Source organism: Rhodococcus sp. IEGM 1241, from assembly GCF_033142365.1.
GTDB classification, from domain to species: domain Bacteria; phylum Actinomycetota; class Actinomycetes; order Mycobacteriales; family Mycobacteriaceae; genus Rhodococcus_F; species Rhodococcus_F erythropolis.
This window is the reverse complement of the sequence record NZ_JAWLSE010000011.1, coordinates 1-57,671: the sequence shown is the minus strand read 5'-3', so window position 1 is coordinate 57,671 and position 57,671 is coordinate 1. Positions and strand designations below refer to the sequence as shown.

Annotated in this window: 53 protein-coding genes and 2 riboswitches (1 of these 55 running past the window's edge); of the genes, 27 read left to right on the top strand and 26 right to left on the bottom strand. The window is 60.5% G+C overall.

Features of this window, described 5'->3' with window-relative positions:
- A protein-coding gene (locus R4P70_RS29185) for a hypothetical protein (protein WP_003941297.1) crosses the window boundary here: on the bottom strand, positions 1-165 show its 5' portion. The gene continues 162 nt to the left of window position 1, outside the view; 165 of the gene's 327 nt are visible here — the first part of the coding sequence; its start codon is at positions 163-165; its stop codon lies off the left edge, out of view.
- A gap of 575 nt (positions 166-740) precedes the next feature.
- Between R4P70_RS29185 and R4P70_RS29180 the strand changes: the two genes are divergently transcribed.
- Both R4P70_RS29180 and R4P70_RS29175 read left to right on the top strand, forming a co-directional pair.
- Positions 741-1,010 (top strand): GNAT family N-acetyltransferase, encoded by a 270-nt coding sequence (locus tag R4P70_RS29180; RefSeq protein WP_020908356.1) that lies wholly within the window; start codon positions 741-743, stop codon positions 1,008-1,010.
- A 122-nt stretch (positions 1,011-1,132) separates the two neighbouring features.
- Positions 1,133-2,407 (top strand): MFS transporter, encoded by a 1,275-nt coding sequence (locus R4P70_RS29175; RefSeq protein ID WP_020908357.1) that lies wholly within the window; start codon positions 1,133-1,135, stop codon positions 2,405-2,407.
- Here R4P70_RS29175 and R4P70_RS29170 read toward each other — a convergent pair.
- Positions 2,400-3,968, bottom strand: coding sequence for a carboxylesterase/lipase family protein (locus R4P70_RS29170; protein ID WP_020970099.1), 1,569 nt, complete (start codon positions 3,966-3,968; stop codon positions 2,400-2,402). The two genes, R4P70_RS29175 and R4P70_RS29170, sit on opposite strands and share 8 nt — an antisense overlap.
- Before the next feature lie 130 nt (positions 3,969-4,098).
- Positions 4,099-4,194, top strand: a riboswitch (TPP riboswitch).
- Here R4P70_RS29170 and R4P70_RS29165 point away from each other — a divergent pair.
- The 7 genes from R4P70_RS29165 to R4P70_RS29135 all read left to right on the top strand — a co-directional run bounded on the left by R4P70_RS29165 (position 4,182) and on the right by R4P70_RS29135 (position 10,587).
- Entirely contained in the window at positions 4,182-4,925 is a 744-nt protein-coding gene (locus R4P70_RS29165) for a TenA family protein (protein WP_019749242.1), read from the top strand. It overlaps the preceding riboswitch by 13 nt.
- A complete protein-coding gene (locus R4P70_RS29160) occupies positions 4,925-5,953 on the top strand; it encodes an ABC transporter substrate-binding protein (RefSeq protein ID WP_019749243.1) in 1,029 nt (342 codons plus the stop codon). Before R4P70_RS29165 ends, R4P70_RS29160 begins: the two co-directional genes overlap by 1 nt.
- The gene (locus R4P70_RS29155; RefSeq protein WP_003941393.1) at positions 5,931-6,734 is read left to right on the top strand and encodes an ABC transporter permease; all 804 of its coding nucleotides are present in this window, start codon (positions 5,931-5,933) and stop codon (positions 6,732-6,734) included. Before R4P70_RS29160 ends, R4P70_RS29155 begins: the two co-directional genes overlap by 23 nt.
- An 8-nt stretch (positions 6,735-6,742) precedes the next feature.
- A complete protein-coding gene (locus R4P70_RS29150; protein WP_029538399.1) occupies positions 6,743-7,537 on the top strand; it encodes an ABC transporter ATP-binding protein in 795 nt (264 codons plus the stop codon).
- Between the two features lie 288 nt (positions 7,538-7,825).
- The gene (locus tag R4P70_RS29145; RefSeq protein ID WP_020908363.1) at positions 7,826-8,383 is read left to right on the top strand and encodes a LysM peptidoglycan-binding domain-containing protein; all 558 of its coding nucleotides are present in this window, start codon (positions 7,826-7,828) and stop codon (positions 8,381-8,383) included.
- Positions 8,384-8,548: 165 nt separating this feature from the next.
- Positions 8,549-9,028, top strand: coding sequence for a hypothetical protein (locus tag R4P70_RS29140; protein WP_069147281.1), 480 nt, complete (start codon positions 8,549-8,551; stop codon positions 9,026-9,028).
- 212 nt (positions 9,029-9,240) lie between these two features.
- A complete protein-coding gene (locus tag R4P70_RS29135; RefSeq protein ID WP_070385708.1) occupies positions 9,241-10,587 on the top strand; it encodes a T3SS (YopN, CesT) and YbjN peptide-binding chaperone 1 in 1,347 nt (448 codons plus the stop codon).
- A 20-nt stretch (positions 10,588-10,607) separates the two neighbouring features.
- Here R4P70_RS29135 and R4P70_RS29130 read toward each other — a convergent pair whose 3' ends face one another.
- The 3 genes from R4P70_RS29130 to R4P70_RS29120 all read right to left on the bottom strand — a co-directional run bounded on the left by R4P70_RS29130 (position 10,608) and on the right by R4P70_RS29120 (position 14,452).
- Entirely contained in the window at positions 10,608-11,975 is a 1,368-nt protein-coding gene (locus R4P70_RS29130; protein WP_020970105.1) for an acetamidase/formamidase family protein, read from the bottom strand.
- 113 nt (positions 11,976-12,088) lie between these two features.
- Positions 12,089-13,207 (bottom strand): methyltransferase, encoded by a 1,119-nt coding sequence (locus R4P70_RS29125; RefSeq protein WP_020970106.1) that lies wholly within the window; start codon positions 13,205-13,207, stop codon positions 12,089-12,091.
- Between the two features lie 129 nt (positions 13,208-13,336).
- On the bottom strand, positions 13,337-14,452 hold the full coding sequence (locus R4P70_RS29120; RefSeq protein ID WP_007726076.1) for a Glu/Leu/Phe/Val family dehydrogenase: 1,116 nt from the start codon (positions 14,450-14,452) through the stop codon (positions 13,337-13,339).
- Positions 14,453-14,671: 219 nt separating this feature from the next.
- On the opposite strand from R4P70_RS29120, the gene R4P70_RS29115 reads away from it, so the two are divergent.
- A complete protein-coding gene (locus tag R4P70_RS29115; RefSeq protein ID WP_003941343.1) occupies positions 14,672-15,184 on the top strand; it encodes an Lrp/AsnC family transcriptional regulator in 513 nt (170 codons plus the stop codon).
- Between the two features lie 46 nt (positions 15,185-15,230).
- Positions 15,231-15,692 carry a 6,7-dimethyl-8-ribityllumazine synthase gene (locus R4P70_RS29110; protein ID WP_003941401.1) on the top strand — a complete coding sequence of 154 codons (462 nt, stop codon included), beginning with the start codon at positions 15,231-15,233 and terminating at the stop codon, positions 15,690-15,692.
- 56 nt (positions 15,693-15,748) lie between these two features.
- On the opposite strand, the gene R4P70_RS29105 is transcribed toward R4P70_RS29110, so the two are convergent.
- Both R4P70_RS29105 and R4P70_RS29100 read right to left on the bottom strand, forming a co-directional pair.
- Positions 15,749-15,928, bottom strand: coding sequence for a hypothetical protein (locus R4P70_RS29105; protein WP_317833106.1), 180 nt, complete (start codon positions 15,926-15,928; stop codon positions 15,749-15,751).
- A gap of 212 nt (positions 15,929-16,140) precedes the next feature.
- The gene (locus tag R4P70_RS29100; RefSeq protein WP_080657184.1) at positions 16,141-16,635 is read right to left on the bottom strand and encodes a DUF3558 domain-containing protein; all 495 of its coding nucleotides are present in this window, start codon (positions 16,633-16,635) and stop codon (positions 16,141-16,143) included.
- A gap of 213 nt (positions 16,636-16,848) precedes the next feature.
- On the opposite strand from R4P70_RS29100, the gene R4P70_RS29095 reads away from it, so the two are divergent.
- From R4P70_RS29095 to R4P70_RS29085, 3 genes are all read left to right on the top strand, one after another.
- A complete protein-coding gene (locus R4P70_RS29095; protein ID WP_029255750.1) occupies positions 16,849-18,525 on the top strand; it encodes an FAD-dependent oxidoreductase in 1,677 nt (558 codons plus the stop codon).
- Between the two features lie 9 nt (positions 18,526-18,534).
- On the top strand, positions 18,535-19,971 hold the full coding sequence (locus R4P70_RS29090) for an ATP-binding protein (protein WP_003941311.1): 1,437 nt from the start codon (positions 18,535-18,537) through the stop codon (positions 19,969-19,971).
- A gap of 70 nt (positions 19,972-20,041) precedes the next feature.
- A complete protein-coding gene (locus R4P70_RS29085; protein ID WP_317833102.1) occupies positions 20,042-20,395 on the top strand; it encodes a UBP-type zinc finger domain-containing protein in 354 nt (117 codons plus the stop codon).
- 1 nt (position 20,396) lies between these two features.
- Here R4P70_RS29085 and R4P70_RS29080 read toward each other — a convergent pair whose 3' ends face one another.
- The 4 genes from R4P70_RS29080 to R4P70_RS29065 form a co-directional block, all read right to left on the bottom strand.
- Positions 20,397-20,723 (bottom strand): hypothetical protein, encoded by a 327-nt coding sequence (locus tag R4P70_RS29080; RefSeq protein WP_113684045.1) that lies wholly within the window; start codon positions 20,721-20,723, stop codon positions 20,397-20,399.
- Positions 20,724-20,766: 43 nt separating this feature from the next.
- Entirely contained in the window at positions 20,767-21,258 is a 492-nt protein-coding gene (locus R4P70_RS29075; protein ID WP_317833099.1) for a DUF3558 domain-containing protein, read from the bottom strand.
- Positions 21,259-21,326: 68 nt separating this feature from the next.
- The gene (locus tag R4P70_RS29070) at positions 21,327-21,656 is read right to left on the bottom strand and encodes a hypothetical protein (RefSeq protein ID WP_317833097.1); all 330 of its coding nucleotides are present in this window, start codon (positions 21,654-21,656) and stop codon (positions 21,327-21,329) included.
- A gap of 26 nt (positions 21,657-21,682) precedes the next feature.
- Positions 21,683-22,213 (bottom strand): DUF3558 domain-containing protein, encoded by a 531-nt coding sequence (locus R4P70_RS29065; RefSeq protein ID WP_317833137.1) that lies wholly within the window; start codon positions 22,211-22,213, stop codon positions 21,683-21,685.
- Positions 22,214-22,356: 143 nt separating this feature from the next.
- Here R4P70_RS29065 and R4P70_RS29060 point away from each other — a divergent pair, with 143 nt between their 5' ends.
- The gene (locus R4P70_RS29060; RefSeq protein ID WP_317833095.1) at positions 22,357-23,412 is read left to right on the top strand and encodes a 2,3-butanediol dehydrogenase; all 1,056 of its coding nucleotides are present in this window, start codon (positions 22,357-22,359) and stop codon (positions 23,410-23,412) included.
- On the opposite strand, the gene R4P70_RS29055 is transcribed toward R4P70_RS29060, so the two are convergent.
- From R4P70_RS29055 to R4P70_RS29045, 3 genes are all read right to left on the bottom strand, one after another.
- Positions 23,402-23,725 carry a ferredoxin family protein gene (locus tag R4P70_RS29055; RefSeq protein ID WP_317833093.1) on the bottom strand — a complete coding sequence of 108 codons (324 nt, stop codon included), beginning with the start codon at positions 23,723-23,725 and terminating at the stop codon, positions 23,402-23,404. The genes R4P70_RS29060 and R4P70_RS29055 overlap by 11 nt on opposite strands.
- Entirely contained in the window at positions 23,722-25,311 is a 1,590-nt protein-coding gene (locus tag R4P70_RS29050; protein ID WP_317833091.1) for an FAD-binding protein, read from the bottom strand. Before R4P70_RS29050 ends, R4P70_RS29055 begins: the two co-directional genes overlap by 4 nt.
- Before the next feature lie 124 nt (positions 25,312-25,435).
- A complete protein-coding gene (locus R4P70_RS29045; RefSeq protein ID WP_223257939.1) occupies positions 25,436-25,681 on the bottom strand; it encodes a hypothetical protein in 246 nt (81 codons plus the stop codon).
- Between the two features lie 223 nt (positions 25,682-25,904).
- On the opposite strand from R4P70_RS29045, the gene R4P70_RS29040 reads away from it, so the two are divergent.
- Entirely contained in the window at positions 25,905-26,285 is a 381-nt protein-coding gene (locus tag R4P70_RS29040; RefSeq protein ID WP_097387160.1) for a helix-turn-helix domain-containing protein, read from the top strand.
- Here R4P70_RS29040 and R4P70_RS29035 read toward each other — a convergent pair.
- A complete protein-coding gene (locus tag R4P70_RS29035) occupies positions 26,282-28,075 on the bottom strand; it encodes a long-chain fatty acid--CoA ligase (RefSeq protein ID WP_317833088.1) in 1,794 nt (597 codons plus the stop codon). The two genes, R4P70_RS29040 and R4P70_RS29035, sit on opposite strands and share 4 nt — an antisense overlap.
- On the bottom strand, positions 28,072-28,515 hold the full coding sequence (locus R4P70_RS29030; RefSeq protein WP_317833086.1) for a MarR family winged helix-turn-helix transcriptional regulator: 444 nt from the start codon (positions 28,513-28,515) through the stop codon (positions 28,072-28,074). The genes R4P70_RS29035 and R4P70_RS29030 overlap by 4 nt, the downstream gene beginning before the upstream one ends.
- A gap of 203 nt (positions 28,516-28,718) precedes the next feature.
- Here R4P70_RS29030 and R4P70_RS29025 point away from each other — a divergent pair, with 203 nt between their 5' ends.
- The 3 genes from R4P70_RS29025 (at position 28,719) to R4P70_RS29015 (ending at position 33,370) form a co-directional block, all read left to right on the top strand.
- A complete protein-coding gene (locus R4P70_RS29025) occupies positions 28,719-29,312 on the top strand; it encodes a T3SS (YopN, CesT) and YbjN peptide-binding chaperone 1 (protein WP_317833084.1) in 594 nt (197 codons plus the stop codon).
- A 1,259-nt stretch (positions 29,313-30,571) separates the two neighbouring features.
- The gene (locus R4P70_RS29020; RefSeq protein WP_259121233.1) at positions 30,572-32,179 is read left to right on the top strand and encodes an ATP-dependent nuclease; all 1,608 of its coding nucleotides are present in this window, start codon (positions 30,572-30,574) and stop codon (positions 32,177-32,179) included.
- A 354-nt stretch (positions 32,180-32,533) separates the two neighbouring features.
- Positions 32,534-33,370, top strand: a complete 837-nt coding sequence (locus tag R4P70_RS29015; protein ID WP_317833080.1) for a hypothetical protein — start codon at positions 32,534-32,536, stop codon at positions 33,368-33,370.
- 376 nt (positions 33,371-33,746) lie between these two features.
- Here R4P70_RS29015 and R4P70_RS29010 read toward each other — a convergent pair whose 3' ends face one another.
- The gene (locus tag R4P70_RS29010; RefSeq protein WP_020908395.1) at positions 33,747-34,847 is read right to left on the bottom strand and encodes an LLM class flavin-dependent oxidoreductase; all 1,101 of its coding nucleotides are present in this window, start codon (positions 34,845-34,847) and stop codon (positions 33,747-33,749) included.
- Between the two features lie 296 nt (positions 34,848-35,143).
- Between R4P70_RS29010 and R4P70_RS29005 the strand changes: the two genes are divergently transcribed.
- Entirely contained in the window at positions 35,144-36,145 is a 1,002-nt protein-coding gene (locus tag R4P70_RS29005) for an MBL fold metallo-hydrolase (RefSeq protein WP_020970145.1), read from the top strand.
- Between the two features lie 42 nt (positions 36,146-36,187).
- Here the strand turns inward: R4P70_RS29005 and R4P70_RS29000 are convergent, their stop codons facing one another.
- Positions 36,188-37,108, bottom strand: a complete 921-nt coding sequence (locus R4P70_RS29000; RefSeq protein WP_003940649.1) for a universal stress protein — start codon at positions 37,106-37,108, stop codon at positions 36,188-36,190.
- The gene (locus R4P70_RS28995; RefSeq protein WP_047889245.1) at positions 37,105-38,550 is read right to left on the bottom strand and encodes an amino acid permease; all 1,446 of its coding nucleotides are present in this window, start codon (positions 38,548-38,550) and stop codon (positions 37,105-37,107) included. The genes R4P70_RS29000 and R4P70_RS28995 overlap by 4 nt, the downstream gene beginning before the upstream one ends.
- 160 nt (positions 38,551-38,710) lie before the next feature.
- Between R4P70_RS28995 and R4P70_RS28990 the strand changes: the two genes are divergently transcribed.
- A complete protein-coding gene (locus tag R4P70_RS28990) occupies positions 38,711-40,504 on the top strand; it encodes an alanine racemase (protein WP_317833075.1) in 1,794 nt (597 codons plus the stop codon).
- Positions 40,505-40,535: 31 nt separating this feature from the next.
- Complete coding sequence (locus R4P70_RS28985; protein ID WP_317833073.1) at positions 40,536-41,378, top strand: hypothetical protein; 843 nt, start codon at positions 40,536-40,538, stop codon at positions 41,376-41,378.
- Here R4P70_RS28985 and R4P70_RS28980 read toward each other — a convergent pair whose 3' ends face one another.
- Positions 41,379-42,353: a TauD/TfdA family dioxygenase gene (locus R4P70_RS28980; protein ID WP_317833071.1), complete on the bottom strand. Its 975-nt coding sequence runs from the start codon at positions 42,351-42,353 to the stop codon at positions 41,379-41,381.
- Between the two features lie 111 nt (positions 42,354-42,464).
- Between R4P70_RS28980 and R4P70_RS28975 the strand changes: the two genes are divergently transcribed.
- Entirely contained in the window at positions 42,465-43,013 is a 549-nt protein-coding gene (locus R4P70_RS28975) for a nuclear transport factor 2 family protein (protein ID WP_317833069.1), read from the top strand.
- A gap of 3 nt (positions 43,014-43,016) precedes the next feature.
- On the opposite strand, the gene R4P70_RS28970 is transcribed toward R4P70_RS28975, so the two are convergent.
- A complete protein-coding gene (locus R4P70_RS28970) occupies positions 43,017-43,250 on the bottom strand; it encodes a hypothetical protein (protein WP_024488025.1) in 234 nt (77 codons plus the stop codon).
- 280 nt (positions 43,251-43,530) lie between these two features.
- Here R4P70_RS28970 and R4P70_RS28965 point away from each other — a divergent pair, with 280 nt between their 5' ends.
- A complete protein-coding gene (locus tag R4P70_RS28965) occupies positions 43,531-45,024 on the top strand; it encodes a stealth family protein (RefSeq protein WP_020970156.1) in 1,494 nt (497 codons plus the stop codon).
- Positions 45,025-45,075: 51 nt separating this feature from the next.
- Here R4P70_RS28965 and R4P70_RS28960 read toward each other — a convergent pair whose 3' ends face one another.
- The 3 genes from R4P70_RS28960 to R4P70_RS28950 form a co-directional block, all read right to left on the bottom strand.
- Complete coding sequence (locus R4P70_RS28960; RefSeq protein WP_007729254.1) at positions 45,076-46,443, bottom strand: NtaA/DmoA family FMN-dependent monooxygenase; 1,368 nt, start codon at positions 46,441-46,443, stop codon at positions 45,076-45,078.
- Between the two features lie 20 nt (positions 46,444-46,463).
- Complete coding sequence (locus R4P70_RS28955; RefSeq protein WP_317833064.1) at positions 46,464-47,705, bottom strand: LLM class flavin-dependent oxidoreductase; 1,242 nt, start codon at positions 47,703-47,705, stop codon at positions 46,464-46,466.
- Between the two features lie 86 nt (positions 47,706-47,791).
- Positions 47,792-47,905, bottom strand: a riboswitch (SAM riboswitch).
- 78 nt (positions 47,906-47,983) lie between these two features.
- Positions 47,984-48,889 carry a phosphodiesterase gene (locus R4P70_RS28950; RefSeq protein ID WP_317833062.1) on the bottom strand — a complete coding sequence of 302 codons (906 nt, stop codon included), beginning with the start codon at positions 48,887-48,889 and terminating at the stop codon, positions 47,984-47,986.
- Positions 48,890-49,228: 339 nt separating this feature from the next.
- Between R4P70_RS28950 and R4P70_RS28945 the strand changes: the two genes are divergently transcribed.
- Complete coding sequence (locus tag R4P70_RS28945) at positions 49,229-50,602, top strand: dicarboxylate/amino acid:cation symporter (RefSeq protein ID WP_003940669.1); 1,374 nt, start codon at positions 49,229-49,231, stop codon at positions 50,600-50,602.
- Between the two features lie 92 nt (positions 50,603-50,694).
- Here R4P70_RS28945 and R4P70_RS28940 read toward each other — a convergent pair whose 3' ends face one another.
- Positions 50,695-51,813: an alpha/beta hydrolase gene (locus R4P70_RS28940; RefSeq protein WP_019749282.1), complete on the bottom strand. Its 1,119-nt coding sequence runs from the start codon at positions 51,811-51,813 to the stop codon at positions 50,695-50,697.
- A gap of 112 nt (positions 51,814-51,925) precedes the next feature.
- Here R4P70_RS28940 and R4P70_RS28935 point away from each other — a divergent pair, with 112 nt between their 5' ends.
- On the top strand, positions 51,926-55,108 hold the full coding sequence (locus R4P70_RS28935; RefSeq protein WP_317833059.1) for a DEAD/DEAH box helicase: 3,183 nt from the start codon (positions 51,926-51,928) through the stop codon (positions 55,106-55,108).
- A 113-nt stretch (positions 55,109-55,221) separates the two neighbouring features.
- Positions 55,222-55,797: a TerD family protein gene (locus R4P70_RS28930; protein WP_003940660.1), complete on the top strand. Its 576-nt coding sequence runs from the start codon at positions 55,222-55,224 to the stop codon at positions 55,795-55,797.
- An 83-nt stretch (positions 55,798-55,880) separates the two neighbouring features.
- On the opposite strand, the gene R4P70_RS28925 is transcribed toward R4P70_RS28930, so the two are convergent.
- On the bottom strand, positions 55,881-57,200 hold the full coding sequence (locus tag R4P70_RS28925) for a plasmid pRiA4b ORF-3 family protein (protein WP_317833057.1): 1,320 nt from the start codon (positions 57,198-57,200) through the stop codon (positions 55,881-55,883).
- Positions 57,201-57,671: the final 471 nt, after the last annotated feature.

Here is a 57,671-nt window from a genome sequence, read left to right as displayed (position 1 = left end):
CTCCGCAGCCGAGAACAACCCGGACGCCTCGAGATCGCGAATCCACTCGCAGATCTCGCCCCGGTGGATCCGTGCGATGGTCTCGTATCCCAGACCTTCGTCAAGGAAGTCGTACGAAAAAATTGCGGCAAAGTAACTGTTCGACTCACGCTGCCCGAAAATCATGTGCGTTCCTTCCTCGAAGTTGTCCGACGAAGACTCGAAATCGAACCGTTGCGAAGCCGCACCAAAGTTTTTTTGGCGAAGTTGTAACGCTTCTTCTATCCCCGACGATTCAAACGCTAACCCCCCAAGCGGGTCTTTGGGATCACGTCCGAGAAACGATCTGATGACCAAGGCAATACCCCTGGGGTTTCCGGGCGCTCGCACCCTTCGCCGACACACAATCCGCGCCCCGCTGACCTGCAATTTGCCCGTTTCAGGCCCTCCACTTAATCCATCCGAACAGATGACAAAAAACTTTGTGACGAGTCCCACATATTGGGATGTTTACGTTCGCGATGCATATGTATCACCCAATGCGGGCACAAAAGTACGGGCAAATCGGCACGTACAGACCAGTTTTCTTCCTGATCCGACACGACCAAGGTCCCTTGAACGGTCGTCCAGTTGTAGTTGCGCTAAGTAACGGAACTCACGCCGGCAAGCGATATTGCGGACCGCCTGCCAGGTAGCGTGGCTCCACAGAACGCAGACGCGGCGCGCCGCAACCGGCCGCCCTTTCGAAACGGAGCCCGAAGATGACCGAGACAGTGGCGCACAACTCCGCGGAAACGCGCTTCGAGATCCGTGTCGACGGCGAACTGGCCGGTTTTGCCGAGTACTCGGACCATTCCGGTGTCCGTGATTTCCACCACACGGTGACGTACCCACAGTTTCGCGGGCGCGGGCTTGCCGCCATCGTGGTGCGTGAAGCGCTCGATCAGACCCGGAACGAGGGATTGAAGATCCTTCCGACGTGCTCGTACGTCGAGAAGTTTGTTGCAGAGAACCCCGTTTACCAGGCATAACCGAACGAGGACGGTCCGCGAAAAATCACTCGCGGACCTGCAACCCCCGCTGCTAGCGTCGATGGTGCCGTCGTCGAAACTCTCGAAATCCTGGTCGGCACCATCTCGGGGAAGGAAAGAACGTGGTCGCCTCAGCAGATCGGCGCCCACCTGCATCCGAGGACGTAGTTACCCCCAGCTATCTCCCTCTCGTCCTCGTCAATCTCGCGACGCTGTTCTCGGCGATCGGCAACGGTATCGCCATCGTCGTACTCCCCTGGCTTGTTCTCGAACGAACCGGCCGGGCTACCGACGCGGCGATAGTTGCCGGCGCAGCAGCCATTCCGCTACTCGTGTCGAGCCTGTTCTCGGGGACATTCGTCGACAAATTCGGACGCCGTCGAACGTCGATGATTTCCGACGCTCTTTCGGCGATGTCCGTAGCGGCGATCCCGATCATCGCGGCCACCGCGGGCTTGACGATCCCGGTGATCGCGGCGTTGGCCGCGCTCGGTGCGGTGTTCGACCCCGCCGGAATGGCGGCGAGGGAGTCCATGCTGCCTGCAGCAACTCGGACAGCCAAGTGGAAGCTCGATCGCACCAACAGCGTGTATGAGGCCAATTTCAACGTCGCATATCTGATCGGCCCTGGCATCGGCGGTGTCCTGATCGCAACGATCGGGGCGGTGAACACGCTCTGGGTGACGGCGGCTGGTTTTGTGTTCTCGATCGTCGTGGTTGCCTTCATCCGCCTTCCTGGCGCCGGAGTCCCCGAACACGAACATCGTCCGAAATCGATCTGGCACGGCACACTCGACGGTCTTCGGTTCGTCTGGAACAACAAACTGCTGCGCACTCTGGCGCTGATCGACATGGCCGTCGTCGCGCTCTACATGCCGGTGGAGAGTGTCGTGTTCCCGGTGTACTTCACAGAGTTGGATCAACCGGCGCAACTCGGATCGGTGCTGATGGCATTGGCGATCGGCGGCATCATCGGCTCTCTCGCCTACGCTCCGCTGGCACCGATCATGTCCCGGCGACTGATCATGATTTTTGCCGTTGCCGTTCTCGGCATAGCGATGCTTGCCATGGCGCTTCTACCTCCGCTGTGGGTGATCCTCGTGCTCGCCGGACTGCAGGGGCTCGTCTACGGACCAGTCGGCCCGATCGCCAACTACGCCATGCAGACGCACAGCCCGGAGCACATGCGCGGACGCGTCGTCGGTGTCATGACGTCGACGGCCTACGCCGCCGGCCCGCTGGGTTACCTCGCGGTCGGCCCTCTGCTCGATCAACTCGGAATCGCGTCGACCTTTGTGGCCCTGTCGATTCCGATCATCCTGATCGCCGCAGTCTGTGCCTCCCTGCCGGTGCTTCGCGAACTGGATCGTCCGCGACACTCGACCGACGTCAGTTGAACCCCATCACGTCGTTTCCCCAGGCGACGCGCAGTCCGTGATCGGGGTCGCTGACGAGGGTGTCGGCCGAGTCGATCAACAGCGTCGACCGCTTCTCTTCCTCGTACGGCGCCCAGTGCTTCGAACCGTCGAGAGCTGCCGGCACGGCATGCCGCGCGAAGGCCAGCCATCGCCGTTGAATACGGCCGGCTACCTCCATCGCAGCCTTCCGTCCACCCAGCCAGAACGTGGGGTCGACGTTCAGTGTTCCGAAATTGCCGAATACATAGGGTAATTCGGTCGCGTGGCCCGCGCCGATCCGTGCGGCCTTGAGCATCGGCGTCGCGTGATCGAAGCGGTACACCCACGTAGGGGAATGCCTGCAGTGGGCGTCGGCGATCCACAGAGTCGGCATGCGAAACGCCGCGTCCCGCGACAGTGCCAGCGCGCCACTCGGTTTCGCGTGATCAGGGTAAGCCGACATGATCTCGGCAAGTTTGGTCGCGGAGATGTCTGGGTGATCATCCGCCAGCAGTTGCAGCATGGCCTCGACCGACTGCGCGCTCACCGGCATCAGCGGAGACTTCATGAACTTGAAGATCGACGCCTCGTCCTTGTTGGAACCGATGATCAGTGGGATTCGGTGCGCGTAACCCTTCTGGAAAGCCGCAACCGGGTAGTGCGGCACCAGATCACGATCGACAACGGGTGCCATCGCCAAAGTTCCCGGAATCCGGGTCGGAATTTCGTTGACCAGGTCATCGCTTGCCTTGACGAGCAGTTCCAGATCCGTGGTCAGCAGATCGCCTGCGTCTTCAGGGTCGATCGAGAGCAGTTCGAGAAACCGCTCCGCCACGGTCTTGGCGCGCTCGGCCCCGTAGACGGAGGTCGCGGGAGGACTCTGGGCAATCGCACGATGGAACAGACCTTCGGCGCTCGGACAGGTCATGAGCGTCGTGATGGATCCTGCGCCGGAGGACTCACCGAACACCGTCACCGCACTCGGGTCACCCCCGAAGGCGTCGATGTTGTCTCGAACCCATTCGAGCGCCGCAATCTGGTCTCGCAGACCACAGTTCGATTCGAAAACGGTATCCGCGGTGGAGAATCCAGACAGGTCCAGGAATCCGAGGGCACCGACGCGATAGTTGAAGGAGACGAGAACGACGTCACCGGTTTCAGCCAGATGACGGCCGTCGTAGATCGTTTGGGCGGCGGACCCGAGGCAGTAGGCGCCGCCGTGAATCCACACCATCACCGGTCGCGGCGTGCCGTCGGGGCGCGGGGCCCACACGTTGATCGACAGACAGTCTTCGTCGATTTTGAAGGCCCGGTCGATCGGAACCGCCGGACTCTGGCCCTGCGGCGCGATCGGCCCGAACTCACGACAGTCGCGCACCCCGTCCCACGGCTCAGCGGGTTGCGGCGCGCGGAATCTCCGTTCACCCACCGGCGCTGCTGCGTAAGGCATGCCCTTCCACGCGAATATTCCGCCATCCGGATACCCGCGGGCTTCTCCGCCGCGGGCACGGATCACGAGTGTTCCGTCCTCGCCAAGATTTGGTCGAACGTCGGTCTCCATGTCTGAATCCCCTCCCGACCCGCGCGTATGGCAAACAAGACCAAACGTACCAACATAAGGCCGATGTGCGTCGACTACTCAACTGCCAGGTAGGCGCCGACGAAGCAGAGGCTCGGTGTTAAGGTCGCCTAGTTCTGACACGGGGTGCTCCGCATGGGCGGGGCTGAGAACACACCCGGGAACCTGATCAGGTAATGCTGACGAAGGGATGTCATGGCTACTACGCAGCCTGCATACAATTCTGCCGAAAACTCGGTGGCCACAGCGCCGTCGACGGATCGGTTCACCGATCGGCTCTGGGCCGAGACGAAGGTCCTCCGCGAGTCGATCGACTCACTGGAGTTCCTCGAACGCCTCGGCGACGGAACCTTGCCTCTCGACGCGTTCCGCACGTACATCGAGCAGGACAAGCTTTATCTCGAGGGGTATTCGAAAGCGTTGTCCCTGGTCGCGGCCCACGCCCCGGATCCGCAGTCGGCGGGCTTCTGGTCGAATTCCGCGTCCACGGCAGCGACAGTGGAATCTGCGCTTCACGACGGACTTCTCACCGGTGGAATTCTTCCAGCGGGATCGGGAAGGCTCGAGCATTCGCAGGCCTGCCTGGGATACGTCTCGTATCTGACGGCGACTGCGGCAACTGCGCCTTACCCGGTCTCCGCAGCGGCAGTACTCCCCTGCTTCTGGATCTACGCCGAGGTCGGCCGCGATCTTGCCGCTTCAGCGCGCGAGGTACTCGACGCCGATCCGTCGCATCCGTACGCACAGTGGGTCACGACGTACGACGCACCCGAATTCCACGAGTCGGTGGCGCAGGCCCGCGTACTGGTCGATGCTGCGGCCGAAGCAGCCACCGAGACAGAGCGTGAGGCGATGAGTGAAGCATTCCGCATCGCCAGTCGCTACGAGTTGATGTTCTGGGATTCCGCACTCCACCAGCAGCCTTGGCCGGCGTCGTGATGTCGTTTGCGGCGCTGCGCCGCACACTTGCCACGTCTGCCGCGATCGCAGCCGCATTCACAGTTCTGACCGGATGCGCCGCTGACACCGGCTCTTCCGACGGGACCATTCGGTTCGCACTCGACTGGACCCCGAACACGAACCACACCGGTTTGTACGTTGCACTCCAAGAGGGCTACTTCGAGGACGCCGGTCTGGACGTCTCGATCCTGCCGTACAACAACACCTCGCCCGACACCCTGGTCGACGCCGGCAACGCGGAGTTCGGCATCAGCACACAGAGTCAGGCCACGTTCGCCCGAGCGGCCGGCGCCGCCACGACGTCCGTCATCGCGCCACTTCAGCACCGCGCCACCGGCATCGGTGTGAAGGCGGATCGTGCGGACATCACGCGCCCGCGTGATCTCGACGGAAAGACGTACGCCGGGTTCGGCGATCCCGGCGAAGTCGAGACACTGCAGCAGATCATCCGCAACGACGGCGGGACCGGGAACTTCACGACGGTCACGCTCGGTACGTCTGCTTACGAAGCCGTGTACTCGGGCCAGGCCGATTTCACGGTCTCCTACTTTGCGTGGGAAGGCCTCGAAGCGGAGCGAAACGGAACTCCGATGCGGTACTTCCAGTACACCGATTACGGCTTCCCCGATGCGTATTCGATCGTGATCAACGGCAACCAGCAGTGGTTGAAGGACCATCCCGACGAGGCACGCAAGTTCGTCAAGGCCGTTCAACGCGGATATCAGACTGCTGCCGACAACCCGGACCAGGCCGCGCAGGATCTCATCGACGCGAACCCCGGAGCTTTCACCGACGAAGACCTCGTCCGTGACAGTCAGCGGATGCTCGCCGCCGACTACATGAAAGACGCCAACGGCGTCGTGGGCGCCCAGAATCTCGAAACCTGGTCGGGTTATTCGGGATTCCTCTTCGACAACGGATTGCTCGCCGGACCGGACGGGAAGCCGCTGACCCAGAAGCCGGACTGGTCGGAGTACTTCACCAATGAGTATCTCGACGCGTCCTGACGTGAGCGGACGGCTGGTCTCGACCATGCGGCGGGCGCTTCCCGCGCTCGCCGTGGTGGTGCTCCTCGTAGCGGCGTGGCAGATCTACGTCGAGATCAGTGGGATTCGGCCGCAGGTACTTCCGTCTCCGGGGCGCGTTCTGTCCCAGGGGTGGGACAACCGCGAGATCATCTCCGGCCACGCCTGGTCGACATTGCAGGTCACGTTGGTCGGCTTCACTGTTTCATTGGTGTTGGCCTGGATTCTTGCTGTGGTCGTGGACTTTTCGCCGTGGTTGTCACGCGCGCTGGTACCACTTTTTGTCGTCTCGCAGACGCTGCCGATCATCGCCATCGCGCCGCTGATGATCATCTGGTTCGGCTTCGGGTTGCTGCCGAAGGTGTTGGTGATCGCACTTGCGACGTTCTTCCCCATGACCATCGGACTCATCGAGGGATTCGCCGCGGCCGACCGTGAAGCGGGCGCTCTCCTGCGCAGTATGGGCAGCACTCGCTGGCAGGAGTTCCGATACGTTCGCCTTCCTTCGGCAATTCCGCGATTCTTCACCGCCCTGCGCATCGGCATCACCTACGCGGTCGTGGGTGCGGTGTTCTCCGAATACGTCGGCGCTACTTCCGGTTTGGGTATCTACATGAGCACCCAGAAGAACTCCTTCCGCACCGACCTGGTGTTGGCGGCCGTACTGGTGACCGCGTTGATCAGCGTCACGCTGTACTTGCTGACGTTCGCCATCGAGCGCATCGTTGCACCATGGGCGATGAACGAAAGGTCGCGGACATGACTGACCCGATGGTCGAGGATGCAATGGTCGAAATTCAGGACCTGACCAAGAGGTTCGACACGGCCGGAGAATCGCGTCTCGTGCTCGATTCGGTGTCCTTCCGCGCCGACGCGGGCGAATTCGTGTCGGTAATCGGGCCGAGCGGCTGCGGCAAGAGCACGATCTTCAACGTCCTGGCCGGGCTCGAATCCCCGACCTCGGGTTCGGTCCGTGTGGGCACGCGCGCAACTGAATCCGAAGCAGCCGCCGAGGTGCACACCGCATACATGCCGCAGAAGGATCTTCTGTTCCCTTGGCGCTCGGTACTGGACAACACGGCCCTCGGTTTGGAAGTGCAGGGAGTCGGCAAGAAGGAAGCACGCGAGCGCGCTCGTGAGTTGTTCCCCGCGTTCGGCCTGTCCGGATTCGAGGACGCCCGGCCGTCACAGCTGTCGGGCGGTATGCGCCAGCGAGCGGCGATGCTGCGCACCGTTGTTCAGGGCAAACCTGTCCTGCTGCTCGACGAGCCATTCGGCGCACTGGACTCGTTGACCCGCACCGAGATGCAGGCTTGGCTGCAAGACGTGTGGCAGCAGTACCGGTGGACCGTGCTGATGATCACCCACGATATTCGTGAAGCGATCTATCTGTCCGACCGCGTGGTCGTTCTGTCTGCGCGTCCGGCAACGGTCAGGTGCGTAGTCGACGTTCCCTTGCCGAGACCACGTGAGCTGGACATGATCACCGCGCCCGAGTTCGCCGACGTCGAGCGTGAACTGCTTGCCGTTCTCCACGACGAGACGCGCAAGTCACTACACCCCTAGCGGTTACTGATAATGCGCTGAGAGAGTTTCGAGTTCACCTGGAGTTCAGGAGAATGCGCACCGAAACCTGACGAGGTCACGTACCATGATCCGGCACTTTCACCCAAAACGCCTTAATATCAGCAAGATCCGAACGCTCGACACGCAGTCCGTCAACGCTGCACAATTCTCCGTACTCTTCGGTAACGTACACTCGGTCGCCTACGAGACCAACGGCCAGAAGGTAACTGGACGGTAAAGCGGAATCGTGGAGGCACAGTCATCGCAACAGATTTGGAAAGGGACAGCGTGAGCACACTGCAGTCAGGTCAGAGCCTCGGAGTCGGCCAGGAACTCAAGTCCGACAACGGCGCATACACCCTCACCTTGCAGGACGACGGCAACCTGGTTCTGTCCGAGGGCGGACAGGCTGTTTGGGCCGCAGGCACCAACGGATCCGGCGCCAACCGCGCCGAGGTGCAGGCTGACGGAAACTTCGTCATCTACAAGGACTCCGACGCCGTGTGGGCATCGCAGACCGCAGGCAACGACGGTGCCTCCCTCTCGGTTCAGGACGATCGCAACGTCGTTCTGTCCGCCGGTGGAAATGCTCTGTGGTCTTCGGACACTGCAATCGAGGCTCCGGCCGCCGAGGCTGCCCCGGAGCCCGCTCCGGCACCGGAGCCCGAGCCTGCACCCGCCGCTCCGGCAGCGCAGAGCTACACCGTCGAAAGCGGCGACACCCTGTGGGCAATCGCCGAGCGTTTCTACGGTGACGGCAACCAGTACCAGCGCATCGCGGATGCAAACGGCATCCCGAACCCGGATCTCATCAACGCCGGTCAGGTACTGACGATCCCCGCCTGATTCACTGCTTGACCTGGCCCTGGGTGCCGACGTCCGCGTCGACGCCCGGGGCCTTTTGTGTTCTACGCCACACAGATTCGCGTCCCGCCCAGCAGGCCCTGATACTCCATTGCGGCATCTTTTCGCCTACAGTACTTCCGTACTGCTCCCGAAGGACAGGTGTGCATGAAAGACAGAACAGTCATGATCGGCGCTGTCGCAGTGGCCGCTCTCTCTCTGACATCAGGCCTCGTTTTCGGCGGAGCAGCCGGCGCATTCGGTTCCGGCGGCCCTGTGGTGAAGCCTCCCGCTCTGGTCTCGTCGGTTTCCGTGGAGTCCGTCGCCGGGATCGAACCGGCCGCGTTCTACAGCTCGGTTGCAGTTCCCACGGTTGTCATCCCGCCGACGCCGACCTGGCGAATCGCCGACGAGACGACTGCTCCTCGTAATCAGCCGCTGGTGGTGACCGCGACAAGCACGAGCTCCGCTACGTCCACTACGACTGCAACGAGTACGACAACACCGGTCTCGTCCACCACCGCGTCGGCTACCGCGACCTCGTCACCGACCGCGACAGCCACGACCACCAAGACCAGCACCACCCCAGTTGTCACGACCGGGTCCACGCCGCCCGTCGTCGAGGTCTCGCCCGTTCTCGCCGGATAGTCCTCGCTCTTTCGCCTGCATACCGCCTGGCGTGACGGCGGTTACAGGCACACTTCAGTCGCCGCTCTCAAATACCCGATCTACCTGCGACAACCTTCCTAGTCGTCACGGTTCGTGGCCCGCTGCAATCCGGTCGACCGGAAAAGGACAGCAGCATTGTCGGGAGCTCGCGATACCGTATAGGTCTGAGCTTTTGCGGAAGGAGGTGGCTGATGAGCGCAATGGGCTTCGATCTCGATGTCAGTGTCGACCGGGCATGGGCAGAATTTCAACGTCGCCTCGGCGATCACATTTCCATCATGGTCGACGGCGACGTGCTTGCCGTGGAATCGTCCACCGGCGACTTCGATCCAGCTGACGGCGCAGCGCCATGCGTTCAGTTCCTCGTGTGGGACGAGAACACAGTCCGCTGCGAGGTTCCTTCCAACGACTTCCTTCATCCGCGCTATCGACTCGAAGATGCCGACGAACAAAAGTTGATCGCACTCGGCTGGAATCCGCCTTCCGAGAATCTCGACGATCCGAACAACTCCCCCGCCTTCTGCGTCGACAAGGCGCAGAACTGGGCCGATCAGCTCGCAGCGATGACTGTCGCTGCGTTCCGTGATGTGTTCGGTGTGCAGCACCCGGCTTTTCTATCCAGCGATCTCACCGGCAACGAGCAGACTCCGGATTTCGATCCGTCGGTTGTCGAGTCGACAGAACTTCCGACACTCGACCCCACCGCGGCCTACATGCCCAACGACGTCGACCACCTCAAGGAGTTGGTCACTCTCGCTTTGCTTCCCATGCTCGGCACGCTTCCCGAGCGGGACAGCGACGGCGACATACCAATTCGGGTCGGTTCGACGGTCATGTTCGTCGGTCCGCTTTCCGAGTCCATGGACGTGCAGTTGTTCTCCCCGCTCGTTCAGGACATCAGCAACCGCACTCGTGCAGCCGAGGTCATCGCCGATCTCAACCGCAAGTGGTCGCGCATCAAGTTCGTCTTGATCGACGACCGTCTGTCGGTGTTCCTCGAGGTGGCGGGCTCACCATTCGTTCCCAAACAACTCACCGATACATGCGCAGCCTTGACGTCGTTCCTGCGTACCGTGGACGACGAGTTCGCCGCACGCGTCGGCGGAGACCTCTTCTTCGCGAACAAGAGCGGTGACTCCTCCTCGCTGCAGCCCGATCTGACGGCCGAGGACCTGCCTCCCGAACTCGAGACCCTGCTGCATCTCGATCTGGACGTGGCCGAGGATCTCGACGCGGTAGCCGATGTCTGCGGGCGCGATCGCGATCTGATTCTTCAGCTCCTCCACATCAGTAACGAATGGCAGATTCAGCTCCGTAGTCAGGCGGTGGACGCCCACAGTCGCGGGGACGCCGAAGAGGCTGCAGGATACGAGGATCAGGTCGGTGGGTGGGAACTCATGGTCGACCGTCTTCGCGGGGCTTTGCGACTGGTGGTCCTGCCCAATTCTCGAACCGAGACGCCGGCAAAGCCGCAACCTGAGCAGATGGGCCTGTTTGCCGATCCCTTGCAACAGAGTCTCTTCGACGATCCGTCCTGACACGACGGATCGCCTTCCCTCTATTCGAAGTGGGATTTGAAGATCTGTCCGTGGACGCCCACGGTTCGATCGACTACCTGCGAGACCGTGAAATCCGCTGCGGCAGAAAGATAGGCGTAGGCCGTCGCTCGATCCATTCCGCGATCATGCTCGAGGAAGTCGAGCGCGTTGACCACCGCGCGCCGCATGGCGCCGTTGAGGTCACTGTTCTGCCCATCGACCGAACCGTTGGGGTCGGACAGGCCGATCGGAATCCAGGCCTCCTCGGTCTCGGCGAACGGGTATCCGAAAGCCACCGATGGAGCGTCACCGGAATCCTTCTTGCACACGCTGAGTCGGAACGTGCCGCGCAGCGATCCTTCCATCGCCGTCAGCGCCGCCTCACCGTCGCCCATGGCCATGTGTGGGTCACCGACGTAGAAGAGGGCGCCTTCAGCGAATACCGGCAAATAGAAGGTTGATCCGACACCGAGATGCCTGATGTCGATGTTTCCGCCGCCCAGGGTCGGAGGAATGGAGTTCGACGACGGGGACGTCGGGTCGGCATCCGAGGAATAGGCAACTCCCATCATTCCCATGAAGGGTCGCAAGGGAAACCGCACCTTCGACTGTCCGAAAGGCATCACGCCCTTGCCGTCTTCGATCGCCGTGAAGGTGGAAACACCGCCGTACTTCAACGGGTCCTTTGTTGCGCGCCCGTCTGTGGCGACCGGCGGCATGACTTCGTCCAGAGTGATTCCCGCTGGAGCGGTTCCGTCCGCTGTGACGGCGAGAGCGCCCTTGCCGTGTCTGCTCGACACAACGCCGTACGGCACGCGGGGAAAGGCTTCGAGAGTCTCGATCTTGAGTACGTCTCCAGGCTGGGCGCCTTCGACGAAGACCGGGCCGGTGACGACGTGCGGTCCGTCCTTGTCGAAGTTTCGTTCGGTTCGGTTGTATTCGGCCGCAACGGCAATCGCATCTTCGAGCACGTCCTTCTCGGAAACGCCTTTGCTACCGAAGTATTCGAGAGGATTGCGCCCTTGATCCTCGAGAATTCCCTCGTGCGAGAGGGCGTCGATCGTGACGGTCTGACCCGACTTCATCCGCATCACCTCGCGGGTGTGGATGTTGGGCACATAACCCCACATGACGTCCGACGGATCCGAACTCAGATAGTGGTCGCCGCTGACGTTTCCACTGCCCGGTTGCAGAATCGGAATGCCATCGGCGAACGGTAGTGCAGAGGAGGACGATCCAGCCGGTGACGCGTTCGAGTGCGCGCATCCCGAAGCCACACCGGCAACTCCTACGCCCGCACCGAGGGCAGCGACTGCCCTCATGAATCCGCGTCGGCCAAGACCTTTCGTCAGATCTTCGGCTGCGTTGCAGGCAAGAGTGTTTTCCATCGAGATTCCTCCGGAGTGCGTGACGATGTGCGACTGCGAAGAAAGCTAGACCCGATTTGTTACTCGTTCATTACCATTTCATGGCAGGGGAATACCGCTGACTGAGAATGAATTCAGCGACGGCGAAGCCGCCAGAGCGAGGTCGTCTCTCGTGCCCGGGCAGCGTGAAGCGCATCGGTTCGGTCACTGACCTTTGCGTGCGTCGGTTTGACGTCGATGCGATCGACAACAGTGAGCCCACCGGCCGCAATCAGGTCGTGTAGTTCGGATCGCGTTCGGAGACCGAGGTGTTCGGCAATGTCCGAGAGGATCAGCCACGCTTCTCCCCCATCGTCCAGATGCGCTGCGACACCAGTCAGGAAGCCCTTCAGCATCGCTCCAGCAGGGTCGTAGACGGCGTATTCGATGGGCGAGGTGGCCTTGGCCGGAATCCAGGGAGGATTGCAGACCACCAACGGAGCGGTGCCTTCGGGAAAGAGGTCTGCTTCCACCACGTTCACCTGATCGCCGTAGCCAAGCCGCGACAGGTTGGTGCGCGCGCATTGCAATGCCCGGGGGTCCTGGTCGGTGGCCGTCACTGTCTTGACGCCACGCCGCGCCAGGACGGCAGCAAGTACGCCGGTACCTGTTCCGATATCGAAAGCAGATTCCGTCGACGGTAGCGGAGCAGACGCGACAAGATCGACATACTCCCCGCGGACGGGTGAGAACACTCCGAAAGCGGGATGCACTCGTGCGTCGAGAGCCTCGATGAAAACACCTTTGCGGTGCCACTCGTGAGCGCCGATCGCGCCGAGGATGTCACGCAACGAGCGAACCGAAGGCTCACCGGTAATCCCGAAGGCTTCGGTCAACGCTACTTGCGCGTCCGGGGCTCGCCGGAGTGGAATCGACAGATCTGCATCCAAGGGAATGAGCAGCATACCGAGGATCTGCGCGCGGCGTCCTTGGGTCTGCCGGTGGAGATGGAAGGCTTTGGCTGGGTCGTCGGACGCTCGGCGCGGCTTGCGGTCGATGCGCGACGCGACGGCCTTCGACAGTTGGCGAGCGTTCTGAAAATCTCCGCGCCACAACAACGCCGTGCCTTCGCATGCCAAGCGATAGGCGTCGTCGGCCTTCATCGTGTCGTCGGCGACGACGATGCGCTTGGGCACCGGGGCGTTGCTCGTCGAACCCCAACGGGCCGATTGCTCGACGTCGTTCTCGGTCCACACTGCGAATTGTTCAGTCATGTAAGCCCTTCCGGCGTCCGACGCATAGCGGCCGGTCTACCGGCTGATGTGGTCCAGATCTGCAAAATCTGCTCGTCTGGTGTCCACCCTAGTCGGGACCGGCCGCGCTACATGACTGCGAGAGGGATGTCAGCCCTTGGCGACGCGAGCTGCCTCGGCGATCCGAGCCTCGGCGACCGCGTCAGCAGCCTCGCCGGCGAGGATTCCGTCGTTCTTCGACTTCGCGAAGATCTCGGTGACCGTGTCGAAGATCTTCTCGACCTTGAGCTTGACCTCTTCGGCCGAGTTGCCCTTCAGCTCGCCGGCAACCTGGATGAGGCCGCCGCCGTTGGCGACGTAATCGGGGGTCCAGGTGATGCCGCGGTCGCGGAGAATGTTCTCGACCTCGGGCACGGTGAGCTGGTTGTTGGCAGCGCCGCAGACAACCTCGGCCTTGATCGAGCGTGCGGTCGTGTCGGTGAGGGTTGCGCCCATCGCGCAGGGTGCGTAAACGTCGAGATCGGCGTCGATGATGCTGTCGACGATGCTCACCTGCGGGAAGTCAGCCTTGACGCGGTCGAGCGCTGCGGCGTTGACGTCGGTCGCGAGAACGGTCGCGCCGTCTGCGAGGAGGAGCTTGATCAGCTCGTAGCCGACCTTGCCTGTGCCTTCGACACCAACAGTCTTGCCTGCGAGCGACGGAGTGCCCCAATGCGACTGTGCCGCGGCGCGCATCGACTGGAATACGCCGAGGGCCGTCATCGGAGCGCTGTCGCCGGAACCGCCGACCGTAGCGTTGCGGCCGACGACGAAGTCGGTGTTACGACCGATGATGTCAAGATCGTTGGAGTTGGTTCCGACGTCACCAGCGGTGATGTAGCGGCCGCCGAGGGTCTGGACGAATTTTGCGTAGGCGCCGAGCAATTCGTCGGTCTTGGCCGTTGCGGGGTCGCCGATGATGACGGCCTTGCCGCCGCCGAGGTCCACGCCGGCAACCGCAGCCTTGTAGGTCATTCCGCGCGAGAGACGCAAAACGTCTGTGACTGCGGCGGATTCGTCGGAGTACGGGTAGAAGCGCGTTCCGCCGAGCGCGGGGCCGAGCGTCGTGGAGTGGATGGCAACGATGGCCTTGAGGCCGCTCGCGGGATCCTGGAAGAAGCTCACCTGCTCGTGGGGGTAATCGCGCAGGTAGTCGGCGCGATCGAACACGCCCGCAGTGTCGTCATGGGAAACAACAGAGTTCACGGGCTCGGCGGTGAGAGTCATTGTGGGATAGACCTTTCCGAAGGATAAACGGGGTGCAGTCGAAACATTGGGACGAAATGGGCGTTGGGTACTATTGGGGACAAATAACCCAAAGAGAATCCCGCTGAGCAATTCGTGGAACCAATGCTCTGCCTGAGCTACGATTTGGTCAATGCAAATCTCTTGAACTAGTCAATTCGATCATCCAGTGACCCATATCACTGAGGAGAGGTTCACAAAGTGCTCAGCATCGACAAGCTCGACGTCCAGTTGCTCGGACTGCTCAGCAAGGACTCGAGGATGAGTGTGGCCGAGTTGGCCAACTCGTTGGGCGTCGCCCGCAACACCGTCCAGTCGCGAATGAAGCGCATGGAATCCAACGGACTTCTCACCGGGTTTCGGCCCAATCTCAATCTCCCCGAGGTCGGTATCCCGATTCAGGCATTTGTCGGTCTGGAACTCGAGCAGGGCAAGATCAGCGCAGTCGCTCGGAGTCTGACCGAGTTGCCCGAGGTGATCGAAATTCACGCCACAACCGGTCGCGAGGATTTGCTCGTTCGCGTCGCCACCTCGACGCACGCGGCGCTGCAGAAGTTGGCCGAGCAGATCGTGTCACTTCCAGGCGTCACGCATTCGACGACGACCATCGCTCTGACCAATCCCCTTCCGTATCGAATTCAGCCTCTCCTCGAGCACCTCACCAATGACGCCGGATGGGGTCGTTCGACCGCCTTCCCCCGTCAGCAGGACTAGGACGGGTGGTCGCGTCGATGCTTCCAAGTGCGCTAGTTTCATGGTTATGAGTGAGATCCAGGGACAGCGCATCGCGTTCATTCAGGCGACGTGGCATCGCAACATCGTCGACCGTGCACGCGACGGATTCACCGACGCGATCGTCGAGCTCGGCTACCCCAAGGACACGGTTGATTTCTTCGAGGTACCGGGAGCTTTCGAGATCCCGCTGCACGCCCGGCGGTTGGCCAAGACCGGCCGCTACCAGGCGATCGTTGCCGCAGGTCTGGTCGTCGACGGCGGTATCTACCGGCATGACTTCGTGGCGACGGCTGTCATCGACGGTCTGATGCGCGTGCAGCTCGACACCGACGTTCCGGTCTTCTCGGTGGTCTTGACGCCGCATCACTTCCACGAGCACGCCGAGCACGTCGACTACTTCAGCACGCATTTCGTGAAGAAGGGCGCCGAGGCTGCTCGCGCGGTCGACGCCACCGTCAAGTCGTTGAAGGCCCTGCCAACCAGCTAGTCGTTACCCAAGTCTCGCTGAGTCGAATGCCATCGACTCAGCGAGATTTTTTGTGTCTATCGAGGGGTGTCGACGCTTGCCAGTGCGGAGGCGTTCGAGTCGTTGACTTCGACGTAGCGGTCGACGCATTGCTGGAAGAAGTCCCGCATCTCGGTGATTACAAGCGCATGACTGAGAAGAGACTTTTCGAGTGAATCGGCACCACCGGTGGCCTTTTGGGCAAACTTGCCAGCCATGTCTTTTCCCGACTGAAGTGTCCCAAAGCAGTCCAAGGCAGTAAGTCTGTTCAAGTTGCCTGCCATGTCTTGCAACTCGGCAAGAAACCCCTCACACGCGACGGCAAGCTGTGCTGCAACATTTGGGTCGAGGTCAATGCTGTGGGCACTTGGAGTTCGCCAGGTATGGGTCTCAGACATTAGATCCTCAATTCGGCCGATAGAACACGTGTTTAACTGGGGAGACGTTGATCGAGCAGGTTCGCGTAATGTTGCGTGAGCTCGCATGTCGACCCTTCGGGCTTAAGAGCAAGTTTGGTATCGACGCTGAGCCAAATCGCCCCCTGCGCAGCAGGCAAGGCGACGAAACATCTGACAAGGTCGGCATCCGCCTGAAGATGGAACTCGACGCCGTCTCGCTGGCCGATCGTCACGGGCTTGAATCCCACGTAGTTCGGATTCTGTTTGGTGGTCTCGATGGAACTTTCGGTCGAAAAAATCGACAAGTAATACCAGGACTCAGTCCACGAACAGATTTTCCAACCCGGCTGCTCGACGCCGGCGATATCAACTTCCTCGGTCGCCGGATCAAGCCCCACTTCTTCCAGAACCGAGTCCGGGATGTCCTTGCACGGATCGAACAAACCCTCTTGGCCGGATGCAGGCTCAGCCGCCCCCTCCACGACTGAGCTGCATCCTGCCGCAGCCCACACCAACATCCCAGCCATGAGCAGTCGCCCAACCCCCACCGACCCCCGCATGGCACCCCCTGTTGATGTGGACCCACTGTATTGGATGCATCGGAGGCTCGATCGGTTCCCGCAATCTTGAAATTCCCAGGTCACGATTGCTGGTTCACTCAGAGCGCATCTCCAGCGATTGACGCTCAGCTCAGCAGTCGCATACTGGAGAGGTTGACTACGACTTCGGGAAGGCACCGAGTGAGCGCACCGAAAGCCCCGGCCAAACCAGCGATCCTCAGCGTCGACGACGATCCTGGTGTTTCGCGTGCCGTCGTTCGAGACCTTCGCAAACGGTACGGCGAGAAGTACCGAATCATTCGTGCGGAGTCCGGCGACCAGGCTCTCGAGACCTTGCGCGAAATGAAACTTCGCGGCGATGCAGTCGCTGTGATCGTCGCCGATTACCGCATGCCCGGTTTGAGTGGAATCGAGTTCCTCGAACAGGCAATGGACCTGTATCCCGTAGCTCGGCGCGTTCTACTGACCGCCTACGCCGATACTGATGCTGCGATCGACGCCATCAACGTCGTCGACCTCGACCACTACCTCCTCAAGCCTTGGGATCCGCCGGAAGAGAAGCTGTACCCCGTCATCGATGCGCTGCTCGATGCCTGGGCAAGCTCGAGTCATCACCCCGCCGAGGAAACAAAGGTGATCGGCCATCGTTGGTCCGAGCGATCATCCGACGTCCGAGAGTTCTTGGCACGCAACCAACTTGCCTATCGGTGGTACATGTCGGACGAGCCGGAGGGCCAACGACTGCTCTCGGCTGCCGGTACCGACGAACTGCGGCTTCCCGTCGTCATCGCATCCAATGGGGATGTCCTCGTCGAGCCCACTGACGCCGAACTTGCCGACAAACTCGGGTTGAGTACTACTCTCTCCGAAGACTTTTACGATCTCGTTGTCATCGGCGGCGGCCCAGCGGGTCTGGGAGCTGCTCTGTACGGCGCTTCGGAGGGGCTTCGGACGGTTCTCATCGAACGGCGAGCGACAGGCGGTCAGGCCGGCCAGAGTTCGCGGATCGAGAACTACCTCGGCTTCCCCGACGGAGTTTCCGGCGCACAGTTGGCCGATCGCGCGAGGCGCCAGGCAACCAAGTTCGGCGCCGAAGTCATCACCGCTCGCGACGTCACCGGTTTGGAAATCAACGGCTCGGCCCGCACAGTGCGTTTCGACGACGGTTCGTCGGTCGACGCTCATTCGGTCATCTTGGCGACAGGTGTTTCCTATCGCCAACTTTCGGCGCCGGGGCTCGATACATACACCGGGCGAGGGGTCTACTACGGGTCAGCTGTCACCGAAGCCGCTCGGTGCAGCGAGCAGGATGTGTACATAGTCGGCGGCGCCAATTCGGCAGGCCAAGCTGCGGTCTATCTCTCCCGCGGAGCTAGGTCCGTCACCATTCTCATTCGCGGCAACTCGCTCGAAGCCTCGATGTCCTACTACCTGATTCAGCAGATCGAAAAGAATCCTAAGATCACCGTGCGCACGTGCACGGAGGTGATCGGAGCCGAGGGTGACGATCACCTCGAACGAATCACACTGCGTAACAGAGCCACCGGAGAAGAAGACACTGTCGATGCTCAGTGGTTGTTCATCTTCATCGGTGCCGCTCCCCTGACCGACTGGCTCGGAGACGTGGTGGTCCGCGACGGAAATGGCTTCGTTCTTGCCGGCCCGGACCTTCCGTCCGAAGGCGTCACCCCGGACGGGTGGCCGCTCGACCGCGCACCACATCATCTCGAAACCAGTGTCCCCGGAGTGTTTGTTGCCGGGGACGTACACGCCGAATCGGCCAAGCGCGTCGCGTCGGCCGTCGGAGAGGGCGCGATGGCCGTGATGTTCGTCCACCGCTATCTCGCTCAACAATAGGGAGATTCGATGTCCATTCCTGAATGCAGCCCAGACTTGCTTCGCACCCTGTTCCTGTTCGAGAAGCTCACCGACGATCAACTCGAATCACTTTGCCAGGCAGGCCATATCACCGAGATCGATCGAGGTCAGGTCTACCTCGAAGGTGAGCCCGCCACCTGCTTCTACGTCCTCATCGAGGGCGAGGTGGTGCTGTCCAAACTGTCGGGCGGCGAAGACATCGAGATCAACAGGACCACCCAGCGCGGCGTCTACTCGGGAGGCTGGACGGCGTATCTCGGCGATCGTGTACCGCAGGTCTACGCGGGGTCGATGCGAGTGACGACGCCTTCGACGTTTTTCGTCCTGGACGCCGACAAATTCGGCAACGCGATGCGCGAGTGGTTTCCAATGGCGGTTCATCTACTCGAAGGTGTTTTCTTCGGCAAGAAGAACACTCAGCAGATCATCGATCAGCGAGAGCGACTCCTTGCACTCGGATCACTGTCGGCCGGGTTGACTCACGAGCTCAATAACCCTGCAGCCGCAGCGGTTCGAGCGACAGCCTCTTTGCGCGAGCGTGTCGCAGGCATGCGTCACAAACTGGGGATGGTTGCATCGGGCACCTACGACCGCGATGCCCTCGTCACTCTCATGCGACTTCAAGAGGAAGTTGCAGAGGTTGTCGCCAAGGCGCCGACGCTCACTCCCCTCGAAGCCTCGGATCGAGAGGATTCGTTGGGTGAATGGTTCGAGGATCATTCGATTCGAGAGGGTTGGGATCTGGCTCCGACCTTCGTGCAGGCTGGTCTCGATACCGCTTGGCTCGAGAATGTTGCTGCAGCCGTAGACGAGTCGGTGCTAGAAGGCGCAATTCGCTGGCTGAATTACACCATCGAATCCGAACTACTGATGAACGAGATCGCCGACTCCACAACGAGAATCTCGACGCTCGTCGGTGCGGCGAAACAGTATTCACAGATGGACCGCGCTCCCTTCCAGACCATCGATGTCCACGAATTGCTCGACAGCACGTTGATCATGTTGGGGCAAAAGATCGGAAGCGGAATCGAAGTCGTCAAGGAATACGACCTCGCGCTGCCACCGATCGACGCCTACGCCGCCGAACTCAACCAAGTGTGGACCAACCTCATCGACAATGCGGTGTCTGCCATGGACGGATCGGGAACACTCACCGTTCGGACAAGCCGCGACGGTGACCGCGTGTGCATCGAGATCTGCGACACCGGCGCCGGGATTCCCGATGACGTCATCGACAGGATCTTCGAACCCTTCTTCACGACTAAGCCTGTTGGTGAGGGAACCGGTCTCGGCCTTGATATTTCGTGGCGAATTGTGGTCGGCAAGCATCGTGGTGAGCTTCGGGTCACGTCGGAGCCCGGTAACACCCGGTTCAGAGTTTTGCTGCCCATCGCGGGCCCACCGCGGGATACGCGCGACGACTAGTCGCCCTTGCACGGCCGGTAGGCAAAGCGCACGATGAAATGACCGACTTCAGTCAGCGAGAGGGTGGACCATGACCGACGGACTTCCAGCGGGGATCGATCCGAGCGTGCCGCCCAGTGGCGCGGGATGCGTTGAATGCGATGCGAGCGGCGGTTGGTGGGTGCACCTGCGTCGATGCGCGCAATGCGGTCACGTGGGGTGTTGCGACTCCTCACCGTCACAGCACGCGAGCAAGCATGCGGCCTCGACAAAGCATCCGTTCATGCAGAGCTACGAACCCGGTGAGGATTGGTTCTGGAGCTTCGAAACCAACGAGGCGTACGACGGACCTGAATTGGCGGCGCCCACTTCACATCCCGTAGATCAGCCGACGCCGGGACCTAAGGGTCGTATCCCAGCCGATTGGCAGCAACACATCCACTGACTCAGTTCGGTTGGTCGATCGACCTCAAAGTCGAGACGTTCGACGACTCCTGATCCAATGCGTTGTCGATGCAGGCTTGAAACTGAGCCTGCATTGCCTCCACGACCGCGATATGACTCGCCAACACATCGACGAGCGCATCGTGGCCACCGACGGCCTTCTCCTCGAACTTAGCCTGTAGGGCCTGTGCGGATCCTAGGGTTCCAAACCCTGTCAATTGACCGAGTAGTGCGGCGGAGTTCAATGCTGCCTCGAACTGCGCGCGGAGTTCAGTGCAAGCCGCGATCAGCTCGCCAGCGACTTTGGCATCGAGATACAAATTCGACATGTGACTCCTGTATTCGAGGGTGTAGCTGCAATCAGGACCGCTGTCACGGGAGCAATGGAATCACTGTCTCGGCGATTCGTTCCACCAGCGTGCACGGCGTCTCGGGGCGCGCCACACCGACCTTGGCGCCGACGCGGATCATCGCAGTGGATTGAGAGGTCGCGAAGGCGACGTTGCAAGCAGAATCTGTTTTGTCATTGCGTTCCTGGTATTTCAGGACTTCGCGCCCGGCGATTTGGGCTCGATGAAGGTCGCGCATGACTGGATTCTGTTCGACCTCTACGAGCGAATGATCGGTCGATGTCAGAGACAAGAAGTACCACTCACCGTTCCACGAGCAAATGTTGAAACCATCGATATGCGTGTCAACGATGTCAACCTCTTTTGTTGCCGGCTCAACTCCGACTTTCTCCAATTCCTCATTGCTGAGAACCTCACACGGATCAAACATCCCAATCACATCGACAGGGAATGCCTCGCCCTCGACCGTCGAGGAACAACCCCCAACCAACAGCGCGGCCGCGACCAAGACCACTGCACCCCTCACTCCCACAGCACTCCCCCTCATTCGCTGCCCGGACACTCCAGCGACACTTCGCTGCCTCAATTTGGCAGGTCGACCGACCTCAAAGTCGACACGTTCGACGACTCCTGATCCAATGCGTTGTCGATGCAGGCTTGAAACTGAGCCTGCATCGCCTCCACGACCGCGATATGACTCGCCAACACATCGACCAGCGATTCGGGACCACCGACAGCCTTCTGCGCGAACTTGTCCCGCAACGCCTGCGCCGAACCCAGAGTCCCGAAGCCGTCAACTGTTCCCAATCGCTGAGCGGGAACGGAGAGGTTGCGCAACTCAGCAAGCCAGTCGCCGCAATAATCGCGCAGTAGTTCCGCAGTTTTCGGATCGAGTGAAAACATCTCAACCATTGCCGCCATCCCTCTCAACGCAAGTATCACTTTGGTAAGTACGCCAGCAGGGCGATCGCCTGGCGGGTCGCCAATGCACAGACTTCCTCCTGGTGTCGCTCGCCCAGAAATGCGTCCACTCTTACGAACACCGCACCCTGAACAACTGGAATCGCGACCATGCACAGATTTTTTTGGACGTCGGTGACCTCGCGAAAGGTGACAGCGCCGGGAGCAACCATTGGAGCATCACGGATGTCAGTGTCCTTGGGATTTCGACGAACGTCGTCAAGCGTGTGAAATGTCGACCAAACGCCCAGCGCGTACCAGTCGGATTCCCAGCTACAGATTTCGAACTCCGCTTGACGTACGCCGAGCACTCCATTGTCCTCCGTCCCGACGTCAACGCCAAGACTCGAGACAACTTCGTCCGGAATTGCCGAGCATGGGTCGAAGAGTCCATCAGCTCCATCTGGGCGAACCGCATGCCCCTCGACCGTCGAGGAACAACCCCCAACCAACAGCGTGGCCGCGACCAAGACCACTGCACCCCTCACTCCCACAGCACTCCCCCTCATTCGCGGCCCGCTCACAGTATTGGACGCTCCCCAGCACCGATCGGTTCCACCCCATTGCATTCCGTTGCAACCCTTCACCCACGCCGAGAATCGGCCTAGCGTCGATCTACCAGGGGATTCACAACGAAGTGAGGTGCGGATCAATGAAGGCAGCACGGTTCCACGGGCAGAAAGACATCCGGATCGAAGAGATCCCTGAGCCCGAGTTGCGGCCAGGAACAGTCAAGCTGAAGGTCGCATGGTGCGGAATCTGCGGCACCGATCTCCACGAGTACCTTGAGGGACCGATCTTCATCTCCGCACCCGGACACCCGCATCCACTCTCACACGAGAATGCGCCGGTCACGATGGGCCACGAGTTCTCCGGCACCGTCGAAGAGGTCGGCGAAGGTGTCACGGACGTCGAGGTCGGTGAAAATGTTGTCGTCGAGCCGTACTTCGTCTGCAACGAGTGCGCCCCGTGCAAGGCGGGCAACTACCACCTGTGTACGAAGATGGGGTTCATCGGCTTGGCCGGCGGCGGTGGCGGACTCAGCGAGAAGGTCGTCGTCGACCGTCGCTGGATCCACAAGATCGGCAACATCCCGCTCGACGAGGCAGCCCTCATCGAACCGTTGAGCGTCGCCCATCACGCAGTCGTGCGCAGTGGAGCCGAAAGCGGCAACGTCGCCATCGTGGGCGGAGCCGGTCCGATCGGACTCCTCGTTGCGGCAGTTCTCAAAGGGCTGGGTGTCACGACGATCGTCACCGAACTCAGCGAAGCCCGCAAGGCCAAGGCCCTCTCCAGTGGAGTCGCCGACTACGTCATCGATCCCACCACCGAAGACGTCAAAGCGCGGATCCTCGAACTCAGCGGAGGCATCGGCGCAGACATCGGCTTCGAATGCGCAGGCGTCAACGCGGTCCTCGACACCATGCTCGACACGGTCCGGCCCGCCGGAGTTGTTGTCAACGTGTCGATTTGGGGAAAGCCCGCGACCATCGACATGCAGAAGCTGGTCCTCAAGGAAATCGATCTACGCGGAACCATCGCGTACGTACGCGACCATGAAGCGGTCATCAAGATGGTCCAGGACGGTGTCGTCGATCTGGCGCCATTCATCACCGGTCGTATTCAGCTCGAAGAATTGATCTCCGAAGGGTTCACCACTCTGATCGAGCACAACGACACCGCGGTCAAGATTCTCGTCAGGTCGTGACCGGACGGGGCACCTCCGGGCCCACCGCAGTCAGCGACCCAGGTGCACGCCCCTTGCCCCATCCGATCTTCTCTCGGTAGCGGCCGATGTGATCCTCCTCGATCACATCGGCCGTTTCCAACGGCGTGGATTGCGGATGCACATACAGCGCATCCGTCGGGCAATATGCCTCACACATGAAGCAGGTCTGGCAATCCGATTGGCGCGCAATCACCGGGACGCCCGAGGGTGTCCGGTCGAAAACATCTGTAGGACAAACGTCTACGCACTTGTCGCAACCGATGCAGTCAGGCGCGGACACCAGCTCGATCATGACGCCACCAATGCAGACCCGACAGGTTCCGACGTTCGGGTCCACACCGAATCCAAACCTCCGGTGAGAACGTGATGATGCTGCGTTCCATCGAGTTCGGGATAATCGTCACGCTTGCTCATTCCCCGAGTCTCGGTCCGCGCCAACGTCGAGTGATACATCCAGCGGCCGACGGCCGTGATCGCGGCAGCCTGCCGCGCCGCCATCCGACCTGCTGGATCCGCGCCCAGATCCGCACTCACTGCACCCCACAGCGATTCGAGCTCACCGAGCGCTGCGGATACTCGATCACCGCTGCGGAGGTAGTTCTTGTCGAAGGGAATCAGCTGCGCCTGAGCAGCTTTCACCACATCGTCGGCAGCAAACCGGGTTCGTACCGGACTACGCAGTGCGACGGTTCCGGCTCCGCGTAGACCACTGGTAGCCCCGCGTCCGACCGACAGCGCATACCGCGCAGCACCGGTTCCTGCCCATGAACCAGAGGACATCGCCCACGCGGCGTTGTGACTTCCCCCGCCGGTAAACCCTCCGCAGATTCGCTCTCGGGTCGCAGCGTCCCCGGCGGCAAACAGTCCTGGAACGGATGACGCGCAATCGTCATCGACGACGTTGATTCCCCCAGTGCCGCGCACCGTGCCTTCTGCGAGCATGCCGACCTCGAATTTGTCGGTGAAGGGATCGATTCCGCGGCGATCGAATTGCAGAAAGAAGTTGGGCTGTCCCAGCCTCATTCGACGCTGCACCTCAGCGTCGGCTCGATCGATCTGCGCGAAGACCGGCTCGTTACGCAACGCGCTGGCGATGACGGACCTCCCCTTCGCCGAACCGGCCCCTTCGAGCACGCTTCCGTCTGCGTGGAAGAACGTCGCGTACGCGTAGTAGGCAGTTTTGGTGATCGTCGATCCGGCCGCTGCGATTCCGTACGCGTTGGAGAACTCCATTCCGGAGAACTCCGCTCCGACTTCGGCTGCCATCAATGCACCGTCACCGGTATCGACATTGGTGCCCAGCGCACCGGACAGAAACGCACAACCTCCGCTGGCGACCACTACCGCGCCTGCCGAGACGCGGTAGTCCTGATGTTCGTGGCGTTGGTAGCCCGCCGCTCCGCGAACTCGCCCGGCGTCGTCCACCAACAACTCCAGTGCCGGCGAATGGTCGAGGATCCGCACTCCGGCTCGACGAATCCAGGTGCGCATCCGTCGCATGTATTCAGGTCCCTGCAAGCCGGTACGTATCTGCTTGCCCGTGCTGGGGTCGACGGGGAACGGATATCTACCCTCCACCGCGAGGAGATCCATGTTGGAGTAGGTCTGCTCGAGGACGCGGTCCATCCAATGGTGGTCGGCCAGATATCCGCCGAGCGCCTCGCGTCCGGCCTTGGCCAGCTCACGGGCTGTCAAATCCGGCTCGACGTACCAAACACCCGTTCCGGATGGGGCCGTCGCGCCACTCGTTCCGCAGTATCCCTTGTCGACCAGGACGACGTCTGCACCGGCCTTGGCCGCGCGCAACGCTGCCCATGCGCCGGCGGGGCCACCACCGATCACCAATACATCGGTGGAGAGTTCGAGGACGTCCGTCACTGGCCAGCTCCTGTCAGAGGTCTACGCAACACTTCTGTTGCCGCAATATTCCTCGAACGAACTACCCAGCGCCACAGTCAGAATCACTGTGAACTCAACCGCTCACCGCCGCATCGACAGAGCGCTACGACGCTTCCCGCTCCTCGTCGGTGCACAACGCGGAGTACTTGGCGAAGGCTTCCTGCAAGGTCAGCGATTTACGTCGCTCGGTGATGTCGCGGGGCTTTCCCTGCACAACACATCGACGAGCATGTTCGATCACAGCTTCACGTATGACGCTGGAAATGTCCGCGCCCGTGAGCTCTTGGAGGGTCTCTAGGGCCCTCAGTTCCTCTACGTCGAATCTCACCGTTACCGATCGTCTAGCCACGCTCAGGATGTTACTAGCGGGTACACCAAGATTGGTGAGTTACATATGCGTCTAGTCGAATATCTTTGGGCGCCAAAACCTTCGAATTCCGATCTACGTGGGTAAATCGTTTTCCACTCACGGCACTCATGTAATGCAACGCACACGGCGCTAGCCAGCGTGCCGACGGACACTGTCGCTGTCTATGCTTGCGAAACACTGCCTTCGATCGGAGATATACCGCGTGAGCATCGACCACATCGTTTCCGCAGTCGACGGCGATGCTGCCGAGCGAATCAAAACGGCCCTGGCCGAGATAGCCGCCACCTCGACGGACACGACCACGCTGGTGTTCGACGGTGTCCGGATCGAGATTCCACCGTCGGTCGGCGACGCCGTCGTACAGCTCCTGACCTACCTCGCGGCCGGCGACAGCGTCGCTCTCGGGCCCGTCGCAGAGCTCCTCACGACCTCACAGGCAGCAGAGATCCTCGGCGTTTCGGACACGTATGTACGCAAACTCGCCGACGCCGGGAAACTCCCGATCGAACTACGAGGCACCCACCGCAGGTTCCGCCTCGATGACGTGATGGCTTACCGCGAGCAGTTCCCCAAACGCGCCTAGCTCTTTGCGTACATTCCTTCGATCTCCTTCGAGAACCGATCGACGACGACATTGCGCTTGATTTTGAGCGTCGCTGTCATCTCACCGTCTTCCTCGGTCAGATCGCGATCGAGAATGACGAACTTCTTGATCGACTCCGCATGCGAGACAGCAGCATTGGCGTCGTCGACAGCCTTCTGCAGCTCCGCTCGAAGGTCCTTGTCGTCACGTAGTTCGGCGACGGTCGCGCCAGAAGGCTTACCGTTCTCCGCCTTCCACTTCTCGAACACCTCGGGGTCGACGGTCAGCAGCGCCGTGATGTAGGTCTTCCCGTCGCCGACGACGACTGCCTGCGAGACGATGGAATGCGAACGGATACGGTCTTCCATCGGGCCAGGCGAGACGTTCTTGCCACCCGCCGTCACCAGAAGATCCTTCTTGCGTCCGGTGATGGAAAGGTAACCGTCGCTGTCGAGTTCACCGAGATCACCGGTTCGCATCCAGCCGTTGACGAATGTCTCTTCGGTGGCCTTGTCGTTCTTCCAGTATCCCTTGAAGACGACTCCACCGTTGAGTTCGATCTCGCCATCCTCGGCGATGCGAACCCCGTTGCCGCCCATCGGCTGTCCGACGGTTCCGATCTTCTGAGCACCCGGCACGTTGACGCAGTGCGCCGCAGTGGTTTCGGTGAGGCCATAGCCTTCGTAGATCGGAACTCCGAGCCCACGGAAGAAGTGTCCCAACTCAGGAGTGAGGGCGCCGCCGCCGGAGATCGCGAACCAGCACTCGCCGCCGAGAGCCTCACGAAGCTTCGAATACACGAGCTTGTCTGCCACTGCGTGCTTCGCCTTCAAGATCAGCGAAGGACCGCCCTTGTCGAGAGCTTGGCTGTACTCCTTGGCGGTGGCTTCGGCGAAGGCGAAGATCGCGCCGGGAATCTTTCCACCGGACTCCGCCTTGCGTGCTGCGCCGTCACGAACTTTTTCGAAGACACGCGGAACACCGAGGATGGTGTTGGGCTTGTACCGCTCGAATTGAGTTGTAATGGTGGCAAAGTCGGACCAGTGCGCCTGCGAAGCGCCAGCTTCGAACGTCGCAAGGGACACCGCGCGGGCCAGTACGTGCGCGAGCGGCAAGAAGGTCAGGACTCGGTTTCCCGGAACCGCCACCTTGCCGATCGATGCCGTGAGAATCCCGCGCACCTCGGACAGGAAGTTGCGGTGCGTGAGGATGCATCCCTTGGGACGGCCTGTGGTGCCGGAGGTGTAGACGAGTGACGCAAGATCGTCGGCCTTGATGCCCGCGAGCCGCTTCTTCAGCTCGGTGTCGTCAACGTCGGCACCCTGTGCGGTCAGCTTCTCCACAGCGCCGTCGTCGATCTGCATGACGGCTTTGAGGGTGCTTGGCGCGTCCTGGAACAGCTGCTCGTGCGCGCCGGTTTCGACGATCGCGATGACGGCCTCGGAGTCTTCGAGGATCCAGCTGACCTGGCCCTGAGACGACGAATCGTAGATCGGGACGGTAGCGGCGCCGGCGGCCCAGATGGCGAAGTCGAAGAGCGTCCACTCGTATCGGGTCGCGGAGAGGAGTGCGACGCGGTCGCCTGCCTGCACACCAGCGGCGATGAGACCGTTTGCGACGCCGGTGACCTGCTCGGCGAACTCTTTGGCTGTTACGTCTACCCAACCCTCTCCCTTGGGGCAGGAGAACACCGTCAGTTCGGGCGTGCGCTCGGCGTGAGCGAAGACGGTGTGCACCACAGACTCATTGTCGGAGATGGTGAACTGGGCTTTGGCGCTGTACTCACTCACAGGGTGTCATCTCCGTTGGTCTGCGATTCGATGCTGATTCTGAAGCGGTGGAGTGCGCGGGCGAAGTCTGCGACCTCGGACTCGGTCCAATCGTGCAGCCTGCCGGCGACTTGGTCGAGCCGACGCGCGTCGGCGGCGTCGAGGTATTTGCGGCCAGCCTCCGTGAGGTGCAGCGGATTGCCCTGACGAACGGATCCCGGATCGGCATACACCCAGCCTGCCTCGATACACCCGCGCACTTGGCGCGAAATGGTCGAGCGATTGACGCCGAAGACTTCGGATATCTCCGTGGCCTTGCAGCCGTCGTTGCGGCCGATGAAGGAGAGGAAGGAATGCTGCGCGATCGACGGGTGGTCGTCGGAATGCCGATCCCCCGTCATCAGCTGCCGCGTCAGGTGCACCAGCTCCTCATGAACGGCTGGTGGACCGGTGAGCGCCATTGCTCCGTCGTGTTGCACTGAGCAACTATAACGCTGCCCCTAGTCCCGATTGCAATATGACCGCTGCCACCCTGCGGGCCGAAGGAGGTATGACCCGATCACCGAAGCGAATAAGAGACATGCCCCGACTATCGTGGTCACGACAACAACCGGAGTAAACAGTGTCCACCCGTACGCGGTGCGGACACAGGAGACGAGGATCCATGAGCGAGCGAGACACCGCCGATCAGCCGCTTCACATCGACGGCAAGCTTGCTCTGGTAACGGACGAGCGCGAGGAATTGGTTCAGCTGTGCGTCCAGACCCTCGCCGAACTGCTGGGCAGCGAGCCTGCGACCGATGACGACGGCGACATCGTCGTGCCAGTTCACGGATTTGTCGTCTACGTGACCGTCGCCGACGACGGCCCTCAAATCAACGTCTGGTCCTCGGTTCTGACCGGACTCGGCAATCCCTCGCATGCTGCGACTCGACTGATCGAACTCGCGCAGGAATGGCCGCGCCTGCGTTTCGCCTTCAGCGGCGACCATCTACTGGTCTCCACAGTGCTCGACGCCGACCCCTTCGCGCCGCAGCATCTGCTCAACCTGATCGACGAGGTTCACGACTTCACTCACGAACTCGACGATGATTTCGCTGAATCCTTCGGCGGAACACTCGACTGCGACGCGGATGACGACAGTTACGCCGGAGACTGCAATCCCGGCGGTTGCGGCGGAGACTGTGACTGCGAGTGCGGCGATGAAGCAGACGGCGAGCTCAGCGTCAGGGCGGTCACCTCGACGCCCACTAGGTAGTGTGTATCTCCCGCTCCGCGGGCACCCTGACAACAGCGATTCGTGATCCGTGGAACGCCAAGAAGTCATTGAATTGGATTCATCGCTGCACGCATCATCACAAATCGGCCACGAACTGGCGTTCCCGGTATAGGCAAGCGCCAGAGATGCGGGATCCGTCAACTTAAACCCATTTTCGTTCGTGGCGAAGAGTGGCGCTTTACCTCAGCCAATCGGGGCTCCTACGGCCGGTTGTTCAACAGTCGTGACCTTTCCTGGCATGTCGCCGATACCACGGTGTCTGTCTATCTATCACAGCCCAAACGACATCAAGGTACTGGACCGGCCAATGCAGAGGGCGTTGCCGACGGTTCGTACAGGTTTCCCGATTTGCGGCCATGACCCAAGGCAATGCTGCGTTCGACGCCATTCCATAGTGCGATCAGGCTCCGAAGGGCGGAACGCAGGTGCTCACTCATCCCTCGGTTACCACCGCGCGACGGTCATGAAAGCAATGAATTCGCAAGAAATCTCCGATTCGCGTCCGCACCGCCTAGACGTCGGCCTCAACATGGCTTTCGAGATCGAGATGATCCTATCGGAGGTACATTGCGTCCGCGATGAACGCATTCCTGCTGTCACCCCGAAGCGTGTGCTCGCGCAGACGCAGCACGAGCCTTGGTGCCGTTTCGAATTACCGTTCGTCCGGCTCGACTCGGCAGGTACCCCGACAGTGAGTCAGAAGCTGCCTACCACCCGCAGCCGGTTCGTTCAGTTCAAAATGTGATCTCTCTAGCGATACTCTGGGAGCCGCAGACGCAATGCACATCTCAAGTGCCAGTATTCGGCTGACGTGGTGATCGACGAGTCGCACAACCTCACCCAACGCGAGCACTCAACACAATGAGTTGGCCTACGTCCTCGCGCGACACCGAGGCCTTGAGTCTCGCGTTCGAGACACCGCACAACGACAAAAGCCATGTTGCTGCAGCTACTGGATGTGGGCACCCTGGCGCGAACGGCACCTTCACCAAGGAGGACGTTGCTGATCTGTCGGCAGCGCCGCATACATTCTTTAGGCCCGCCGAAGTATGAGCACAATGCGATCTAAGACGCCACGGTCGTCACCTCACTCGGAGAAGGGCTCAGGTGGGTAGTGTCTCCTCTAAACCCTACAAGAAGGGATACCCCACGGGTGTCAGACCTCAATATCGGGGATCGCGAACGCGATCTCCAACGCTCTCACGACTTCTTTCCGAAATCAAACGAAGGGAATATCCATGCCGGGCAGTAAATTGAGTTCAACCGAGAAAAGACTAGCCAAGCAGTGGGTGACTCCAACCACCGACAGCGCTGATCTTAAATCGATATCAATCGAATCTCACGAAGAATCTACAGGGCTTCGAGGAATATATCAAGTAAACATCAAGTTCGAATACCCCATATCCGTACTTGTAGGAAAAAATGGAACCGGGAAAACCACACTCTTACAACTCGCTGCCCTCGCATATGAATCGCCCCCAAAATATGGATTCTCAAATTACAAATTTACGGACTTCTTTTCAGTAGCTTATAAAGAAGTTCCGTCCACAGGATTTGACATTCGTTGGTCATTTCGTGGTTCCGAAGTTGACGACATAGTTGCTGCGAGGCGATCCACGAAGAAGTGGATGCACTACGAGCGCCGCCCGCATCGGGCGGTGCGATTTATCGGAATATCAAGGATATCGGCTCCCGTCGAGAGCGCCGCCCATCGCCGAGCCTTTTCCTCGGAATCTACAGAAACATTCGATTTAGACAATACTTTCAAAACGCATCTTTCACAAATTCTCACTACAGACTATTCAAGAGCTTCCACGGAAAACAGTGGTCGATATGACCTTTCCAGATTCACCTCTGACACCAATTCTCCGTATTCCGGATTCAATATGGGCACCGGCGAAGGCGCCATTGTTCAGATATTGAACAGCCTTCAAAAAATTCCATCGCAAAGTATCGTCGTCATCGAAGAGGTGGAATTGGGGCTGCATCCCAGCGCCGCCGCGCGGTTAGCGACAGTCTTGACTGAGATAGCGCTGTCTAAAAACCTACAGATAATCACAACCTCACACAGCGAGTGGTTCATCGATGCACTCCCGCGAGAAGCACGGATTTATCTATCTCGCACAGCATCAGGAAGGATCCAATCATTCAATGGTGTGACAACACGAACCGCAATCTCTGGAATATCTGGAACCAGCCTCCCAGAACTCCATGTCATCTGCGAGGACACGATTGCCGAGAAGATAATCAACACCCAGCTACCAGCAAACCTTAGACGCCGAACTAGGATACTAACCCTTGGAGCCAAGCAAATCCTCCTGCAATCTGCCGTCACACTCTCCGAAGCGTTTCCCAGGGTACCGATCCTTATCGTTTGGGATGGCGATATGACGGACAAGGAGATCTCAAATTCAATAAATTCTTCGCAAATCGAGCAGACGACAGGCTACAAGGAGAATCTGATCGATTGGCTTCGCCTTCCCAGCGACACAGAAGCTGGCCACTTCGAGAACCGTAATACCGACTCACAATTTCTCGCGCCTGAAGTTTCCATAAAGAGAGCACTATTAGGTGACAGCGATTCTCTAGCCATCAGCGCCGAGCTTCTAAAGATTGAAACCGAAGAACTTCACTCGGCTTTGGCTTCTGCAATTTTGGCAAAAGGAAGTCACCACTCACTATTCTACGAGCTCAGCCAGACTATCGCCCTCGATGAGTCCTCTATCGTCGATGCAATCGTCCGAGGATACCTGGTTGCGATCGATCACAAAAGCATCGACACTAAGGTAAGTGGGATACTCAAAGGGATACGTCAAGGATTTCAAATACCAGCGAAGCAGGAATAAAATCCATTTCATCCAATGTTGCAAATAGGGAGATATCTACGCGGCACAATCCGCAGAAAATCCTATATTACCAACCACGACTTCTTCGGAGATTTTAAATTGACAATTATACATACGCTTGACGCGCGAGACAACCTAGAGCTTCCAGTACTAAAGGATTATTTTAAAATTCCCCATAGCGCAATGCGCCATCACATCCTGTCAGAGTTGGATCGACTTTCGACTGGATTATCAAAATTTGGGATACAATATAAAGAACTCTCATCCGCACTCGTGCCATCGTGCGATCCCAGCCGAAATGAAATAGTATACATTTTCAATGCCGATAAATTATCGGATCATTACAACTATATCGTGGCTGCACTTGAGAAAATTATCCCGGCCCTGGACGCAAAAAGTAACCACAGCTTCCTCGTTGGCGATCTTGTTCCCGGCCTCTCGATTGGTCAACTTTTAGACCTTTCTCAGAGAGCTGGCACTACCTGGATCCAAGCTCCTGAATACCACTCAGTCGCAGCTATCTACGCCAACAATCTTTCAAAAACACAACAAGAACGAATACATAATAATCTCGAGAACGATCTATCATACATGGGATTTGCGAATCTGAACCAAGATACAAACTTCCGAAGGGTTGTAGCAGGTCAGCTACGTAGCAGATATGTCAAATACCGCAAATCTTTCATTGCCCCCAGCGATCAAGAAATTGTCCAATCAGGTCACGATCAATCCCTTGGGGTAGATTTCGACACCCTTGGATATCGATGCGTCAATGTTCCATCTACACTGTACGACAAATTTCTCTGTTTTAAGATCGAGATCCCCGCAAATATTCTGGAAGACGATACCGATATACTAATATCGCTGAATAGCATTTCTGCGAATCCTATGCGTCTCAACGATCTAGAAATATTCATTTCAGAAGAAAAATTTCAGTATCTAGTCACTCAGAAACGCGGCCTACTAACCGCTGCTGGGATCAAAGCATCAAGATCGGAACATATTGCAGATCTTATAAAGAAGAGAATCGGCGGGAATTACATATACCGCATGAAGTTCAACCAGGACAATACAGTTCAATTTAGCATCGTCCTAAGCTTTGACCGAGAACATGGCGACCCGGTCCGCCTAAGCGCCGGATTGAAGTATTTCCCAAAGGAAGGGCGGCTCACTCTGGTTACTATCACGTGAATTGCAATAAATCTACGACTCGCGGAAAAGTTGTCTACCCATGACACGAATTCGGGGACGCCGTCGAATACAACTACGCAGGTCGGTTACTCGAAGTCCTCGCGCAACGGATGGATGCGTTTATTGGCCGCCGCACCCCTCGGAGGGGCCCGCCCAATCGTCAGTCAACTCGAACTAAGAAGACGGACGGTCGACCCACAGCGTCTGACTCAGCTCGTTCGCGGGAAGCGAGTTCACACCCAACGTCAACGCACTACTCCCACTCACGGATACCTTCATTGCAGTCAAAACCGACCGCGATGTCGGTAACAAGTTACTGCAGCTCGTGAGCGGTCGCAGCGCCGGACCTGCTTACCCGACAGTCAGGCTTCTCCGCTCAATCGACGGCGGTGAAACCCTTCGCCCGATCTTTGTCGGCCGAGGTCCACAGCGTCGTCGACAGTTCTGCCTTCACCAGCGGGATGACCTCCTCGGCAAAGCGGCGCAGAGTGTCCTTCTGCTGCTCGAAGTCGAGCACGTGATTGACCGACACCGATTGGAAATCGTGGCCGTAGCTCTGGTGGTAATCGATTATCTTCTCGGCGACCCTCTCCGAAGACCCGACCAACGCCGGCCCGCGGTCGACGGCTTCCTCGATGGTCCGGAAACTCGTCGACTTTCCGACGGCTTTGGGATCGTGCTTGCGTTTGTCGGCCTGCGCAACGGCGCCTTCGTAGATCGGACGGAACTCTTCGATGGCCTGTTCGGTCGTATCGGCGAGGAACAATCCACCCGAACCCGAGCCGACGTACGCCTTGGACGGGTCGTGCCCGTACGCCAGGTACTGCTCGCGATAGTGGTCGATCAGCACTTTGTAGTTCTCACGAGGCTGGAAGGCGTTGGCGGTGACGATGGGGTCGCCCCACTTGGCCGCGAGTTCGACGGCCTGGAACGAGGTAGCCGATCCATGCCAGATACGGAACGGGCCGTCGTAGGGACGCGGTAGCGTCGTCGCGTCCTCGAGCGATGGTCGGTGAGTCCCCACCCACTTGACGTTTTCCTCGCTGATCAGCAGTTTGAGGAGTTCGTAGTTCTCGGTGAGGTATTCGTACTGCTTGGCGATATCCAACCCGAGGAGCGGGTACTGAAGGACCTCGTTGCCCTTGCCGATCACGATCTCGAGGCGTCCCCGGCTCAGCTGATCGATGGTTCCGAAATCTTCGGCGACTCGAATCGGGTCCAGTAGCGACAGAACGGTGACACCAGTCGAGAGCAGGATTCTGTCTGTGGCCTGCGCAATTGCCCCCAAAACGACGGTTGGCGCCGACGAAAGAACCGGCCCGGCGTGGCGCTCACCCACCGAGAACGAATCGATACCCAGTTCTTCGGCGAGAACCGCCAGTTCGACGACGCGGTTGAGCCGATCGGACGGGGCAACTTCCTCGCCGGTCACTGGATGGGGTGGGTTGAAAATGATGTCCAGAACCTGAAAACGCATGACCCGTCTTTCTTGATAACCACACAGCACGCCTGTCCCTCGGAGGCTAGTGCGCGACTGCTCGACGGATCCGCCATCAGAGGATGTTCCCAACGCATTGACGTCGCGAAACACGCTATTCAGCAGGATCTTTCGCCTCAATGAGACCATTCAGTCGATAAAACTCTCACCGATCCGAAGTCGACCGAAAACATGCCGAACTCCCGCCAGGCAGGACCTGTGTCACCGACCAATCGAGCGCACGGTAAACATGAAGTACTAAGAGTGCGTTCCCTTATCGTTAAGAGGTACTTGATATGAACGGTGCGGCAGCCATCGGTGATGGCATATTTCAGATTCCTGTCCCAATCACGGACAACCCGCTCGGGCACACGCTCGTCTACGCCATGGAATCCCCCGGCGGACTGATCTTGGTCGACGCTGGTTGGGGTGACGACAACGGCTGGCAGGGCCTAAACGCAGGGCTCGCCGAGATCGGGCATTCGGTGACCGACATCGAGGGCGTCGTGGTCACGCACTTCCATCCGGACCACACTGGACTGTGCGGCCGGGTCCGCGAGGCATCTGGCGCCTGGATCGCGATGCACGAGGACGACCACTACCTGTTCGATCAGATGTCGACTGCACGCGACGACGAATGGATGGCCTACCAGCTCGAGAACATGGAACGCGCTGGGGCCCCCAAAGCCGACCGTGATGCATTCCGGCTTGCTGCCGCGGGCGAGTCTCCCGTGGGCCCCGAGTCGGCCCCCGACCGCCTTCTCGCGGACGACGAGATCATTGCACTCACCGGCCGCGGCCTCCGCGTTGTCTACACCCCCGGCCACACGCCTGGGCATGTCTGCTTCTACCTCGACGACGCCGACGTCATGTTCACCGGCGACCACGTCCTGCAGAAGACGACACCACACGTCGGCAACTTCGTGTACCCCCTCGACGAACGCGACGCCCTCGCCGATTTCCTCGACTCGCTCGCACGAGTGCAGAACATGAACATCACCCGCGGTCTCGGCGCTCACGGCATTCCGATCGACGACGTCGGAGGTCGCGCCGGCGAGTTGATCGAGCATCACCAGGAGCGACTCGATCATCTGCTCCAGGAGTTCGCCGACGACAAGCTCACCGTGTGGGACGTCGCGGCAAAGATGAAGTGGTACAAGCCGTGGGCCGAGATCTCCCCGATGGGAAAGACGATGGCGTTGTCCGAAGGTGCAGCTCACCTTCGCCATCTGGTTGCCCGAGAGCAGGTCTCTCAGGTTCCCGGCTCCGAGCCCGCGCTCTTCGCTCGCTCCGTCTGAAAGATCAGGGCCGACAAGCACTCCGCTCGTCGGCCCTGATCTCTATTCCGCTTCGGCCTGATCGACTATTCGGGTCGACGCCGATCGCGGGACCACCACCACCGGAACCGGTGAGTACCGCACGATCTTCGCTGCCCGACTGCCGAGGAAGACCCGGGCCAGTGGACCTGCCTTGCTCGAGCCGACTGTCAGAACGTCACCTCGATCCCACTCGACGCCCTCGAGCGCCTCGGCCCAGTTACGACCATGGCTGATAACCGATTCCATGACGTCGGGTATTTCGGGCAGTGCACGCACGCGCTCGAAGGCAGCGTTGGTCTCGCGCTCGACCACCTCGGCCCACTCGGAGATGATCGGTGAATCCCCCTCGGTCCCGAGTGTGGTCGTGTACTGCGCGTTTGCGCGAACTGCAAACGCCGCCAGTCTGAGTCCGGCATCGACACGCGCAGCCACGGTCGCGGCGGCGAGCACCAGATCGTCTTGATCGGGTGTGCCCGAGTATGCGGCGGTGACGCGGCGAACCACCTCACCGGGCTTGGTTCGAAATCCCCTCGGCGCCAGGGCGACCGGAACGTCGGAGCTGTGCAGCAAGCGTGAGGTGACACTGCCGAGAGCCACGTGACCGAACACCCCGGCCGTAGACGAATCCAGGACGATCATCTTGGCTTCGTGCTCGTGAACGAGATCGAGCAGGCCACTCGACGTCGACTGAGCCTCATGCACGACATAGGTTACGTCGACGTCGGAGGGCATGTCTGCCCGCGCTTTCGCCAGTGCCGCTTCGGCTTCGGCTCGCAACTGCTGGTGGTATTCGGCGTCGACACGCGCCATTCCGGGCGGTGGCGGCGAGGGAATCACCGCGCAGATCACCAACGGTTCACCGGACGAGCGTGCCAACAGCGTTGCCAGATGGACGGTTCCGGAACTGTCACCGTCGGGTGCGTATCCCGCGAGCAGCGTCATGAGTCGGACTCCGATCCCAATTCGGCGCGGTTCTTCGCACCGAGCCGCGAGTGCTTCATACCGTAGGCGAAGTACCAGATGATCGCGACGGTCACCCAGACGAGGAACACGTAGATCGTGACGGTTCGGAGGTCCTTGATGATCCACAGGCAACCCAGGATCGAGAGGATCGGCGTCACCGGATAGCCGGGAACTTTGAAGCTGCGCGGCAGGTCCGGGTCACTGCGCCGCAGGATGATGACCCCGATCGAGACAACGAGGAAGGCCACCAGGGTTCCGATACTGGTCATTTCGGCGAGAAAGTTGATCGGAATGAAACCGGCCAGAATGCTGATGACGACGCAGACGATGATGGTGTTGGGCACCGGCGTCAGAGTCCGCGGGTTCACCTTGTGGAAGATCGACGGAATCATGCCGTCGCGTGACATCGCGAACAGAATGCGGGTCTGACCGTAGATGACCACGAGCGTGACGCTGCAGATCGAGATCACCGCACCGGCGGCCAGAAGTGTTCCCGGCCAGGTAGATCCGGTCACCTGTTCGAGGATGGCGGACAGCCCGGCTTCCTGACCTTCGAACGATGCGGAATCCTGTGCACCGATCGCCACGGCGACAACGGCGATGTAGATCGCGGTGACGGACACGAGCGCAATGAGGATCGCGAGAGGGAGATTGCGACGAGGGTTCTTCACTTCTTCGCCGGCAGTGGACACAGCGTCGAGGCCGATGTACGAGAAGAAGATGATTCCGGCGGCGGACATGACGCCACTGAATCCGAACGGTGCGAAGTCGGCGAAGTGATTGCTGTTCCATCCGGCGATGCCGACCACGATGAAGAGCAACAGAATTGCGAGCTTGATCGAGACCATGATGGCGTTGGCCTTGGCCGATTCACTGGCGCCGCGGATGAGCAGAACACCGCACAGGCACACCAGGATCACTGCGGGCAGATTGATGATGCCGCCCTGCTCCGGCGCTTGTGACAGCGCGTCGGGGATCTGGAACCCGAAGAGGTTGCCAAGCAGCTGGTTCAAGTATTGCGACCATCCGACGGACACCGCCGCGGCCGAGACTCCGTACTCGAGAAGCAGACACGCGCCGACGGCCATGGCCGGAAGCTCTCCGAGCGTCGCGTAAGCGTAGGAATACGACGAGCCCGACGCCGGGACAGCTCCGGCCAACTCCGCGTAACAGATCGCCGTGAGTCCCGCGACGATACCGGCAACAACGAAGGAGATGATCACTGCCGGACCGGCGACCGGGACCGCCTGCGAGAGGACGAAGAAAATACCGGTGCCGATCGTGGCGCCGATGCCGAACATGGACAACTGCGCCAAACCGATACTGCGGGTCAGCTCACCGCCGTTGGTATCTGCGCCGGTCTCCTGGTCTATCTGCAAAGCCGGCTTGCGCCGAAGTACGTGTTTGACGAGAGTAGCCATCGACGCTCCTCTAGAGTGCCTGGTAGGAAACTGTTGTATCCTCATACTGCACGTAAGTGTCCTGCGACACAACAGTTGGAGCAAAGTTGTCCAGCTCACGCCAACTGTCCGGTCTGGAATGCCCGGATCGCGAACCGCCTTCGGAGAAAACGGGGAGATCATGACCGGACCGACTATCACCGTCGACCTGCGTCGTATCGAACAGAATGCGCGCGTCCTCGTCGAGGCGTCCAGCGCTCACGGTATATCGGTGGCCGGTGTCAGCAAATCTACGTGCGGATCCCCCAAAGTGGCACGAGCAATGGTCCGCGGCGGCGTCACGCAGATCGCCGACTCCCGCCTGGACAACCTGGCCCGCATTCGCCGCGACGGCATCACCGTTCCCCTGATGCTGATCCGCGCACCGTCGCTGAACGAGATCGACGACACGATCCGCTACGCGGACATCAGCCTCAACTCCGAGTTGACGACGATTGCTGCTCTGGGCAGAGCAGCACAAACGCGAGGAGTCGTCCACGACATCGTGCTGATGATCGACCTCGGAGATCTCCGCGAAGGGATCCTGCCGGCGGAGGCGTTGGACGTAGTCGCTGAAATCCTTCCCATCGAGGGCATCAGACTGATCGGAATCGGCGCGAACCTCGCCTGCGTCGGCGGCATCCAACCGACCGTCGACAACCTGTCGAATCTGGTCTACCTAGCCGACGAAATCACGAAGCGGTTCTCGATCGAACTGCCGATCGTTTCCGGCGGCAATACGTTCTCGCTGCCACTACTCGAGACGGGCACGATGCCCGAGGGGGTCAACCATCTGCGTTTGGGCGCCAGCATCGTTCTGGCCGAATCACCTACTCCCCCCGGACTGTACGAACTGCTGAACAACGATGCCTTCACTCTCACCGCGGACATCATCGAGGCCAAGGTCAAGCCGTCGCGGCCGTATGGAGTCTCAGGGGAAGACGCATTCGGCCGACGCCCCGTCTTCGACAACGAGGACAAGCCGAGCCGACGCCTGATCTTGTCCATCGGCCGCGAAGACATCTCGCCGGAAGGCTTGACCCCGATCGATCCGCGCCTGAAGGTGATCAGCGCCAGTAGCGATCACCTCCTCGTCGACGCCGGAGAAACAGGCGACGAATACCGACTGGGTGGCACCGTCGACTTCACGATCGATTACGGCGCGCTCTTGATGGCGATGACATCGCCCTACGTCGAAAAGCGCTACGTCCTGGGCACCGAACCGATCGATGCCAATGCGAGCGTCGAATTGATCGACCTCGAAACTACCGGGCTGGCAAGCCATCTCCTCGATCACGGTCTGCGCGAGGACATGTCCGGAATCGGTTTCAGCTGCATTCAAGGAGAGAACGCCGCCGCGGATCTCACGACGTTGCCGCTGTGGCTCACTGCCGAGGCCTGGCAGAACACCAGAATTCCGATCGCCACCGAACCCGGAACCGATTTGGGTGCAATCATTTTCGCCTCCCACGGCGATATCGAACAATTGCTGTCGTCAGCGGCGGATCTGCACGGCCCCAGTTTGGAGAACACCGTCTTGGTGGGCGTCAAGAACGCCACGGTCGATCACAAGCGCGCACTCGACGAGTACGGGGTATTGCTGGTGACGATCGACGAGATCGATCGCCATGGCATGGCGGCCTTGATGCCTCGCGTCCTCGCCGCGGCGGGCCAGGGTGTGAACGGCGTCCACGTCCATTTCGACATGGACATCATCGACGGGCGTGTTCTCGGCGTCGACGACACGACGCATCTGGGCGGCCTCACATTCCGAGAAGCGCACCTCGCCGCCGAATTCATCAGCGAGACCGGCCTGACGAGATCGATTTCGATCGGCAGCGTCGCGGCAGCGGCTTCCGATCCCCTCGGACGGCAAGCGACCTTCGTCGACGGACTGGTTGCATCGCTGCTCGGGCGCAAGGTGGTCAAAACCTGACGTTGTCGGCAGCCCTTGCGAGAATCGTTCGATGATCACGCGGAGCTCCGGTCAGCACGTATTCATCGCACTCGGCACGCCGTGGCTCGATGCCGTGGTCGCGTTTCTCGAACCCCGTGCCCGTGTCGATCCCTGGATCATGCGCGGAAAGATGGCCATCGGCGACCTGTTGATCACTGTTCTCGACACCACTCCTCGCACGCTGCTCTGCATCGAGACCGTGGCTGCGCCCTTCGACGGCACGTCGCGGATGGAAGTCGATGAACGCCCGTACGAACTCCACGGTTTGCCCACCGTTCCCGAACTCGAACAACGATGGTCCATCACGTTTCCCACGGATCCTGGGCCGGTCGACGACGCACTGGCCGACCGGATTCTCACGGCCGGCCAGTCGCACTACGCGCACTACTTCGGCGACATCGACACGCTGGATCCGACGTCCACAGCTGCCCACGCCCGAACGTTGATGAACGAGCGGGGAAACTGCACAGGTTGCAGCGCACCGATGCCGTTGCGAAAGTTCAACAGCAGCGATCGCCTTCACTTTCATTCCGCATCACGGATCTTCAGGCAGGCTGAACCTGGTGACGACTACCCAGCCGTCCTGTGCCGCAAATGCACCGGAAGGATGGCCACGTCCGGGCACACCAACTTCATCGACTACATGCTGGCGAAAAATCCACCGTGCCCAGAGTGCGGTGCACACAGAACCGCTCAGTGTTCCCCGGGGATGCCGGTCCATCCATTCGATCACCTACCGTGGCTCGCCGGAACAGGCTGCGTCGTGGGACCGGACACCCCGGAATGGACGTGCCGAGCATGCAATCACTCATGGGGACAGATGTTCCCGCCGGATCACCCACAGCACGACTGATCAGTTCGCGGCGAAGCCGGGAAGCCGATCGATGTCCGCGATGATCGAATACTCCGCGGCGTCACCCTGGAGGATTCGACTCTGCTCGCCGCGGACGTCGACGGGGACGTCGCCGGCCAATGTCACCCGGTGCACACTGCGGGCCTGAGTCCCGTAGTCGGCGATACCGTAATGCTGAGTCGCCTGGTTGTCCCAGATCGCCAGGTCGCCGGCCGACCAGTTCCATCGAACAGTGTTTTCCAACTTGATGATTCGTGCCTGCAGGATCTGGTAAAGAGCGACCGACTCCGACGGCTTGAGCCCGACGAACTCCTTGAAGAAGTGACCGAGCAGGAGGGTCTTCTCCCCCGTCGCCGGATGGATACGCACCACCGGGTGTTCGGTCTCGTAGATCTCACGGGTGAATTCGGCGTAGTAGGCCTGGCGCTGCGCGTCTACCGGTTTCGCCTGATCGACAACCTCGGCATAGTCGTAGGCATTGGTGTGAACGGCCCGCAAATTCTCGACCAAGACCTTGAGCGAAGGCGGCAGTTGGTCGTACGCAGCGGTCGTCGACGCCCACGTCGTCGCTCCGCCGTACTCGGGAATGGTCGTCGCTCGCAGAATCGAGGCTTTCGGAATGCGGTCGACAAACGTCACGTCCGTGTGCCAACTGTTGGCGGCTCGGTCGAGCACCAACAGCTTGTCGCCCCTGGACTTCACCGTCGGATGCGGGGTGGTCTGGGTGCCGAGGGTTCCGGCGAATTCGTACTGCGACGTGTCGTCGAGATGATGCTGCCCACGGAAGAACACAACCTTGTGCGCTGCCAGCGCATAGTTGATCGCGTAGGCGGTCTCTTCGGACAAGTCCCCGGAGAGATGGACGCCGTCGATGCGGGCGCCGATCAGTTCGCCTACTTTGTGGACGGTGATTCCGCCGGCAGCGTAGATCTGCTCCGGGGTCTGGGTGACACGTTCGAGTTCGGTGACGGACATGGCGATCTCCTGTGAGTCGGTCAAGCCTACGGGCGCGGCAGTCGTCATGGCGCTGCCTACTGTGAACACTCAATCATTTACGCTGCGGGCTCGAATACGGTTGAACTCGAGGTGATCTCAAAGTTCGCCGCTCCCTCGCCGGAGAATATTGCCGCTCACTGGGACGAGGCCGTCGTCGTTGTCGTCATGAGCTGTAGCGTGCGATCTGCCGCACCCACGTCTACGGAGGACAGCATGCAACCCGAGGGCCCTGCCGAACAGATTCGTTCAACGCTCGCTCGCATCGCCCATCTTGCCGATACCGGCTCGGTCGAGGATTACGTGGAGCAGTTCACCCGCGAGGCCGAATGGAACATGCCCGCCAATCCCGATCGCGGTATCCCCGCACAGGTACGACGTGGCCGTGAAGAAATTGCTGCTGGAGTTCGCGAGCGTCGCGCGGCCGGCATTCAAGGGCCTGGCACGTTCACACGTCACGTCACCACGGCGATCGCCGTGGACGTGATGTCGGAAACTACAGCCCGCGCGGATGCGGTGTGGACGTTCTACGTCGACACGACCACAACTCCCAAGCTCAGTGGCGTCGGGAGCTACGCCGACGAGTTCGAGCTCGAAGATGGGCGGTGGCGACTGTCGCGACGAGTGATCTCGCGCGGCTGACGTTCAGTCTTCTTCGCCGGTGATCGCCTCACACCAGTCTTCGACCTGATCGATCCCCTCTTCCGTCCATTCCGGGCTCATGTCTTCCAGTGCATCGAAGACCACCTCGCAGGTCAGCATCTCCGGTGAACCCTCCGACCCCGCCGTCTCGGCGCCTTCAGCAGAAGCTGTGGCAACTGGGCCGGCGGCCAGCGCAACAGCCATCGCGCCTGTTCCGACCATCGCTTTCACACGCATCGGTTCTCCTCCTTCGCTCTCGCTTCGGTCCTCGGGGTACCCGACTCGCCCCGCCCTACCCATCGCCGTCACTCATGTCCGACTTTCGGCGCCGACGGCATAGACTGAGCTCGTCGCCACCACGCTCTCGCAGCGTCGGGGGCGACAGATACACAGCTGGATCAGAATCGGAAGGCATCCCATTACAGAATCTCCCGCTCCGCACGACATCTACTTCGTACCCCCGGAGCAGGACAGCCCCAATCCCGTGGAACCGGCGTCGGCCGCGTCACGCGCACGGATGGGCGAGCTACCCGAGACCGTCCGATTCAAGAATCGTTTTGCCCTCGCGATCACGACCACCACGCCGCTCGAAGCGATGGTCGAAGATCTCCTCTTCATCCGCGACATCCTCGACGCCGCAGGAATCGAGTATCTACTCGTCCGCGGAAACGACGAGCGCCCCGTGATCGCGGTGAGCTGGACCGAGCGCAAAAACCTGCGGCAGGCACTTGTCGAGGGTTGCGCCAACGCACCCTTCTATTCCAAAACCGTCGACGCGAAGAAGAGCCCAGCGCTCCTTGTCGCGGACGGTGCCCTGTCGAAAACCAACAAGTCACGGATCTTCCGCTTGTTCCGTCCGCGGGTTCACGTCGCAAGCGGCATGAACTACGGCGCGAACATCGGCGTTCAAATCGAATTGTGGTCGATTTCCGACGAAGAAATCGTCCTACCCGTCGAGAACTCACTGACACGACGAACCGTCCTCCCCGAAGAAGCTGTCCGAGGAACCGTCGAGCGATTCGGCCGGATCTGGCCGACTATCGAGAACATGTTCGCCGATCATGCCTCCGATATCAGCTTCGATATCGATCTGGTCTTTTCCTGGGTCGACGGCTCTTCCAAGGAGTTTCAGGCTCAGCGCGCCAAGCGCATGCAGAACTACATCGTCGGAGAGGGCGACGAATCAGAAGCGCGCTTCCGTCAGATCGACGAGCTCAAATACGCGCTTCGATCCATCCACATGTACGCGCCGTGGATCCGGCGGATCTTCGTCGCAACCGATTCCGATCGTCCGGACTGGCTTGCCGACGATCCGCGAGTCACGTTCATGCCCAGCGAAAAGTTCTTCGCCGATCCAAGTGTGTTGCCCACCCACAATTCTCAAGCTGTCGAGTGCCAGCTGCACCATATTCCGGGTCTGGCAGAGCATTTCCTCTACTCCAATGACGACATGTTCTTCGGTCGCCCCGTCGGCCCGGACATGTTCTTCTCCCCCGGTGGGATCAGCATGTTCATCGAGGCCGACACCAGAATCGGATTGGGACACAACGACAACGACCGCAGCGGGTTCGAGAATGCGGCCCGCGTCAACCGCCGTCTGCTGCAGGACCGCTTCGGTCTGATGACCACCAGACATCTGGAGCACGCAGCGACGCCACTACGCAAGAGCGTGATGGCCGAGATGGAACGCGAGTTCGCCGAAGACTTCGCGGCCACTGCAGCAAGCACCTTCCGCGCGAGTTCCAATATCTCGGTGACCAATTCGCTGTATCACTACTACACACTGATGAGTGGACGGTCGGTGGTACAGAAGTCCGCCGCCGTCAAGTATGTCGATACGACGGTCAAAGCCGGGTTGCGCGACATGGACTCACTGCTCGCCAAGCGCTCCATGGACTTCTTCTGCCTCAACGACGGCAGCGCTCCGGAGATCGATCTGGAACTTCGCACACGCAAGATCACGGAGTTTCTGGAGAGCTACTACCCCATCCCGGCGCCCTGGGAAGCCTAGACAAAACAAGGGCCCAGCTGATTTCGGCTGGGCCCTTGCTAATTCGGTCGATCAGCGTGCTGTCACATGCTCCCGTTGCACCGGAATGGGCAGACCGAGATTGTCACGCAACGTCGTTCCTTCGTAGTCACTGCGGAGAACACCTCGATCCTGCAGCAGCGGCACCACGTCGTCGACGAACTCGTCGAGGCCGGTCGGCACAAGGTGCGACCCGAGGATGAACCCATCCGAACCGTCGTTGCTGACAAACGAATCTATTTTCTCGGCAACCTGCTGCGGTGTACCGACGATCGGTCCACGCTCGAACTGATCGATCACCACTTCGCGCAGATTCAACTTCTTGCTCTCGGCCACCGCGCGAAGTTTTGCGACGGTCGCGAAACGATCTTGGTGAATGAAGGCGCGGCCCTGGATGATCGGCGGAGCCTCGGGATCCGGAGCGATGTCGGGTAGTGGTCCTTCGGGGTCGTACTTCGACAGATCGAGATTCCAGATCTGTTCGAGCAGAACCAAAGCGGTCTGGCCGGTGACCTGCTGGTCGCGAATCTCTCGGTATTTCTCGATCGCATCTGCCTCCGAGGTGCCGAGAACAAAACTCGCCGACGGCAGGATCTTGATGTCACCCGGGTCACGTCCGGCCGCGACGGCACGTGCTTTGATATCGCGATAGAAATCGGCCGCCTCGGGCAACTGACCGTACGGTGAGAAGATCGCGTCGGCATTGCCGGCAGCAAAATCGCGCCCCTGCGGCGACACCCCGGCCTGCAGAATAACCGGGCGCCCTTGCGGGCTACGCGGCACTGTGAATCGGCCGTTCACGTCGAAATGCGATCCATGAAAAGCGAATTCACCGGCATCCGGTCTCGCGAGAAAGCGCCCTGATGCCTTGTCGGCCACGATGTCGTCGCTTCGCCACGAATCCCACAGTTCACGCACCAGCGCTACGGTCTCCTCCGCACGCTCGTATCGTTGCGCACGGTCGAGGTATCCGCCGCGGCGAAAGTTCTGGCCGGTGAATGCGTCGAACGAGGTGACGACGTTCCAGGCGGCACGCCCTCCGGACAACTGATCGAGCGTCGCGAATTGGCGGGCCAGTTCGTAAGGCTCGTTGAACGTGGCGTTGATGGTGCCGGCCAATCCGAGGTGTTCGGTTACTGCCGCCAACGATGCAAGGACCGTGAAGGTGTCCGGCCTACCGATGATGTCTTGGTCGAAAATCTGTCCCGCACGCTCACGAAGGGCGAGGCCTTCGGCGAGGAAGAAGAAATCGAACTTCCCACGCTCGGCGGTTCGAGCGGTGTGCTCGAAAGAATCGAACTCTATCTGGCTGCCGGCCTGCGGATCCCACCACGCAGTGTGATGGTTGACGCCGCCGAGGTAGGCACCCAGGATGACCTGCTTACGCTTCTGAGAACTCATGAGAATCTATTCCTCGTCTGTCAGGCGGCCGGAGTGCCGGCGGCGTAGCGGTTGGGAACGTCGAGGGGTAGGCCAAGGAGTCCGCGAAGATTCGTCTGCGGAAATTCGGTGCGGAATACGTTGCGTCGCTGCAATTCAGGCACCAGCTCACCGGCGATGGCGTCGAGGTCGTCCACGACGACGCCCGGCCGCAACCGGAAGCCGTCGATTCCCAACTGCTGCCACCGGAGCAGGAGATCCGCCAACTCAGCAGCAGAGCCGGTGAAGGTCATTGCATCCGAACGGTATTCGGTGCCGGCCTGCGCGTCAAGGCGAGCGAGCCGTTCCTTTCCGGTTTCTTCCGGCGTATCGAAGAAGACGACGATGTCGGTGAAGACCCGAAGAGGTTCGCCGGTGCGCTGCACGTGTTCTTCGGCTGCTCGCACTTCACCCAGGATTGCCGTGATCTGCTCGTCGTCGGACGGCGTCACGAACACCAGATCGGCCGTCCGCGCCGCCAGCTCGTACGCGATCCGCTGATGTGCCAACGCGGTAACGACGGGATGCCCCTGCGGCGGGCGCGGTGTCACCGACGGTCCACGGACCGAGAGGTACTTTCCCTCGAAGTCGATGTAGTGCAACTTGTCTCGGTCGATGAACCGGCGCTGCTCCACGTCGCGGATCTCGGCGCCGTCCTCCCAGCTGTCCCAGAGTCGCCGGATTACGTCAGCCGCCTCCGCAGCTTCGTCGAACAGGTCGCGCACGAAGTCCGGGAGGACGCCTGAAACGATCGACTGACGGTCGGCATCGGTGAGCGCGGGGATGTCGCGACGCCCGAACTGTGCTGCCTCGGATTCCGACGCCGAAACCTTCACCTGCCATCCGGCGCGACCGCGCGAGGTGTAATCCAGCGTGGCAACGGCTTTGGACACGTGAAACGGCTCGGTGTGAATGGTGGTGATGGTCGGGATCAAGCCGATGTTGCTCGTGATCGGTGCCAGTCGGGCGGCCACGAGATGTGCGTCGAGCCGAGCGCGCACCCGATCAACCGCGTCGTCGACGGGCTCGAGTGGGTTGGCCGGCACCGAGAGACTGTCCTCGATGGTGACGAAATCGAGCAGACCACGCTCGGCGGTCGTCACCACGTCAGTCCAATACGACGCGCTGAACAGCTCACTCGGGCCCGAGTGTGGCTCTCGCCAGGCTGCAGGGTGCCAACCGGCACCGTCCAGCGCTACGGCGAGATGCAACGGAGCAAGATGAGAAGAGGGGGTGGAGGTCATCGGCGCATACTCCTGTTCGAGAACTACTCGGGAGCGCACAGTGCCGACCGCAGAAACCGTCAGCACCCACTGACGGTTCTCGTGGCGACTGCCGCTTGCGACACGCACCGCGCGTATCGCCAGGTGTGATTCCGGGGCACCCCATCGGCATGAAGGGTTGCCGTCCAGCTAGCCGGTCCTTGTTGCTGGAGCTCTGCACCTACCTCGACGGTAGTGAGTATGCGACAGCCCGGCAATCACCCAGAACTGCGCCGGGGTGCCGGAAACCGCCTGCCACCTCAGATGATCGAGCGTGCCGCCTTTTCGCTCTCGAGGATTCGAATACCGGCAGCGCTGAGCCTCCGGGCTCCCTCGGGCGCGTCGACAGGCTCACCGACCGTCACGTGCGCGCCGAGTGGAACGACCGAATGAACAATTGTCTCGTCGTAGACGTGCACCAGGTTGCACCCCTGAGCCCCGTCACGACCACGCTGACCACCGACTTCCACGTTCAAGTCCTGGGTGTAACACGTCGACGACGCCACGGACACCGGAATGCCGGCGAACGTCGCCGTCGTCGAATAGTGCAGATGCCCAGCAAGAATCGCCCGGACGTCGCTGCCACGCAAGACGTCTGCCAACCGGGACTGATCGCGCAACTCCACCAGAACCGCGAGATCCTGAATGCACGGAACCGGCGGATGATGCAGCGCCAGAATTGTTCCGTCGGGCGCGGGCACCGCCAATTCTGAGCGTAGCCAATCCAATTGACGATCCGAGATCTCACCGTAGTGGTGACCGGGAACCGACGAATCCAGGATGATCACCCGCAGTCCGTCAAGGTCGTAGACGTTGTCGACGGGATGATCGGTGGCGTCCTCGCCCAACAGCAGAGACCTGAAAGTAGAGCGGTCGTCGTGGTTGCCCATCGCCCAGATGACCTGCGCATCGATCTCGGCCGCCACGGGTTCCACGATGGCTTTCAATTCCGCGTATGCGTCGGGGTGTCCCTGGTCGGTCAGGTCGCCGGTGAATATCAGTGCATCCGGGCGTGCGCCCGAGGCCACGATCCCGCTGAGCACTTCCCGCAATCTCGTCGACGCATCCACGGCGTCGTACAACTCCCCCTGAGCCACCAGATGCGTGTCACTGAGGTGCACCAGGAAATGCTTCGGACGCGGGTACTCGGCATTCCGAACGCTCATCGGTCTCTCGCTTCCGCTTGCCGACGCTTAGGCGCCGGTGCGGCACCTACTGATCGTCGAGACTAGTCAACCGACCAACAGTGACTGATCGGGGCACGCCCGACGAACACGAAGCGAACTCCCGCGGCGACCCTCGGGATCGAGTAGTTGAAGCTGCGAGTAGTGTGTGGACAGTGTTGTTCCTGACCAGTCGGCGTTACGTCGACCTTCGCCTGCAGGCGAGCGCAATGTGTACGCGCTCGCTCTGACCTGACGCGTACCAGGAAACATTTCTTCGAATCTGCCCGGCCTCTGGTGCCGCGCTGCGTTTCGCTCCCTTGATTTTCGAAAGGCATAGTCATGCCCAGCTCCACCTCCACCGGCGTGCCGGAAAAGTCCACGTCCCGTTTTCCGTCCTGGGCGACGGCATTCGGACCGCAGATCGTCGCCGGTCTCGTACTCGGCGTCATCATCGGTCTCGTCGCCCGGGCAATGCCTGATGCAGCCGACGGCAACGTCAACTGGTTGGTCGGCACCGTACAGACCATCGGTTCGAGTTACGTCAAGCTGCTCACCGTTGCGGTGATCCCGCTGGTGTTCACCGCCATTGTCAGCTCCATCGCCAACCTGCGCCAGGTCGCCAATGCAGCTCGCCTGGCCGTGCAGACCTTGCTCTGGTTCGCGATCACCGCTTTCATTGCTGTGATCATCGGCATCATCGTCGGCCTGATCACCGATCCCGGTTCACGGACCGACGTCGCCGCCGAAGCAGCGAAGGAACCCAAGAGTTCCGGCTCGTGGTGGGCATTCATCACCGGACTGGTTCCGAACAACTTCCTGGGGCTGGGCGCAAAGACTTCCGTCGCCGAAGGCGTGGCGACTACATCGCTGAGCTTCAACGTCCTGCAGCTGCTCGTCATCGCCGGCGCAATCGGCATTGCTGCACTCAAGATCGGTCCCAAGGCTGCGCCGTTCCTCGAGTTCAACGCTTCGCTGCTCGCGATCGTCCAGAAGGTCCTGTGGTGGATCATCCGCCTCGCCCCGATCGGCACCGCCGCGCTGATCGCCAACGCTGTCGCCACCTACGGCTGGGATGCGATCGGCTCGCTGGGCGTCTTCACCGCCGCCATCTACATCGGTCTGGCCATTGTCTTCTTCGTGGTCTACCCGATCCTGATTGCCGCACACGGTCTCTCGGTTCGAAGCTTCTTCTCCGGTGTCTGGCCCGCGACTCAGCTCGGATTCGTCTCGCGCTCGTCGATCGGCACCCTGCCGCTGACCGAACGCGTCACCGAACGCAACCTCGGCGTTCCTCGTGAGTACGCCTCGTTCGCAGTTCCGCTCGGTGCCACCACGAAGATGGACGGTTGCGCCGCAATCTATCCCGCGATCGCGGCAATCTTCGTCGCCGGCTTCTACGACGTTCCGCTGACCTTCACCGATTACCTGCTGATCGTCGTCGTTTCGGTCATCGGCTCGGCAGCAACGGCCGGAACTACGGGTGCGACAGTCATGCTCACACTCACACTCTCCACCCTGGGTCTTCCCCTGGCCGGCGTCGGACTGCTCCTCGCAGTCGAACCGATCGTCGACATGGGCCGTACCGCAGTCAACGTCACCGGCCAGGCTCTGGTTCCGGTCATCGTCGCAAAGCGTGAGGGCATTCTCGACAAGGAACGCTTCGACGCTCCCCGCAACGGTGATCCCTTCGCCGAGGAACTTGTCGACGCGTAACCCTCGATGACTACAGCAGCGTCCCCGCACCCGAGCAACACGGTGCGGGGACGCTGCTTTTCGACCGGAACTGCACAGACTGTTGTCGACCGTCAGACGCCCAATGCCCGGGACAGAGTCGGCCACGCCTTGGGCAGTCGTTCACGCCAATATGCCCACGCGTGTGTGCCGTTCGGCTCGTAATCCACCTGCGCCGGAATCTTCAGCTCCTGCAAACGTGCGTCGAACATCTTGGTGCAGGCGTGCGCAGCAACCTCGATGCCGCCGCCGATCACCAGACGCTCGAGTAGTTCCGGAGTCTGCAGCGTCTCGTCAGATCCGGGACGACCATTTGCCGTCGACACGTAGATTTCCTTGCCACGCAATTTCTCTGCGTTGATCAACGAATCGTGTGCCTCCCACTCCGGACCCCCTGGCACACCCCAGATATTGGCCGGATCTCCGCTTCGAGAAGAAATCGTGGCCTGCACGGCAGTTCGGCCGAGCGGATCCATCGTGGAATAACAGCCGCTGAACACGGCAACGCCGCGATACATGTCCGGAAAGCGTTGGGCGAGCATCATTGCACCCATTGCGCCCATGGAATTGCCGGCAATCGCGTTGATTCCGTTGGTCTTGAGTCGCGCGTCGATCAGCGGTGGCAACTCCTCGGTGATGAAGGTTTCCCACTTGTGCAGTCCCAGCCGCGGATCCGGATTCTCCCAGTCCGAGTACAGGCTCGCGATTCCGCCATTGAGCATCACGACGTTGACGTTCTTGTCGGCGAAGAACGCCGGGGCGCCGCCGATCGTCATCCATCCGCTGCTCTTCTCTCCGGCGTCGACGCCCTCGAGCATGTACAGCGCCGGGCGCGGAACCGAATTGTCCGCGGGTAGCAAGATCTCGACGCCGACCTCGCGTCGAAGTGCAGGCGACGCCACCGTCAGCCTGACTGCCTGCGGTGCGGTCACCTTCTCGCCGACGATGGCCGGGACGACGATGTCGTCGCGCAGCTCCGGCTTGGGGCCCGGATCCTCCTGAAGCGGTCCTGGGATCGTCGACCCCGAACTCACGCTGCCCTCGACGCTGCCCAGACTTCCCGAGCTTCCCGAGCTCCCGGAACTCGGCGCTGCCGTCGACAGTCCGCCCAACTGCAAAGAAAGTGCACAAACGGCCAAACACACCGCACCTGTGCGCGCAGATCGGATCCACGCACGCCGCTCAGTCCTCATGAAACTCCCAAACCAGTCAAAGATGTTTCCGTGAACATACCGTGCAGTTCGGACTTTCTTGGACAAACGACCACGACAAGATCTGTCGGTCGCCGCTACTAGGCTGGCCCCCGTGCAACCGGATTCAGTCAGGGCCCTCGACCTCGACCGAATTCGCGCTGTCGTGGGCACAACCACCTACGAACGCGGACTTACCTACCTGCGGCAGAATGCAGTCGAATCCATCGCATGGAACGACACCGCTGACACCTTGACCGGCGCTGTATCGGGAACTGCGCGAGAGCCGTACACCTGCACGATTTCGGTAAGTCGCAGCGCGGCCGGTAAAGCAACGTTCACGCGTGGCCTCTGCACGTGTCCCGTGCGGATGAACTGCAAGCACGTAGTCGCGTTGGTGCTCGCAGCGGTGGCCGAGGCGAACAAGACTCCACAACACCTCGGATGGGACAGCACGCTCGAGGAGTTGCTCCGACCAGACCCGGCCGGCCGCACTACACGTGGACTTGGCATTCAATTCACCACCCGAACCAAGGGCGCATCGACAAGGCTCATCGTCAAACCCGTACAACCAGGAGCGAGAGGGTGGATCTCCGGCGGGCTCGCCTGGAACAAGCTCGGAAGCACTTTTCAGTTCCCCGCGGATCACCTCCGGGTTCTACGCGACATACATCTCCTCCACAGCGCCGGCAATTACTACAGAAACCAAAATGCCGCGGAAATCGATCTTGCCGGGTTCGCGAGCCCGCAACTCTGGTCTCTTCTTCGTGAGGCGATCAGCGTGGGCGTTTCACTCGTTCACTCGAAGGCCGGCCTCGGCCACATCTCCCTACTCGACGATGCCAGCATCTGCCTCGACGTCCACGGAGCGGAAGACAACAACCTCCGCCTGACGCCCCGAATTCAGGCCGGTGGGCACATCGTGACTCATTCCGACTGGGGACTGGTCGGCACGCCGGCACATGGCGTCTTCGCGCTCGACGCCGCCAACGCGATCACTCTCGCACCACTGCACACGCCGATAACTCACCAATTGAGGCAGTTGATCGACTCCGGAAAATCGGTCGACATACCCGCCGAGCATCGGGATACATTCACTTCGCGGTTCGTGTTCAAACTCGGAAACCTCGCTCCCGTCATATCTTCCGACGGCGCCTACAACCCACCGACTGTGTCCGGTCCTCGGCTACAACTGATGGCCACTTACGCGGACAACCACCGCATCGACATCGAATCGGCATGGAAGTACACCGTCGATGCCGACGAACTGATCATTTCTACCGCAGACACAACCACCGACGAGTCCGAGATCCGCAACCACGTTGCCGAAGATGCCATTGCCAAGAGCCTCGGTGCGGCCGCGGCGAAGGCCACTCTCGCGGGAACGTTGACCGGCCTCGATTCCATGCAGTTCACACTCGACCTCCTCCCCCAACTCGACGCGAACGACGACGTCGACCTCACCGTCGTGGGCACTCCCGCCGACTATCGGCCCGCAGACGACGCTGTCGTGATCGGCCTCAGCACGTCAGCCCCCGACGGGAACAGCGGATCCGACTGGTTCGACCTCGACGTCACCGTCGACGTTGCGGGACAAAGCGTTCCGTTCACCACGCTGTTCTCCGCCCTGAGCAAGGGTGAGACTCACATACTGCTGCCGGACGGCGCCTTCTTCCGACTCGACGCACCTGACCTTCTCGGTCTACACCGACTCATCACCGAAGCGCGGTCGTTGCTCGATCGACCAACCGGCAAACTCGCGATCAGCAAATTTCAGGCCGGGCTGTGGGAAGAATTGACGGCGCTCGGAAGAGTCGAACATCAAGCAGCAGCATGGAAGAAGCAGATCGCAGGATTGCTCGGCAGTTCGGGCATCGATCCCGTCGAAGTCCCGGACACGTTGACGGCAACGCTACGTCCCTATCAGGTCGACGGATTCCGCTGGCTCAACTTCCTCCGGCAGCACAGCCTGGGCGGCATACTCGCCGACGACATGGGCCTGGGCAAGACCCTGCAAACTCTCGCAATGATCTGCACTGCACGGCAATCGAATCCAGCGGCGCCGCCCTTTCTGATCGTTGCTCCCACCAGCGTGGTCTCCAATTGGAAATCCGAGGTGGCCAAGTTTGCACCAACCCTCCACACCGCTGTCATCACGGATACTCTGCGGCGCAGAAGAACCGACCTGGCAACACTCGTCGACGGGGCGGACATCGTCGTGACGTCGTACGCTCTCTTTCGCCTCGACACCGATGCGTATTCGGCGGGCGTCTGGTCCGGACTGGTACTCGACGAAGCCCAATTCGCCAAGAACCACAAGTCCAAGGTCCGCAAGTGTGCGACGGCAGTGAACGCACCGTTCAAACTCGCGATCACCGGCACTCCCATGGAAAACAATCTCATGGAGTTGTGGTCGCTCCTCGCGATCACTGCACCAGGACTGTTCCCCAGTCCCACCACCTTCACCGACGTCTACCGCAACCCCATCGAAAAGGAAGGCGACACAGAGCGATTGGCGCAACTTCGGCGGCGCGTCAAACCGCTGATGGTTCGGCGCACCAAGGAACAGGTGGCTGCAGACTTGCCGCCGAAGCAGGAACAGATACTCGAGATCGAGTTGCATCCGAGCCATCGCGCGATCTACGACACCCACCTGCAACGCGAACGGCAGAAGATTCTCGGACTGCTCGACGACGTCGACAAGAACCGATTCACGATCCTGCAATCGCTGACGGTGCTACGCCAACTCAGTCTCGACGTCTCGCTGGTCGACGAGGAAAGCGGACCTGTCCCCTCAGCCAAGGTCGACGCTCTCGTCGAGCAATTGGACGACGTCATTGCGGGCGGACACCGTGCGTTGATCTTCAGCCAATTCACCGGGTTCCTCGGTTCTATCCGCAAACGACTCGAAGCGGAAAAAATTCCGTACAGCTATCTCGACGGTTCGACGCGCAATCGCGGTGAAGTGTTGGAGGAGTTCAAGTCTGGCGTAGCCCCCGTATTCCTGATCAGCCTCAAGGCTGGTGGCTTCGGCCTCAACCTCACCGAGGCCGACTACTGCTTCATTCTCGACCCTTGGTGGAACCCGGCCGCCGAGGCACAAGCGGTCGATCGCACTCACCGCATCGGGCAGACACGAAACGTCATGGTCTACCGTCTCATTGCCAAAGACACGATCGAAGAGAAGGTCATGGCGCTCAAAGCCAAGAAGTCGGCATTGTTCTCGAATGTCATGGACGCCGAAGGGACACTCGGCACCGGACTCGACGCCGAGGATCTTCGCGTGCTGTTCGAGTGAGGTAGCTATTCGGTCGAACCGCACCTACCCGCTCACGGTAATGTGAGTCGAGAACGGACAACACAGAACTCCCGAACGAAGAAATCCACTTCGTTCGAACGAGAGGAACCTGAATGGGCGTCACACTTGCCAAGGGCGGCAACGTATCTCTGTCGAAAGCCGCACCCAACCTCACCAAGGTCGCAGTCGGTCTCGGCTGGGATGCACGCAGCACCAGTGGTGCCGACTTCGACCTCGACGCCAGCGCGTTGGTCACCGGCCCGGAACGCAAGGTTCTTTCCGACCTGCACTTCGTCTTCTACAACAACCTTCGCTCGCCCGACGGATCCATCGAGCACACCGGCGACAACCTCACCGGTGAAGGTGACGGCGACGACGAAGTCATCAACGTCGACCTCCCGGCTGTACCGCCCAACGTCACCAACATCTTCTTCCCCGTCTCGATTCACGACGCCGATGCCCGACTCCAGTCCTTCGGGCAGGTCACCAACGCCTACATCCGCGTCGTAGATCTGTCGAATGGATCCGAGCTGGCACGATACGACCTCTCGGAAGACGCTTCCACCGAGACCGCCATGCTTTTCGGTGAGCTCTACCGCCACAACGGCGAGTGGAAGTTCCGCGCAGTCGGACAGGGCTACGCATCCGGACTCGCCGGCATCGCCCGCGACTACGGCGTCAACATCTGATCTCTACCAGGACACGAAACGGGGTTCGATTCGGCATTGCCGGATCGAACCCCGTTTCGGTTGTCTGCATCGAACGCGCGAGTTTAACGCTGCAGGATCGCCCTCGCGAGGTGAGCTGCCCAGGGAGAGTCCGCTTTGGTGCCGAACTTCCCCAGCTCGTACCCCGTAGCGCCGATCAAACCGAGTACCTCTACGGTGCTCCCGGACGTGTCACGTTTGGAAGTCTGAGCGCCGGACATGAGGATGCTTGACGACCGAATCGACTCCAGTGCTCCCGCGACGAAGCGATGACGATCTGCCGGCGACAAACCAGCGGCTACGGCGAGGAGGACAAGAAGTTCCACTGCTCGCTGCGAGCCGCCCGGCGCAACCGGAACGCTGTCGACGATCACCGACCACATGATTGATGCGTCCCGCTGCGCTGACTGTCCCCGCTTCGTCAGCACAATCTGCCCTTTGTGCTTTCGCACCAGGCCAAACCTCTTGAGTACTGCGAAGAGTGATCGCCCCTTGGGAAGGTTGACAGGACCTAGTTCGGGTTCGTCGAGCATCGCGTCGACCGTCGTGAAGAAGTCATCAGCGTCGACCCCTTCGACACCGATCAGCGTCAAGACCGCTTGAAGGCGTTGGCCCGCCTCGACGTGGACCAACTCTCCGATTGCCGACTCATCGTCAATGCCGGCTCGAGCGAGGACCGCGTGCAGTTCCGGGACTCGCGAGGGTTCCAGGCATTCGACGAGCATTGCGATGTCGTACGGCGCAACGATCTCGTCCGGTTGAGGTATATGAAGTCGATTGTTGACCTCAGCGATCTCGAATCGTGTCGGCTCGAATTCGGTTTGCGGCCATTCGAGGGTCCATTCGTGGGAGCGCAACTTCTCCGAAGCGAGGACACCGAGGAGCTGCTCGTACTCGTCAGGCCCGACGCATTCCTCCGGCGGACACGCACCGCGACCCGCGGCACACACAATTTGGAATCCGTCGGGCAGTACTTCCGAAGATTCAAGTGTCAGCGTGTGACTCCAGTTTCCGAAGCGTCCGTAGCGATATCTAAGTTCATCGCCGGGCGAGACCATGACCTCGTCCAGACGTACCGCAGACTCTACGATCGCCACTCGTCCGGCGAGGCGCTGCTCGGCGTTGCTTCCGGAAGCTACATACTCTTCGACCTCGCCGGGAAATCGGGTTCCTGACTTGGACCACGCGTGCGAATGACGGTCACTCCACCCCATTGCCCGTTGAACCACCGAATGCAGGTCACCCAGATTCAAATCCGACGCGACGAGAATTCGTCGCCAGATCTGAGTGGATACATCGTCGACGCTGATACGTATCGCGTATTGCGCCGGTACCGCGCGCCTCTTCGAACGTAACGATCGCGCAATCTGAATGCCCCCACGCACTCCGCCAGCTTCTTGTACAAACCTTTGCAGTTCTTCAGGTTCCGTCGGAACGAGTCGCAAATGCGACACCCGCGAGCTGCTCAACCCCACCATGACACTCAGCCTAGGCCAAAGTACTAGGGACAAAGGCACAAAATCGGAGAGTACTTCGCACCTATGAGAGGGTTCACAATCTGTACCTTGGCTAACCAGTCGCTACGTGCGTCGGCGCTGGCATCTTCCTCACCCAATTCCTGCCCTGATGGTGCCCTGATCGTGCGAACGGTACGTTCGGTCGATCTGAGGCGACGAAAGTGTCGTTTCGCTCGATCCCGGACGCGGTGGTCAGTCGGCGGCGTGCCCGCCCCTTGATCGTGCGAACGGTACGTTCGGTCGATCTGAGGCGACGAACGTGCCGTTCGCTCGATCCGGGGGGTGCCGGCGGCGGGATGTTTCGGGGTGTTTTGGGTACGAGAAAGCCCCCCAACCATC

Excerpts from the sequence above, each read along its gene's own strand:
- R4P70_RS29180 (WP_020908356.1), top strand. The coding sequence starts at position 741 with ATGACCGAGACAGTGGCGCACAACTCCGCGGAAACGCGCTTCGAGATC.
- R4P70_RS29170 (WP_020970099.1), bottom strand. The coding sequence starts at position 3,968 with ATGGAGACCGACGTTCGACCAAATCTTGGCGAGGACGGAACACTCGTG.
- R4P70_RS29165 (WP_019749242.1), top strand. The coding sequence starts at position 4,182 with ATGGCTACTACGCAGCCTGCATACAATTCTGCCGAAAACTCGGTGGCC.
- R4P70_RS29160 (WP_019749243.1), top strand. The coding sequence starts at position 4,925 with ATGTCGTTTGCGGCGCTGCGCCGCACACTTGCCACGTCTGCCGCGATC.
- R4P70_RS29155 (WP_003941393.1), top strand. The coding sequence starts at position 5,931 with ATGAGTATCTCGACGCGTCCTGACGTGAGCGGACGGCTGGTCTCGACC.
- R4P70_RS29150 (WP_029538399.1), top strand. The coding sequence starts at position 6,743 with ATGGTCGAGGATGCAATGGTCGAAATTCAGGACCTGACCAAGAGGTTC.
- R4P70_RS29140 (WP_069147281.1), top strand. The coding sequence starts at position 8,549 with ATGAAAGACAGAACAGTCATGATCGGCGCTGTCGCAGTGGCCGCTCTC.
- R4P70_RS29135 (WP_070385708.1), top strand. The coding sequence starts at position 9,241 with ATGAGCGCAATGGGCTTCGATCTCGATGTCAGTGTCGACCGGGCATGG.
- R4P70_RS29130 (WP_020970105.1), bottom strand. The coding sequence starts at position 11,975 with ATGGAAAACACTCTTGCCTGCAACGCAGCCGAAGATCTGACGAAAGGT.
- R4P70_RS29125 (WP_020970106.1), bottom strand. The coding sequence starts at position 13,207 with ATGACTGAACAATTCGCAGTGTGGACCGAGAACGACGTCGAGCAATCG.
- R4P70_RS29120 (WP_007726076.1), bottom strand. The coding sequence starts at position 14,452 with ATGACTCTCACCGCCGAGCCCGTGAACTCTGTTGTTTCCCATGACGAC.
- R4P70_RS29110 (WP_003941401.1), top strand. The coding sequence starts at position 15,231 with ATGAGTGAGATCCAGGGACAGCGCATCGCGTTCATTCAGGCGACGTGG.
- R4P70_RS29105 (WP_317833106.1), bottom strand. The coding sequence starts at position 15,928 with ATGGCTGGCAAGTTTGCCCAAAAGGCCACCGGTGGTGCCGATTCACTC.
- R4P70_RS29100 (WP_080657184.1), bottom strand. The coding sequence starts at position 16,635 with ATGGCTGGGATGTTGGTGTGGGCTGCGGCAGGATGCAGCTCAGTCGTG.
- R4P70_RS29090 (WP_003941311.1), top strand. The coding sequence starts at position 18,535 with ATGTCCATTCCTGAATGCAGCCCAGACTTGCTTCGCACCCTGTTCCTG.
- R4P70_RS29085 (WP_317833102.1), top strand. The coding sequence starts at position 20,042 with ATGACCGACGGACTTCCAGCGGGGATCGATCCGAGCGTGCCGCCCAGT.
- R4P70_RS29080 (WP_113684045.1), bottom strand. The coding sequence starts at position 20,723 with ATGTCGAATTTGTATCTCGATGCCAAAGTCGCTGGCGAGCTGATCGCG.
- R4P70_RS29070 (WP_317833097.1), bottom strand. The coding sequence starts at position 21,656 with ATGGTTGAGATGTTTTCACTCGATCCGAAAACTGCGGAACTACTGCGC.
- R4P70_RS29065 (WP_317833137.1), bottom strand. The coding sequence starts at position 22,213 with ATGAGGGGGAGTGCTGTGGGAGTGAGGGGTGCAGTGGTCTTGGTCGCG.
- R4P70_RS29060 (WP_317833095.1), top strand. The coding sequence starts at position 22,357 with ATGAAGGCAGCACGGTTCCACGGGCAGAAAGACATCCGGATCGAAGAG.
- R4P70_RS29055 (WP_317833093.1), bottom strand. The coding sequence starts at position 23,725 with ATGATCGAGCTGGTGTCCGCGCCTGACTGCATCGGTTGCGACAAGTGC.
- R4P70_RS29030 (WP_317833086.1), bottom strand. The coding sequence starts at position 28,515 with ATGGCGCTCACCGGTCCACCAGCCGTTCATGAGGAGCTGGTGCACCTG.
- R4P70_RS29025 (WP_317833084.1), top strand. The coding sequence starts at position 28,719 with ATGAGCGAGCGAGACACCGCCGATCAGCCGCTTCACATCGACGGCAAG.
- R4P70_RS29020 (WP_259121233.1), top strand. The coding sequence starts at position 30,572 with ATGCCGGGCAGTAAATTGAGTTCAACCGAGAAAAGACTAGCCAAGCAG.
- R4P70_RS29010 (WP_020908395.1), bottom strand. The coding sequence starts at position 34,847 with ATGCGTTTTCAGGTTCTGGACATCATTTTCAACCCACCCCATCCAGTG.
- R4P70_RS29005 (WP_020970145.1), top strand. The coding sequence starts at position 35,144 with ATGAACGGTGCGGCAGCCATCGGTGATGGCATATTTCAGATTCCTGTC.
- R4P70_RS29000 (WP_003940649.1), bottom strand. The coding sequence starts at position 37,108 with ATGACGCTGCTCGCGGGATACGCACCCGACGGTGACAGTTCCGGAACC.
- R4P70_RS28995 (WP_047889245.1), bottom strand. The coding sequence starts at position 38,550 with ATGGCTACTCTCGTCAAACACGTACTTCGGCGCAAGCCGGCTTTGCAG.
- R4P70_RS28990 (WP_317833075.1), top strand. The coding sequence starts at position 38,711 with ATGACCGGACCGACTATCACCGTCGACCTGCGTCGTATCGAACAGAAT.
- R4P70_RS28985 (WP_317833073.1), top strand. The coding sequence starts at position 40,536 with ATGATCACGCGGAGCTCCGGTCAGCACGTATTCATCGCACTCGGCACG.
- R4P70_RS28980 (WP_317833071.1), bottom strand. The coding sequence starts at position 42,353 with ATGTCCGTCACCGAACTCGAACGTGTCACCCAGACCCCGGAGCAGATC.
- R4P70_RS28970 (WP_024488025.1), bottom strand. The coding sequence starts at position 43,250 with ATGCGTGTGAAAGCGATGGTCGGAACAGGCGCGATGGCTGTTGCGCTG.
- R4P70_RS28965 (WP_020970156.1), top strand. The coding sequence starts at position 43,531 with ATGGGCGAGCTACCCGAGACCGTCCGATTCAAGAATCGTTTTGCCCTC.
- R4P70_RS28960 (WP_007729254.1), bottom strand. The coding sequence starts at position 46,443 with ATGAGTTCTCAGAAGCGTAAGCAGGTCATCCTGGGTGCCTACCTCGGC.
- R4P70_RS28955 (WP_317833064.1), bottom strand. The coding sequence starts at position 47,705 with ATGACCTCCACCCCCTCTTCTCATCTTGCTCCGTTGCATCTCGCCGTA.
- R4P70_RS28950 (WP_317833062.1), bottom strand. The coding sequence starts at position 48,889 with ATGAGCGTTCGGAATGCCGAGTACCCGCGTCCGAAGCATTTCCTGGTG.
- R4P70_RS28945 (WP_003940669.1), top strand. The coding sequence starts at position 49,229 with ATGCCCAGCTCCACCTCCACCGGCGTGCCGGAAAAGTCCACGTCCCGT.
- R4P70_RS28940 (WP_019749282.1), bottom strand. The coding sequence starts at position 51,813 with ATGAGGACTGAGCGGCGTGCGTGGATCCGATCTGCGCGCACAGGTGCG.
- R4P70_RS28930 (WP_003940660.1), top strand. The coding sequence starts at position 55,222 with ATGGGCGTCACACTTGCCAAGGGCGGCAACGTATCTCTGTCGAAAGCC.